Source organism: Prevotella corporis DSM 18810 = JCM 8529, assembly GCF_000430525.1.
GTDB classification, from domain to species: domain Bacteria; phylum Bacteroidota; class Bacteroidia; order Bacteroidales; family Bacteroidaceae; genus Prevotella; species Prevotella corporis.
The window spans coordinates 1-57,671 of the sequence record NZ_AUME01000010.1; the positions used below are offsets into that span (position 1 = coordinate 1).

52 protein-coding genes and 1 tRNA gene are annotated in these 57,671 nt (G+C 39.5%); 42 read left to right on the forward strand and 11 right to left on the reverse strand.

Going from position 1 to position 57,671, the window contains the following annotated elements:
• Together H515_RS0103125 and H515_RS0103130 are read left to right on the forward strand one after the other, a co-directional pair.
• A partial coding sequence (locus H515_RS0103125; protein ID WP_028901571.1) for an IS30 family transposase occupies positions 1–261 on the forward strand: 261 nt, incomplete at its 5' end.
• Between the two features lie 182 nt (positions 262–443).
• The gene (locus H515_RS0103130) at positions 444–1,040 is read left to right on the forward strand and encodes a sigma-70 family RNA polymerase sigma factor (protein ID WP_025875421.1); all 597 of its coding nucleotides are present in this window, start codon (positions 444–446) and stop codon (positions 1,038–1,040) included.
• 160 nt (positions 1,041–1,200) lie between these two features.
• Here H515_RS0103130 and rpe read toward each other — a convergent pair whose 3' ends face one another.
• Positions 1,201–1,851, reverse strand: coding sequence for a ribulose-phosphate 3-epimerase (rpe, locus tag H515_RS0103135; RefSeq protein WP_025875423.1), 651 nt, complete (start codon positions 1,849–1,851; stop codon positions 1,201–1,203).
• 349 nt (positions 1,852–2,200) lie between these two features.
• On the opposite strand from rpe, the gene H515_RS0103145 reads away from it, so the two are divergent.
• The 4 genes from H515_RS0103145 to H515_RS0103160 are packed head-to-tail and all read left to right on the forward strand — an operon-like array spanning position 2,201 to position 4,938.
• A complete protein-coding gene (locus H515_RS0103145; RefSeq protein ID WP_028901572.1) occupies positions 2,201–3,001 on the forward strand; it encodes an indole-3-glycerol phosphate synthase TrpC in 801 nt (266 codons plus the stop codon).
• Between the two features lie 16 nt (positions 3,002–3,017).
• Positions 3,018–3,716: a phosphoribosylanthranilate isomerase gene (locus H515_RS0103150; RefSeq protein WP_025875427.1), complete on the forward strand. Its 699-nt coding sequence runs from the start codon at positions 3,018–3,020 to the stop codon at positions 3,714–3,716.
• A gap of 30 nt (positions 3,717–3,746) precedes the next feature.
• On the forward strand, positions 3,747–4,316 hold the full coding sequence (locus H515_RS0103155; protein WP_028901573.1) for an anthranilate synthase component II: 570 nt from the start codon (positions 3,747–3,749) through the stop codon (positions 4,314–4,316).
• Positions 4,317–4,365: 49 nt separating this feature from the next.
• Positions 4,366–4,938: a UpxY family transcription antiterminator gene (locus tag H515_RS0103160; RefSeq protein WP_025875429.1), complete on the forward strand. Its 573-nt coding sequence runs from the start codon at positions 4,366–4,368 to the stop codon at positions 4,936–4,938.
• Between the two features lie 36 nt (positions 4,939–4,974).
• Here H515_RS0103160 and H515_RS0103165 read toward each other — a convergent pair whose 3' ends face one another.
• Genes H515_RS0103165 through H515_RS0103180 form a run of 4 tightly spaced genes read right to left on the reverse strand, consistent with a single transcriptional unit; the run spans position 4,975 to position 8,802 of the window.
• Positions 4,975–6,543, reverse strand: a complete 1,569-nt coding sequence (locus H515_RS0103165; RefSeq protein WP_025875431.1) for a peptide chain release factor 3 — start codon at positions 6,541–6,543, stop codon at positions 4,975–4,977.
• Between the two features lie 6 nt (positions 6,544–6,549).
• On the reverse strand, positions 6,550–7,431 hold the full coding sequence (gene rfbD / locus H515_RS0103170; protein WP_028901574.1) for a dTDP-4-dehydrorhamnose reductase: 882 nt from the start codon (positions 7,429–7,431) through the stop codon (positions 6,550–6,552).
• A gap of 57 nt (positions 7,432–7,488) precedes the next feature.
• The gene (locus H515_RS0103175) at positions 7,489–8,097 is read right to left on the reverse strand and encodes a DUF4924 family protein (protein WP_025875433.1); all 609 of its coding nucleotides are present in this window, start codon (positions 8,095–8,097) and stop codon (positions 7,489–7,491) included.
• A 24-nt stretch (positions 8,098–8,121) separates the two neighbouring features.
• Positions 8,122–8,802: a LysE family translocator gene (locus H515_RS0103180; protein WP_028901575.1), complete on the reverse strand. Its 681-nt coding sequence runs from the start codon at positions 8,800–8,802 to the stop codon at positions 8,122–8,124.
• 120 nt (positions 8,803–8,922) lie between these two features.
• On the opposite strand from H515_RS0103180, the gene H515_RS0103185 reads away from it, so the two are divergent.
• From H515_RS0103185 to H515_RS0103210, 6 genes are all read left to right on the forward strand, one after another.
• Positions 8,923–9,900 (forward strand): ROK family protein, encoded by a 978-nt coding sequence (locus H515_RS0103185; protein ID WP_025875435.1) that lies wholly within the window; start codon positions 8,923–8,925, stop codon positions 9,898–9,900.
• A gap of 550 nt (positions 9,901–10,450) precedes the next feature.
• On the forward strand, positions 10,451–11,020 hold the full coding sequence (locus H515_RS0103190; protein ID WP_025875437.1) for an L-threonylcarbamoyladenylate synthase: 570 nt from the start codon (positions 10,451–10,453) through the stop codon (positions 11,018–11,020).
• Positions 11,021–11,064: 44 nt separating this feature from the next.
• A complete protein-coding gene (locus H515_RS0103195) occupies positions 11,065–12,852 on the forward strand; it encodes a chloride channel protein (protein ID WP_025875439.1) in 1,788 nt (595 codons plus the stop codon).
• 39 nt (positions 12,853–12,891) lie between these two features.
• Positions 12,892–13,932: a methionyl-tRNA formyltransferase gene (fmt, locus tag H515_RS0103200; RefSeq protein WP_028901576.1), complete on the forward strand. Its 1,041-nt coding sequence runs from the start codon at positions 12,892–12,894 to the stop codon at positions 13,930–13,932.
• Positions 13,933–13,954: 22 nt separating this feature from the next.
• The gene (locus H515_RS0103205) at positions 13,955–14,197 is read left to right on the forward strand and encodes a GlsB/YeaQ/YmgE family stress response membrane protein (RefSeq protein WP_025875441.1); all 243 of its coding nucleotides are present in this window, start codon (positions 13,955–13,957) and stop codon (positions 14,195–14,197) included.
• Positions 14,198–14,353: 156 nt separating this feature from the next.
• Positions 14,354–16,276, forward strand: a complete 1,923-nt coding sequence (locus H515_RS0103210) for a polysaccharide biosynthesis protein (protein ID WP_025875443.1) — start codon at positions 14,354–14,356, stop codon at positions 16,274–16,276.
• 200 nt (positions 16,277–16,476) lie between these two features.
• Here H515_RS0103210 and H515_RS0103215 read toward each other — a convergent pair whose 3' ends face one another.
• The 3 genes from H515_RS0103215 to rfbA form a co-directional block, all read right to left on the reverse strand.
• Positions 16,477–16,905, reverse strand: a complete 429-nt coding sequence (locus H515_RS0103215; RefSeq protein WP_025875445.1) for a BT0820 family HAD-type phosphatase — start codon at positions 16,903–16,905, stop codon at positions 16,477–16,479.
• Positions 16,906–16,969: 64 nt separating this feature from the next.
• Positions 16,970–19,468: a GumC family protein gene (locus tag H515_RS15345; RefSeq protein ID WP_025875448.1), complete on the reverse strand. Its 2,499-nt coding sequence runs from the start codon at positions 19,466–19,468 to the stop codon at positions 16,970–16,972.
• Positions 19,469–19,492: 24 nt separating this feature from the next.
• The gene (gene rfbA / locus H515_RS0103225; RefSeq protein ID WP_028901577.1) at positions 19,493–20,371 is read right to left on the reverse strand and encodes a glucose-1-phosphate thymidylyltransferase RfbA; all 879 of its coding nucleotides are present in this window, start codon (positions 20,369–20,371) and stop codon (positions 19,493–19,495) included.
• 353 nt (positions 20,372–20,724) lie between these two features.
• Here rfbA and H515_RS0103230 point away from each other — a divergent pair, with 353 nt between their 5' ends.
• The 6 genes from H515_RS0103230 (at position 20,725) to H515_RS0103255 (ending at position 25,695) form a co-directional block, all read left to right on the forward strand.
• Positions 20,725–21,366: a hypothetical protein gene (locus H515_RS0103230; RefSeq protein WP_025875450.1), complete on the forward strand. Its 642-nt coding sequence runs from the start codon at positions 20,725–20,727 to the stop codon at positions 21,364–21,366.
• Between the two features lie 102 nt (positions 21,367–21,468).
• Positions 21,469–21,762, forward strand: coding sequence for a hypothetical protein (locus H515_RS0103235; RefSeq protein ID WP_025875452.1), 294 nt, complete (start codon positions 21,469–21,471; stop codon positions 21,760–21,762).
• A gap of 11 nt (positions 21,763–21,773) precedes the next feature.
• Positions 21,774–22,067, forward strand: coding sequence for a cell division protein ZapA (locus H515_RS0103240; RefSeq protein ID WP_025875454.1), 294 nt, complete (start codon positions 21,774–21,776; stop codon positions 22,065–22,067).
• A 30-nt stretch (positions 22,068–22,097) separates the two neighbouring features.
• Positions 22,098–23,639: a ribonuclease Y gene (rny, locus tag H515_RS0103245; protein ID WP_025875456.1), complete on the forward strand. Its 1,542-nt coding sequence runs from the start codon at positions 22,098–22,100 to the stop codon at positions 23,637–23,639.
• 423 nt (positions 23,640–24,062) lie between these two features.
• Positions 24,063–25,016, forward strand: a complete 954-nt coding sequence (locus tag H515_RS0103250; protein ID WP_025875458.1) for a helix-turn-helix transcriptional regulator — start codon at positions 24,063–24,065, stop codon at positions 25,014–25,016.
• A gap of 67 nt (positions 25,017–25,083) precedes the next feature.
• Positions 25,084–25,695: a response regulator transcription factor gene (locus H515_RS0103255; protein WP_025875460.1), complete on the forward strand. Its 612-nt coding sequence runs from the start codon at positions 25,084–25,086 to the stop codon at positions 25,693–25,695.
• 1 nt (position 25,696) lies between these two features.
• Here H515_RS0103255 and cls read toward each other — a convergent pair whose 3' ends face one another.
• From cls to kdsA, 3 genes are all read right to left on the reverse strand, one after another.
• The gene (gene cls / locus H515_RS0103260; protein ID WP_238300092.1) at positions 25,697–26,953 is read right to left on the reverse strand and encodes a cardiolipin synthase; all 1,257 of its coding nucleotides are present in this window, start codon (positions 26,951–26,953) and stop codon (positions 25,697–25,699) included.
• A gap of 93 nt (positions 26,954–27,046) precedes the next feature.
• A complete protein-coding gene (locus H515_RS0103265) occupies positions 27,047–28,018 on the reverse strand; it encodes a KpsF/GutQ family sugar-phosphate isomerase (RefSeq protein ID WP_025875464.1) in 972 nt (323 codons plus the stop codon).
• Positions 28,015–28,773 (reverse strand): 3-deoxy-8-phosphooctulonate synthase, encoded by a 759-nt coding sequence (gene kdsA, locus H515_RS0103270; protein ID WP_028901579.1) that lies wholly within the window; start codon positions 28,771–28,773, stop codon positions 28,015–28,017. The genes H515_RS0103265 and kdsA overlap by 4 nt, the downstream gene beginning before the upstream one ends.
• 321 nt (positions 28,774–29,094) lie before the next feature.
• Here kdsA and H515_RS0103275 point away from each other — a divergent pair, with 321 nt between their 5' ends.
• From H515_RS0103275 to H515_RS0103400, 24 genes are all read left to right on the forward strand, one after another.
• The gene (locus H515_RS0103275) at positions 29,095–29,982 is read left to right on the forward strand and encodes an ATPase (protein ID WP_025875466.1); all 888 of its coding nucleotides are present in this window, start codon (positions 29,095–29,097) and stop codon (positions 29,980–29,982) included.
• A 547-nt stretch (positions 29,983–30,529) separates the two neighbouring features.
• On the forward strand, positions 30,530–30,880 hold the full coding sequence (locus tag H515_RS0103285) for an NADH-quinone oxidoreductase subunit A (protein WP_025875468.1): 351 nt from the start codon (positions 30,530–30,532) through the stop codon (positions 30,878–30,880).
• Entirely contained in the window at positions 30,871–31,755 is an 885-nt protein-coding gene (locus H515_RS0103290; RefSeq protein ID WP_025875470.1) for an NADH-quinone oxidoreductase subunit B, read from the forward strand. Before H515_RS0103285 ends, H515_RS0103290 begins: the two co-directional genes overlap by 10 nt.
• Positions 31,756–31,769: 14 nt before the next feature.
• Positions 31,770–33,344 carry an NADH-quinone oxidoreductase subunit D-related protein gene (locus H515_RS0103295; protein ID WP_028901580.1) on the forward strand — a complete coding sequence of 525 codons (1,575 nt, stop codon included), beginning with the start codon at positions 31,770–31,772 and terminating at the stop codon, positions 33,342–33,344.
• Positions 33,345–33,390: 46 nt separating this feature from the next.
• Positions 33,391–34,500 carry an NADH-quinone oxidoreductase subunit NuoH gene (gene nuoH, locus H515_RS0103300; RefSeq protein ID WP_025875472.1) on the forward strand — a complete coding sequence of 370 codons (1,110 nt, stop codon included), beginning with the start codon at positions 33,391–33,393 and terminating at the stop codon, positions 34,498–34,500.
• 28 nt (positions 34,501–34,528) lie between these two features.
• The gene (locus H515_RS0103305) at positions 34,529–35,062 is read left to right on the forward strand and encodes a 4Fe-4S dicluster domain-containing protein (RefSeq protein WP_025875474.1); all 534 of its coding nucleotides are present in this window, start codon (positions 34,529–34,531) and stop codon (positions 35,060–35,062) included.
• Between the two features lie 11 nt (positions 35,063–35,073).
• Positions 35,074–35,616: an NADH-quinone oxidoreductase subunit J family protein gene (locus tag H515_RS0103310; protein WP_025875476.1), complete on the forward strand. Its 543-nt coding sequence runs from the start codon at positions 35,074–35,076 to the stop codon at positions 35,614–35,616.
• The gene (nuoK, locus tag H515_RS0103315) at positions 35,613–35,921 is read left to right on the forward strand and encodes an NADH-quinone oxidoreductase subunit NuoK (RefSeq protein WP_025875478.1); all 309 of its coding nucleotides are present in this window, start codon (positions 35,613–35,615) and stop codon (positions 35,919–35,921) included. Before H515_RS0103310 ends, nuoK begins: the two co-directional genes overlap by 4 nt.
• A 10-nt stretch (positions 35,922–35,931) precedes the next feature.
• Positions 35,932–37,956 carry an NADH-quinone oxidoreductase subunit 5 family protein gene (locus H515_RS0103320; RefSeq protein WP_025875480.1) on the forward strand — a complete coding sequence of 675 codons (2,025 nt, stop codon included), beginning with the start codon at positions 35,932–35,934 and terminating at the stop codon, positions 37,954–37,956.
• Positions 37,957–37,960: 4 nt separating this feature from the next.
• On the forward strand, positions 37,961–39,472 hold the full coding sequence (locus tag H515_RS0103325) for a complex I subunit 4 family protein (protein WP_025875482.1): 1,512 nt from the start codon (positions 37,961–37,963) through the stop codon (positions 39,470–39,472).
• 12 nt (positions 39,473–39,484) lie between these two features.
• Positions 39,485–40,924, forward strand: coding sequence for an NADH-quinone oxidoreductase subunit N (locus H515_RS0103330; protein WP_025875484.1), 1,440 nt, complete (start codon positions 39,485–39,487; stop codon positions 40,922–40,924).
• A gap of 522 nt (positions 40,925–41,446) precedes the next feature.
• A complete protein-coding gene (locus H515_RS0103335; protein ID WP_025875486.1) occupies positions 41,447–42,034 on the forward strand; it encodes a hypothetical protein in 588 nt (195 codons plus the stop codon).
• Between the two features lie 473 nt (positions 42,035–42,507).
• Complete coding sequence (gene gyrA, locus H515_RS0103345) at positions 42,508–45,117, forward strand: DNA gyrase subunit A (protein ID WP_025875490.1); 2,610 nt, start codon at positions 42,508–42,510, stop codon at positions 45,115–45,117.
• A 68-nt stretch (positions 45,118–45,185) separates the two neighbouring features.
• Positions 45,186–46,448 (forward strand): tetratricopeptide repeat protein, encoded by a 1,263-nt coding sequence (locus H515_RS0103350; protein WP_025875492.1) that lies wholly within the window; start codon positions 45,186–45,188, stop codon positions 46,446–46,448.
• A gap of 70 nt (positions 46,449–46,518) precedes the next feature.
• Entirely contained in the window at positions 46,519–47,631 is a 1,113-nt protein-coding gene (locus H515_RS0103355; protein ID WP_025875494.1) for a tetratricopeptide repeat protein, read from the forward strand.
• A gap of 1 nt (position 47,632) precedes the next feature.
• On the forward strand, positions 47,633–48,832 hold the full coding sequence (locus H515_RS0103360) for a tetratricopeptide repeat protein (RefSeq protein WP_081410112.1): 1,200 nt from the start codon (positions 47,633–47,635) through the stop codon (positions 48,830–48,832).
• Positions 48,819–50,135, forward strand: a complete 1,317-nt coding sequence (locus H515_RS0103365) for a DEAD/DEAH box helicase (RefSeq protein WP_025875498.1) — start codon at positions 48,819–48,821, stop codon at positions 50,133–50,135. The genes H515_RS0103360 and H515_RS0103365 overlap by 14 nt, the downstream gene beginning before the upstream one ends.
• A gap of 201 nt (positions 50,136–50,336) precedes the next feature.
• Positions 50,337–51,407, forward strand: coding sequence for a 3-phosphoserine/phosphohydroxythreonine transaminase (gene serC / locus H515_RS0103370; protein WP_025875500.1), 1,071 nt, complete (start codon positions 50,337–50,339; stop codon positions 51,405–51,407).
• Between the two features lie 78 nt (positions 51,408–51,485).
• Positions 51,486–52,403: an NAD(P)-dependent oxidoreductase gene (locus H515_RS0103375; protein ID WP_025875502.1), complete on the forward strand. Its 918-nt coding sequence runs from the start codon at positions 51,486–51,488 to the stop codon at positions 52,401–52,403.
• Positions 52,404–52,496: 93 nt separating this feature from the next.
• Complete coding sequence (locus tag H515_RS0103380; protein ID WP_025875504.1) at positions 52,497–53,744, forward strand: DUF1015 domain-containing protein; 1,248 nt, start codon at positions 52,497–52,499, stop codon at positions 53,742–53,744.
• A gap of 35 nt (positions 53,745–53,779) precedes the next feature.
• Complete coding sequence (locus H515_RS0103385) at positions 53,780–54,367, forward strand: IMPACT family protein (protein WP_025875506.1); 588 nt, start codon at positions 53,780–53,782, stop codon at positions 54,365–54,367.
• Between the two features lie 44 nt (positions 54,368–54,411).
• Positions 54,412–54,500: transfer RNA gene (locus H515_RS0103390), tRNA-Ser, on the forward strand.
• 377 nt (positions 54,501–54,877) lie between these two features.
• The gene (locus H515_RS13695; protein WP_154653629.1) at positions 54,878–57,349 is read left to right on the forward strand and encodes a leucine-rich repeat domain-containing protein; all 2,472 of its coding nucleotides are present in this window, start codon (positions 54,878–54,880) and stop codon (positions 57,347–57,349) included.
• 1 nt (position 57,350) lies between these two features.
• Positions 57,351–57,587 carry a hypothetical protein gene (locus tag H515_RS0103400; protein ID WP_025875510.1) on the forward strand — a complete coding sequence of 79 codons (237 nt, stop codon included), beginning with the start codon at positions 57,351–57,353 and terminating at the stop codon, positions 57,585–57,587.
• Positions 57,588–57,671: the final 84 nt, after the last annotated feature.

Below are 57,671 nucleotides of genomic sequence, written 5' to 3' on the forward strand. Positions count from 1 at the left end.
GGACCTGAATTTGCAGCACATAAGGACATTACCAAGTTCTTAGGCGTGCCCGTATACTTCGCTGATCCATATTGTTCTTGGCAAAAGGGAGCGATTGAGAATACAAATAAACTAATCAGACAATATATACCGAAAAAGGATTCGTTTGAACATTACACAGACAAGAGAATTATGTCGATACAAAAGAAATTGAACGAAAGACCGAGAGAAAAATTAAACTTTTCTACACCTAAGTGCGAGTTCTTCAAACACGTTTTGTAATTTTGCACTTGCTGGTTGACTCTACGACTATTGCTTAACCAGCCATACATTCACATTTTTCTGTTAAAAATTTGTCTAAAATGATAAAAGTAATTATATTTGCATCTGATAATACAATAAATCAATTTATAAATCAGAAATGCCTATTGAAACAACATTACTTAATATAAACTATTTAAGGAATGAAGAATCTAAATAAGATGGCCGATGAGGAATTGGCCCTGTCTTATATTGAAGGAGATAATAGAGCCTTTGATTTATTGTTATCACGCAATCAGTCAAAACTGTTTTCATATATTTTATTTGTTGTGCGCGACCGCGACATAGCAAATGATGTCTTTCAAGAGACGTTCGTGAAAATAATCACTCGCCTACAGCAGGGTAAGTATTCGCCAACAGGTAAGTTTGCAGCATGGACCATGCGTATAGCGCATAATGTAATTATGGACTGGTATCGCGCCCAAAAAGCCGATAAGATAGTTGAAGCACCAAGGGAGAACGACCTTTCGAATATTGGTGGGGCTGATGTACAGATTGGAAATATAGAAAATGAGTTTGTGAGCTCCCAAACGTTGTCAGACATTAAGAAGCTGATGAATCATCTTCCTGCTCCCCAGCGTGAGGTTGTTTTCATGCGCTTTTATCAGGAAATGTCATTCAAGGAAATAGCTGAGACTACGGGTGTTAGCATCAATACAAGTCTCGGACGTATGAGATATGCCATTCTGAACCTAAGAAGGATGGTGAGAGAACATGAATTGACCTTGCAGCTGGTATAGGGGCGAAAAAAACGAAAACAGATCGGAGATTGTTTTGATAGTGTATCAATTATTCTCCGACTTGTTTTCCTTTTCGGCTTTTGCGGAGTGCCCCAAATCAAACTCCTGTGAGGAGAGCTATTGTGAATTTAGATATTAATCAATTATTCAGACTTGCTTCTCACAATTCTTTCAAATCGTGAATTGTGGCAATGGGGTCATCAGCTTTAAAGACATAACTACCGCTGACCAGCATATCGGTGCCTGCAGCCACCAGTCTTGGTGCCGTTTCTGCCTGAACACCTCCATCTACTTCTATGATGACATCTTTGCCTGATTGGTTGATTAGCTCTCTGAGGCGTTTAACTTTGCCAATGGTATTCTCAATGAATTTCTGTCCTCCAAAACCAGGGTTGACACTCATCAGCAACACCAAATCTACATCATTGATAATGTCTTCCAAAAGACAGACAGGGCTTGAGGGGTTCAATACCACGCCAGCTTTCATGCCCGCTTGACGAATTTGCTGTAAGGTACGGTGCAAGTGAATACAGGTTTCGTAATGAACGCTCATGATTGCCGCTCCAGCATCGGCAGTCTGCTGAATGTATTCTTCTGGATGGACAATCATGAAGTGAACATCCATTGGCTTTTTGCATGCTTTGCCTACTGCTTTCAAGATGGGAAATCCAAAAGAGATGTTGGGAACAAAAACCCCGTCCATAATGTCCATGTGGATAAAATCGGCTTCACTTTGATTGATCATTTCAATATCTTTATCCAAGTGAAGGAAGTCTGCTGAGAGCAGTGAAGGGGAAACGAGTGTTTTCATTTTAATTCAGGCAGTAAGATTCAAGTTTGTTATTGACTTTAATCGCACGATATGTGTATGCTATTTGACGAATGATACTTAATGTCTTTTCAGACGGATTCATTTCTTCTTGTGTAAATATTTCCATCATAGGCTAAATGTTTGAGTGTTACAATTATAAATAGAACGTAACCATGTTGTAGATTATTATATAATAGTGTGATGTTTTTCTCTTTTTCTGTTTATTGGCAATCCATACAGGGACTTTTTCCTTGAGTTGGGTTTGGTGTTTTTCGTCCTTGTTTAATTTTTCTTTTAAATAGCGTTCTAAAAATTTAGTAAAATGTTTCTTTTTCATTAACTTTGTGACATGAATGATATTCTGGAAGAAATCCTGACATATAAGCGTGAGGAAGTGGAGCAATGGAAACAGTATATTCCCTTGAAGCAACTCTACGGCATGATGGAATATGGCAAGCTTGACAAGATAGAACAACCATCGCTACAACTGGCCTTGGAAAAGTCAAATACAGGAGTTATTGCGGAGTTCAAACGGAAGACTCCTTTGCGCCAATGGATTAATCAGGGGGCAAAGGCCAGTAAGATTCCATACGAGTTTCAGAGGGGAGGAGCTGTTGCTATTAGTATTCCGACAGATAAACCTTGCTTTGGTGGCTATGATGAATATGTTCAGGAGGCCAAGGCTACAGGAGTGACCATTCCAATAGTTTATAATAACTTTATCATAGATGAATATCAACTGTTTCAAGCCAGGCGGGTAGGGGCTTCGGCTGTTGTGTTGAACTCTTTGCTTCTGAGTATCGAACAATGCCATTCTCTGCAGTCTCTTGCACATCAGCTTGGTTTGGAGGTGGTGCTTGAGATACATTCTGTTGATAAACTGTATTATCTCGACTTGCAACCAGATGTTTGCGCTGTGAACAATCGGGATTTGAGGACTTTTGAGGTCGATATCAATGTCTCCTTGGAATTGGCAAGACATTTGCCTGACAATATATTGAAAATAAGTGAAGGCGGAATCAATTCCCTTTCAAAAATCAACTTGTTGAAAGAAGAAGGTTACCAAGGATTTGTGATTGGTGAATTTCTTATGCGTCAGGAGAATCCAGGTGTTTTTTTGAGGAATCTGATTTCGGAATTAGAAAAATAATAGAACCATCTTAACAATGATAATAAAGGTTTGTGGCATGCGTGAGGCCCAGAATATTCACGACGTTGCAAAATTGGGCATTGACTGGTTGGGACTCGTGTTTATTCCCAGCAGTGAACGATTTGTGCGACAAGTTTCTTCTCGAGCGGGAATTATTCCTGACTATGGTAGTATGGATTCAGCTCGCGGGAAGCAAGAAACCAACGAAGCACTCAAGAGTGACAAGCGAGTACAGGTGTGTGGGATTTTTAAAGATGACATGCCACAAAACATCGTGACCAGGGTCGTGAATTTTAATTTGGATATTGTTCAGTTAAACGGCTCGGAGAGTCCTGTTATGATAGATAATTTGCGTCGTACACTTGATCCTGATATTCATCCGGGGATTAAGATTATGAAAAAACTTGCGGTATCTTCATCAGCCGATATTTTGAAGTACAAGGAATTTGAAGGTGTTGCTGATTATTTTCTTTTCGATGTTCACGCTTCCGTAACTGCTGGTGCTGAGCAGAGAACTGATTGGAAATTACTTGACAGCTATGACGGTGCGACTCCTTTTCTCATAGGTGGTGACATTACGCTTGATGACATGGCATTGTTGAAGACTTTTCACCATCCGCGATTCTTAGGAGTGAACTTAAATGAGCAAGTTGAGGATGCTCCGGCATTAAAGAATATTGAAAGATTAGAAGCCTATATCAATAAAGTTCGTTAAACCGATTGTTGCAAATAATATTTGTGTGCTGTGAAATGCGTTATTATTGATAACTATGATTCTTTCACCTTTAATCTCGTTCATCTTGTGCGAGAATTAGATGTTGAAGTAGATGTTTTGAAAAACAATCAGTTTGAAATTTCAGAATTAAAGGGCTATGACCGAATCATATTGAGCCCAGGTCCAGGGATTCCTTCCGAGGCGGGCCTTTTACTGGATGTTGTTAGAACTTATGCGAGTGAAAAGGCAATTTTGGGTGTCTGTCTTGGGCATCAGGCAATAGCTGAGGTCTTCGGTGGGAAGTTGGAAAGGTTGAGCAATGTTTTCCATGGCATATCAGACACTATTCGCTGTAAAGCTGCCGATTCGATATTTGCAAATTTGGGTGACGATTTTAAAGTAGGAAGATACCATAGTTTTGTGGTGTCGAAGAAAACTTTTCCATCAGACCTGGAAATAACTGCCGAGAATTCGGAGGGCTTGATCATGGCTCTTCGCCATAAGACCTTGAATGTGCACGGGATTCAGTTCCATCCTGAAAGCGTTTTGACTCCTTTAGGTAAGGATATGCTAAATAATTGGCTACATTCGGCCTACTAATACATATTAGGAATGTGAATCTTCGAGCAACAGATTTAAGTTTAGTATTATGAAACAGATGCAAAAAAGATATGTTGATGAAATTGTAGATGATGGCAAACCATGGTATGCCGTCAGACTCTTTTCTACTAAACTCGAAGAGGTTGAAAATTATTTCAAGGAAAATGGCTTGGAGAGTTTTATTCCCATGCAATACGTGGATGAGGAGGATGCTAAGGGAAAGTTGCATCATAGGTTGAAACCTGTTGTTCGGAACTTAATCTTCATCAAGCAGACTATAAGCGATAAGGATTTCAAGTCAATGGTATTTAATTCCAATCAGAAAATATCTGTACTTACTAAATCAGACGATTCACGTTCTTTCTACCTGATACCCCACGACCAAATGTATGAATTTCGCTTGATGTGCAATCCGGAGATAGCCATTAAGAAATTTATATCAACGGATGAGGCTAAAATGAAAGCTGGCGATCCGGTGTATGTTAAATTTGGACCGCTGAAAGGCATGCGTGGGCGTTTGGTGAGGTCCAGCAAGAAGTATTATTTGCTGTCGGAGATTCCAGGCATCAGTGTGATGATGAAAGTATCGCGTTGGTGCTGTGTTCCAGAAAAACAAGATTGACCTTTTGCAAGAAAGTCAATACTCCCACTTTACCAGTTAAAACTCTGATGTAAAGTGGAATTTGATTTTCTTGAAGTCTTGTTGCGCCATTGAAAGTACATAGCCAGAATCTGCAAGGAACACATCCCTGTCCTCAATGTCTTTTGCCATGTACTGATACTTTCGCTTTTTGAAATTTTCAAGCTCTTCTTCGCTTTCAGCTTCAATCCAACAGGCTTTGTGAAGATGGACGGGCTCCCAGCGACATTTGGCATTGTATTCATGTTCCAATCGATATTGGATGACCTCAAATTGAAGTTGTCCGACTGTTCCAACAATCTTCCTATTGTTGAATTGGTTGACAAACAGCTGTGCTACACCTTCGTTCATCAACTGCTCCAAGCCTTTCATGAATTGCTTTGCTTTCATTGGATCGTCGTTCTCAATGTATTTGAAAAGTTCTGGGGAGAAACTTGGTAATCCACGGAAATGTATTTTTTCACCCTCTGTTAGTGTATCACCAATCTTAAAGATACCTCCGTTGTCAGGTAAGCCCACAATATCTCCAGGATAGGCTTCATCAATCGTACTCTTTCTTTGAGCCATGAATTGGGTAGGGGATGAGAAACGTACCGTCTTGCCATTTCGGACGTGAAGGTATGGCTGGTTTCGTTGAAATTTGCCCGAACATATTTTGCAGAAAGCGATGCAGCTACGGTGGTTAGGATCGATGTTAGCTGTGATTTTAAAGATAAAGCCAGTGAATTTTGGCTCTTTTGGTTCAACTATTCGTTCTTCTGCCATGGTCGGCTTTGGACTAGGTGCTATCTCTACAAAGCAATTGAGAAGTTCTTTGACTCCGAAATTATTGAGGGCAGAACCAAAGAAAACTGGAGCAACTTCTGCTGAACGATAGGTGTTGACATCAAACTCCGGATAGACACCGTTAACAAGTTCCAACTCGTTACGCAACTGAGCAGCAAAATCTGCCCCTACCTTATTATCTAGTTCTGTAGAATCAACGTCCACCTCAACAGTCTCGGTGACACGTTGCTTGTTTGGCGTGAAAAGATTGAGCTTTTGTTCGTAGATGTTATATACACCTTTGAAGCGATGCCCTTGTCCTATTGGCCATGAGAGTGGACGTACCCCAATTTGAAGTTCCTCTTCCAACTCATCGAGCAAATCAAATGGGTCACGACCTTCGCGGTCCATTTTGTTGATGAATATGATAACCGGAGTATTGCGCATGCGACAAACCTCCATTAATTTGCGCGTTTGCATTTCCACACCTTTAGCCGAATCGACTACAATGATGGCAGAGTCAACAGCTGTCAATGTGCGATAGGTGTCTTCTGCGAAGTCCTGGTGTCCAGGAGTGTCGAGAATGTTTACCTTGTAGCCTTCATAGTCAAACTCCATAACAGATGTTGATACTGAGATTCCACGTTGCTTCTCAATATCCATCCAGTCAGAAGTGGCTGTCTTTTGAATCTTATTGCTTTTTACTGCACCTGCCACTTGAATTTGTCCACCAAAAAGCAGAAATTTCTCTGTTAAGGTTGTCTTTCCTGCGTCTGGGTGTGAAATGATGGCAAAGGTTCTTCTACGTTCTATTTCGTTCATAAGTTTTTATTTGTTGTTCAATAGGTTGGCCATACATACTTTTAGGCTGTCAACCCAATATGGAACTTTTACTCCAAAAGTTTCCTTGATTTTTGTTTTGTCGAAAACAGAATAAGCAGGGCGTTTTACTGGTGAGGGAAATTCCTCACTATGACATGGCTGAATGTTGCAATTCTTGTTGTTGGCCAATTCTGCTATTTTTATTGCAAAGTCGTACCAGCTGCACACTCCCTCGTTGGAGAAATGGTAGATACCGGTATTGCCTTCATATTTCCTGTTTTCAACTATGTCGAAGATGGCATTGGCCAAATCCACAGCATAAGTTGGCGTACCGCATTGGTCGAAAACAACTTTTAATTCAGGCTTTGTTCCTGTAAGATTTATCATCGTCTTGACAAAATTGTGTCCGTACTCGCCATATAACCAAGCTGTACGCACAATGATATACTTTGCCCCTGATGCTTGGATTTTTTGCTCTCCATGAAGTTTTGTTAGTCCATAAACTCCAGTTGGGGTTCCTTTTTGTTCCTCCTTGCACGGGGTATTGTAGGGGTCGCCACCGAACACATAGTCAGTGCTCACGTGAACCAAGAGACCATTAACTTCTTTCATGGCTATGGCCAAATTCTCAGGAGCGATTGCATTCAAAATCTCAACTATTTCGCCAGCAGACTCTGCCTTATCCACATTCGTCCATGCTGCACAGTTGATTATGCATTGAATATTATTTACCCTGATAGCTTCTCGTACATCTTCGATATTGGTAATGTCGAGCTTTTGGTATCCATCACAAATATCAGTAAAGATATAGTTGTCTTTACTGTTCTTGGCAACGTTTTGAATTGCATTTCCCAACATCCCATTAGCACCTGTGACTAAAATATTCATAATCTTATTTTTTATTTATTGTTATTTTCTAAAAGCTAATAATTGGGCTTGGAATATTCAATCATCATTCAGGATGAGTCCTTCTTTTTTATCTTTTAAATAGTAGTCGGATAGCATTCCGATCAATGTAGTGATTTCGTTTACAGCCTTTGATGTCTCCTGTGTTATTTCTTTTCCTTGTAGGCGCAGAATCATCACTCCATAGAGTAGGTCGAAACAGGTCTCTATTTCGCTATGGCTTAAATTGGCAGCTATTTCCTTGAGATTTTCTTCATTTTTCCTGGCCATGCGGTCAGCAACCTGCTTGGCTTTAGCACGAAGTTCAACTATAAATGGCAAAACGCGATAATATTCGGCTGAATAGAAAGGGTATTTTGAAGATGCTAACAACTGTGTATGCAGTTCTGTCAGATCTTGCATTAGAATCTTATTGATTTGCAAATGTCCGCCTTCGCGGCATCCTTCCTGATTCATCATTCTGACCAGATCGCCGAACCAATCCTTTTCTTCTTGCTTTTGCTCCTCTGTATATTGGAATTTTTCAATATACTCTTGATATATTCTATTAAGAGAACATCCGTAAGCACGAATGATATCCTCTATTTGCCACATATAAAGCAAGTATTCTGCTATATTTTTCTTTCTTAATTCCTTAGCTATAAACATGTTTTAGAAAAAGTCACCAATTTTTTAATAGTATGAGGGCAAATGATATAGATTAAATATAGTTCCAATAAGAATAATCAGTGAAAAAAGAACCACTATAGAACCGATAACCTTGTTAATTATCGATATGCCGTTAACGTCAAAAATACCTCTGATTTTATTTATCAGCCATGTGAGTCCATACCACCATATCAGGGCTCCAATGGGGATACAGGCAAAACCTATTACCATCTCAAAAGGACGTGAAGGTTGTACAAATGCGAACTGCGCATATGTTGCCATCAGAAGAAAAATGATAAGTGGGTTTGAGAATGTGACTAAGAATGCCGTAAGTCCATTATGTAAAAGGGTTCCTTTGGCATTTCCACTCTTGTGAATTTTCTTAGTAGGATTCGAAATGAAGCAGTAGATTCCGAAAAGAAGGAGAATGACACTTCCCGTAATCTGTAGAATGAATTGATACTCCGGATTTTGTAGCGGCTCCATGATGAAGCTCATGCCTAATCCTACAATTAATGCATAGATGAAATCACTGATGGCTGCTCCTACACCTGTTATAAAACCGAACCAACGACCTTTGTTCAAAGTACGCTGGACACACAAGATACCTACGGGGCCCATTGGCGCAGAGGCAATGATACCTATTAATATACCCTTGAAAATGAAATCGAGTATATCTATCTGGATTGGAAACGGCATGTTCATAACTAGAGTGCAAAATTGCAAAAATAATACGGAATACGCAAATATACTCTACAAAAGTTTGATGTATTCCACTTTTTTCATAACTTTGCCATTACAAATTAAACTAAAACTTTATAGTAAATGGATGTACAGGAACAGAAACCATTCGTGATCGGATTGGATTTAGGAGGGACAAACTCAGTTTTTGGAATTGTTGATCAGCGAGGGCAAGTGCTTGCAACTAATTCTATTAAAACCCAAAGTTATAAAACTGTAGAAGATTTCGTCGAAGCTGGTTATGAGGCGATAAAGCCTATTGTCGCTAAAGTTGGCGGAATTGGTCAGATAAAGGCAATGGGCATTGGAGCACCGAATGGTAACTTTTATAGAGGTACAATAGAGAATGCACCCAATTTGTCATGGGGACACGACTGTGTAGTACCTTTGGCTGAAATGTTTTCTGAAAAATTGGGCATTCCTGTTGGCTTGACAAATGATGCTAATGCTGCCGCTATTGGTGAGATGCAGTATGGGGTTGCCAGAGGAATGAAAAATTTCATCATGATTACATTGGGTACAGGTGTCGGATCAGGAATTGTCATCAATGGGCAAGTTGTTTACGGCTCCGATGGCTTTGCTGGTGAATTGGGGCACGTGACGATGGTTCGTGGAAACGACGGACGTATGTGTGGATGCGGACGTACAGGATGTTTAGAAGCATATTGCTCAGCTACAGGGGTGGCCCGCACGGCCCGTGAGTTTCTTCTCAATTCTGATGAGCCTTCTGAATTACGAGAAATTAATCGGGATAAAATAACTTCTTTAGATGTTTCTATTGCTGCGGGTAAGGGTGATAAAATGGCTAAAAGCATTTATGAATTTACAGGTGAGATGTTGGGTGCTGCATGTGCCGACTTTGCAAATTTCTCGTCACCAGAAGCATTTATTTTCTTCGGGGGATTGACAAAGGCCGGTGATTTGCTGATGGAACCCATCAAGACTTCTTATGCAAAACATGCATTTGAAATCTTCAGGGATAAACCTAAGTTTTTGATTAGTTCTCTGGACGATGCGGCTGCTGCTGTATTGGGAGCATCAGCTATTGGATGGGAACTATAAAAAGTTTGATATATATGAGCGATAGGCTGGTACTATAAGTACTGGCCTATTTGTTTTTTAGGCAATAGTGTTCTAAATATTTTATCATTCTATTTTTAAGGTCCAACTTTCGCTTTATGAAAGCTGACTTTTTGCAATGCGATATAGCATGAATGGAAGAGTAAAAGGTTACCTTTCAGATACCAATTAATATTGTACTGAATATCAGTGCGTTACGATATGCACCTACTTCTGCCGTTTTGCCGTATAACTTCATGGAGATGGTTCGGTCGCTCGTTCGGTATCAAGAATCTGTTTGCCACCGCTTGAATACGAATTCGAGAACAAGAAGAGCTCGGTGCTATTCAGCATCGGAACAAAATACGCCAAATCTCACAAATAGGATGTAATTACGCATGAGGTTTTACATCTTTTTATGGCACTATTGGTTTTTAGAAGAAAAGATTGAATGTTACTTAATGTTTTTATCTTATTTCTTTTGCGTTATCATATTTTTACAATATCTTTGCCCTACGTATAGTATTAAAAGTGAGAGAACTGATTTTCTGATATGAAACAAGTGGAAGATATCCAAAAGGCTATTGAGGTAATGAAGGGTGGAGGAGTGATTCTATATCCTACAGATACGGTGTGGGGAATTGGATGTGATGCTACTAATCCCGAAGCTGTTGCTAAAGTCTATAAGATTAAGCATCGTGATGACTCAAAAGCTTTGGTTTGTCTGGTCGATTCAGATGTGCGCCTGCAGAGGTATGTACGAAATGTGCCTGATGCAGCCTGGCAATTGATAGATGCAGCTGTAAAGCCAACAACACTGATTCTTGACGGGGCTGTGAATTTGGCTCCTAATCTCATAGGAGAGGATGGCTCTATAGGAATAAGGATTACCAAAGAACCTTTTTCAAAAGAATTGTGTTTTCGCTTTCAAAAAGCCATCGTAAGCACTTCAGCTAATATCAGTGGTGAACCCGCTGCTCAAAATTATGGTGATATTTCGGAGGAAATATTAAATGCTGTTGACTATGTATGTGAAACTCGTCGTCAAGAACATAAGCCACATCTCCCATCCACTATTATCAAGATTGGAATGTCAGGTGAGATTAGTATTTTACGCAAGTAAAGGGATTTACCGTATTCCCTAATTAAAAGAATAGATAATAATTAATGCTCGCACAAAATTTCATTGGCCAAATAGATCATTGGCGTCAGGAAAATATTTCTGACCGTCAGTTTGTATTGCTTTTGGCGTTCATTGTGGGCTTTCTTGCGTCGGTAGCAGCTTATATTCTTCATATCATCATTGGTGAGATCGAATCTCTCATAACGTCAGGCTTTAGAGTTACAACTATCAACTGGTTGTACCTTCTTTATCCAGTGATTGGTATTTGGCTGACAAGTCTCTTTGTGAAATACGTGGTGCGTGATAATATTTCACATGGTATAACCCGTGTTTTATATGCCATCGCCTCAAAACGTTCTAAATTAAAAGCGCATAACACGTGGACATCGATAGTTGCCTCTGCTATTACAATTGGTTTCGGTGGATCGGTCGGGGCAGAGGCCCCAATTGTCTTGACAGGTTCAGCAATCGGTAGTAATCTGGGCCGCATTTTCAACATGGATAAGCGGACGTTGATGTTGCTGGTTGGATGTGGTGCTACGGCTGCAGTCTCTGGTATTTTCAAGGCACCGATTGCAGGACTTGTTTTTACTCTCGAAGTGTTGATGGTAGATTTGACAATGGCTTCGCTTTTACCCATTTTGATATCATCTGTGACAGCAACCTGTTTCTCTTATTTTTTTACGGGAAGCTCTGCTATGTATGATTTCAAGATAGATTATCTTTGGAGTCTAAATCGAGTGCCAGCTACCATTTTGCTTGGAATAGGTTGTGGCTTTCTCTCACTTTATTTCATGCGCGTTATGTCATGGTGTGAAGATAGATATGCCAAACTTGCCAAACGTCGATTTGCCAGATTGTTGGTAGGAGGCGTTGTGTTATCTTCTTTAATTTTCTTGTTCCCCGCATTATATGGAGAAGGTTATAGTAGTTTGGGAATATTTATTGAGGGAAAAACTGAAGCGGATTGGAATCAGGTTTTAGGCACATCGATGTTTGCAGGAGAAAGCAAATACCTTGTACTTTACGTTGGTCTGGTTATGCTCACGAAGGTATTTGCTACTAGTGCTACAAATGGCGCAGGAGGATGTGGAGGAACCTTTGCCCCGTCGCTTTTTATCGGTGGATTTGGTGGATTTTTCTTTGCAAGAATCTGGAATATGAATCAGATAGGGGTATATATTCCTGAAAAAAACTTTACGTTGTATGGTATGGCTGGAGTTATGGCGGCAGTGATGCATGCGCCTTTAACAGGAATATTCCTTATAGCTGAGCTTACAGGCGGTTACAACTTATTCATTCCTCTCATTATAGTGACTATTAGTTCCTATTTAACGATTAATATCTTTGAACATCATAGTATTTATGCCGTGCGCCTGGCACGTCAAGGAAAACTTTTGACGCATAACACCGATAAGTCGGTTCTAACCATGATGAGCGTTGACAGCATAATAGATAAGGACTATACATCTGTTGATCCCAACATGCAAATGGGCAAATTAATTCATGCCATTAGTGCCAGTCGGAATAGTTATTTGCCGGTGGTCAATGATAACGGGACGTTGTTGGGGGAAGTAGATATTACCAAAATAAGACATATAATATTTAGAACCGAACTGTACAAGCGCTTTTCAGTCAGTCAATTGATGACGCAACCCGCTGCATTGTTGAATGTCAATGATCCCATGGAACAGATAATGAAAGTATTTGAAAGCACAGATGCTCAGAATCTGCCGGTAGTTGATTTGGACTCCAGGCTTGTAGGCTATATTTCGAGGACTCGTTTGTTCAATATGTATCGACAGGTTGTAGCTGATTACAGTGCAGAATAATTTGATAGAAGTTCGTTAAATGCTTCGCCAATAATGATTATGGATAAAAAAGATTTGAGAATAGTATTTATGGGTACTCCTGAGTTTGCAGTAGAATCTTTGAAATCCTTGGTAGAACAGGGATATAAAGTTGTGGCTGTTGTAACTCAACCGGATAAGCCAGTAGGGAGGCACCATGACACTTTTCAACCCTCTGCTGTTAAGGAATATGCTCTTTCTGTAGGGCTACCAGTTCTTCAGCCCATAAAGATGAAAGACGCTGGATTTATTGAAGAACTCAAGAGTTATAAACCTGATATTCAGATCGTTGTTGCTTTTAGGATGTTACCTGAGGTTGTGTGGGATTTGCCCCGTTTTGGGACCTTTAATGTTCACGCTGCCTTGTTACCTCAATTTAGAGGGGCTGCTCCGATTAATTGGGCTGTTATAAATGGTGAATCAGAAACGGGGGTTACTACATTTTTCCTTGATAAAGACATAGATACAGGACGTATTATTCTTCAAAAAAAGTTTCCTATTCCTGAAACAGCTGATGTTGAATATGTTTATGGTGGTTTGATGAAATTAGGAGCAGAAATAGCCATTGAAACGGTAGGTATAATCCTTGACAATGTCAAGTCTAATACCGATAAAGATGGATTTTTTCCAATTCTCAAAAGCATTAGTAGGGAACAGGTTGCAGAGGACAAGGAACTGAGGCAAGCACCGAAAATATTTAAGGAGACCTGTGAAATCGTTTGGAATCAGAAATCAGAAAACATTTATAATTTCATTAGAGGTCTGTCCCCTTACCCTGGTGCGTGGTCTATCATGGAACAAATTACTGAAGGTAGAACCGAAGGAAGCATTCCATTGAACCAAATGCCAGTAATGAAAATTTTCGAGACAGTAAAAACAGATAAAATGAATACTGGCTTGCCTGGAACTTTTCATTTAGAGAAAAATAGATTGTTCGTAAATACACAAGATTATCTATTAGAATTGAAACTCGTTCAAATGTCAGGGAAAAAGAGAATGGATGTAAGGTCATTCTTGAATGGTTTTCAATCAGTTATGAATTATTATTTAAAGAGTAAATAGTTTCATCTAAATATAAGAAAATATGAGTTTAATTGGATCATTAATTGTTGGACTTCTTGCGGGTTGGTTAGCAGGATTTTTTGTGTCAAAAAGTAAGGATGGATGTTTGTGGAATTGCCTCATCGGTTTGGTAGGAGGTTTCATAGGCGGTAATGTATTATCCTGGTTTGGTATTGATTGGGGAGGCGGCTTTTGGGGCTCCTTGGGTACGGCTCTAGTTGGATCAATACTTTTACTTTGGATTTGGAATAAAATAAAGAAATAGAAGTATTTATTCTGAATATTTGTCATTAGTAATTTTAAGAAGCCAAGGGTTTGTCAAAATTTAACAAAACTTCTTGGTCTATATACTTTTTTTTGCTAATTTTGCGAAGAATTTAGAATTTAGAGAAAGGTTCTTCTTAATTAAGTGGGTACATATATGACTGCAATACAAAAAATTCTTGACTGGTATTTTACTAAAAATGCGTTACCCTATTGGGTGATTTTGTTTGTAGATAGTTTGATTTGCTACCTATCTGGGGTATTTGTATTTTGGTTATATTATCATGGTGTCATAACCTTGGCTAATTTAGGGCTATTGTCAAAGACTATTCTTGTTTACATGATTTTTAACCTAATAGGCTTTAGAGTATTCAAAACCTATTCGGGAATCATACGTTATTCTTCATTTGTTGATCTTCAGCGTGTTGTATTTGCGATGCTGTTATCTTTAGTTATTGCGGAGATAATGCACTACATTATTTATGGTTGGGATCTACGATTTGTGCGTTTGCAAGGCAGACAAATAGCGGCGATGTACATAGTTGCAACAATTGGCATGATAGCTTTCCGTGTTCTTGTAAAATCCCTCTATGATGTCATGGTTAATTCCAGTAAAGGAGTTAGAACCCTCATCTATGGCGTGCAAAGTGGAGGAATAGGATTAGCAAAGAATATTCGAAATGAGAAAAATAGCAAATTTCGACTGAAAGGTTTTATCTCACATGACAAAACTTACAAGGGACGCCTTTTGCTGGGTGAAAAAACCTTTATGATCAATGATCAATTGGCTAATCATCTAAAAGAATTGAATATTCAGGCGGTTCTCGTCTCTCCAATTCAAGTAGAACAATTTCGATTAGATTCAAAACTCCAAGATATATTATTAAGTGCAGGGGTTAAGATTTACTTTACACATCGGACAGAAGCGTGGTCGGAGGAAGATGACCTTACTCATGTTCAATTAAAAGAAATAAGTATTGAAGATTTGCTCCCACGTGATCAGATTATGGTTGATATGAATTCAATTGGTAATTTGCTGCGTGGAAAAAAGATAATGATTACAGGTTCTGCAGGCTCTATCGGGTCGGAGATAGTCAAGCAAATCGCATCTTATAATCCCGAAGAACTCATTCTAATTGATCAAGCTGAAACACCACAGCACGACTTACGTTTGATGATGCACTATGAATGGCCCAAGATAAAGGCTCAGACCATAGTTGCAAATATTGCTAATTATGATAGAATGGAAACAATATTTAGTAAATATCGACCTGAATATGTTTTCCATGCTGCTGCCTATAAACATGTGCCAATGATGGAAAATAATCCATCAGAAAGTATTCAAAACAATATTTGGGGGACAAAAGTTATTGCTGATCTCAGTGTGAAATATGGAGTAAGAAAATTCGTCATGATTTCTACGGATAAGGCAGTTAATCCTACAAATGTGATGGGGTGCTCTAAACGTATATGTGAGATATATTGCCAGAGTTTGAATGACAAGCTAATTTCTGATGGGAATTTTAAAGGAACTCAGTTTGTCACGACGCGCTTTGGAAATGTGCTTGGCTCAAATGGATCCGTCATTCCTTTGTTTGAGAAACAAATAAAGAATGGGGGGCCTGTAACTGTAACCGATCCAAACATTATCAGGTTTTTTATGTTGATTCCAGAAGCTTGTAAGTTGGTTTTGGAAGCAGGTACGCATGGAAAAGGTGGAGAAATATTTGTTTTTGATATGGGTAAGCCAGTGAAAATTGCTGACTTAGCAAAGCGTATGATTAAACTTTCGGGAGCAACGGGCATAGAAATAAAATATACAGGGCTTCGTGCTGGGGAAAAGCTTTATGAAGAAGTCTTAAGCACGTCAGAAAACACTTTGCCAAGCTTCCATGATAAAATAAGAATTGCAAAGGTAAGTAAATATAACTATGAGGATATTAACCAACAAATTGAGGAGCTCGTTAAGATTAGCCATGATTACAAGAGTATGGATATAGTCCGTAAAATGAAGGAAATCGTTCCTGAATATGTTAGTAACAATAGTGAATATTCAGTGTTGGATAAAGTTATAAAATAAGATTTACTGCTTTTGCATCATATTGGCGAAATGGTGCTAAGATGCCCATAAACTGAATGTGACATAATTCTACTTGCAAAAATGTCATAGGCAAGAAGATTTTAGAATCCGTTCCTTACAAAAAAGAAGTCTGGATTAGTCATCTTCAAAGGAAATTTCAATCCAATAATTTTTGCTCTTCTCAAGCAGATCAGTGACTGTTATCTACTCCACCAATGCTTTTTCTTTTTGGGCTCTTCTTCTTTATGATAATGTTGGTGGTTGTATCCCATACTTTCCCATGTTTCGTTATATTTTATCATTTTATAGATGGTGCCCCAATCAGGTAATCCACCAATATTTCTGTCATCAATAAACATTTCAACCTTTAACTTTCTGGAGAAATGATTATTCTTTTCTTTTTCTTCCTCTGGATAGTCTTTATTTACTGCCCAAAATTCAACACCTCTTTCACGACACCAATCAATAGCTTCTTGTAATAATTCTCCTTCTCTCACAGTCCATAGTATGAGTTGGTGTCCATCTTTAATAAGTTCCCTGAGTGTATCGGTTGCGAACATGATTTCTTCACCGATTTTAGGATATTTATGTTCTACTATTGTACCATCAAAGTCAACTGCTATTACCATCTTATAAATTTCCGAATATAAAAGTGTTGCCTTATATAGTGCAACACTTTTATTGATGATTTGATTATCGTTTTATTGAATTGTCATTTTTATTTCCATAATGGCTATTGCTATAATTTCCATATTGCCCATATGATGAAGAGCTACATCTGCCGTATTTTCCATAGCCATATCTTCTGTATTTTCCATATTTTCCGTAGCCATAATAATAGCCGTACTTTTTCTTTGACATATCAATGCCGTTTAGAACAAGGGCCATTTTCGGCAATTTCTTTTCATTAGAAATTTCGTTAATCATGTCAAAGGTTGATTTTGGAGTAAAATCTGCACGGCACATATAAACAGATACATCAGCTACACGACCAATCTGGAGAGTGTCTGTTACCAATCCAATAGGAGCTGTATCAATAAGGATGTAGTCGTATTCTTGTTTTAGAATATCGAAAATAATATTTAAAGAATTTCTTGCAATCAACTCTGTTGGATTCGGAGGAACAGGGCCTGCCATTAATAAGTCAAGGTTCTTGTTGACACCTGACTGAAGAATTTGGGCATTAACATCCTCTTGCGTTGGAGCTTGTTTTATCAACAAATTAGTAATACCGCTTTTATAGTCCTTAAGTCCAAATAATTCAGCTAATCTTGGTCTTCTAATATCAAGTCCGACCAAAATGACCTTTTTGCCCAATAGTGCAAAACTAATAGCTAAATTTGCAGCAGTGAAAGTTTTACCCTCTCCAGAAGTTGATGAAGTAAATAAGATAACCTTTTGTCTCTCTGTCAACATAAATTGAAGGTTGGTACGCATTGACCGGAAAACCTCTTCCATCTGATTATTCTGATTCTCATGGACAACAATATCAGCCTTACCCTTAGCCTTGTTGCTGGCAATAGGAATATCGGCAATAATAGGTAGTTTGGTGAGTTGAGCCACGTCATCATGCCCTTCAATTTTATATCTAAAGAATTGAATTAAGAATAAAATTAGGGCTGGGATAAAAATACCCAATGCAAATGCTCCTATCATGATAACCGACGAGTTAGGGCTAACTTTTCCCACAAATTGTGGTTCATCAATTAATTTTCCTTTATCAACTGTAGCAGCTAACGAAATGTTATTTTCCTCTCTTTTTTGCAGAAGCATTAAATATAGTCCTGCTCTCACTTCTTGTTGGCGACCAATCTGTGTTAACATCCTCTCTTGTTGAGGTGTTTCAGCAACTTCTGTATTATATTTATTTACTTGTTCGATTATTCCTGTTCTTTGAATTTCTAGATTTCTTCTCGAGGTTTCTATCGAATTTAGTATATTCGCATTTAACATTCGAATTTGATCCGTTAAGGGCTCAACAACAGGAGAATTTTTTGAGGCACTTCTCAGTAGTCGATTCCTTTCTAAAACTAGTTCATTGTATTTTTGAATGAGGCTTGATGTGTTGGCATCATTCAAACCGATATTGGATGGAATCGTTCCTGAAAGGTTTTTAGCAGAGTTTCTGACTTCAGAGGCTATGTTGTTGAAAAGTTCAGTTTGTATATCTATATCTGCAAGTTTCTGCTCGAATGAATTTTGGTTTGCCACACTGTTTGATGCATTCATTTTAAGCTCCACCATCCCATTTTTCTGCTTATAACTTTGCAGTTGCCCTTCTGTCTGACCCAGTTCGTTGTTGATCTTTTCCAGACGAGAGTTGATAAAATTATCGGTGCGTAAAGCTATTGTATTTTTATCTTCATTAGCTTGTCTATTGTACACAATTGCAAGTTGCTTTAGATAATCAATTGCTCGTTGTGGAATTTCATCTGTAAGTTGAAGCAAGGCGATAGATGTGGATTTTGAGGTTTGGGAAACCTTAAGTGAAGCAACGAATTTGTTAGACGTAACTTTAGGTGATTCTAAACGAATAAGCAGCTCTTCTCCATCTCTCAATGTATGGCCATTGTTGGAATCTATGGTTATTATACCTGCACGGGTATTTATCCTCGTTGGTAAAGAGTAAAGCTTTTTATTGATGGAAAAAGGTCCTTCTGCAGTATTTTCATCTACTGGAACGGAGTAGGTCCCACTAATGTTATAGGCTGCACCATTTCTCTTAATAGATAAGTTTATAGGCCTATTAAGTTTTTCCAAATGCGCAGCATCAATATCAACAATTAATGGTTGATTACCGTAAATATTTTGATCTTTTACTCTTCCTTTCGAAGCGTATGTGGTGTATAGTTTAAGATCCCTAATGGCGTCTTGAGCTAAAGAACGGGATGTCAGAATTTCCATCTCGTTGTCAATCCCCGTGGAATTAGACATAATTCCTAGGTTTGACATGTTTTGTAAAGATGGTCGTCTATTATTATCTTGACCTTTAATCAAAAGTTTTGCCGTAGTATTATATGTTGGAGTGGTGTAACGCAAATAGATGGCAGCTATGCCCAAACAAATAATGAGCGAAAGAATAAACCAATACCAGTTAAGAATAATAGTGCTATAAATAGTAGAAAAATCAAATGAGGATTTCCCATCTTGATTCTTGTCATTCTCTATTTCATTGTTTCTTATTTCTTCCATATTTTCTAAGTTTTGACTTCTCGATTAAGAATTTTCTGATAATCTCAATAGGTATTTACCGTATTGATTCTTTGCCATTGTTTGGGCATTTTTAATCAATTGCTTTTTAGTTATCCAGCCTTGTCTATAAGCAATTTCCTCTAAACAGGCGATCTTCAATCCTTGTCTTTTCTCAATACATTCTATAAAGGTACTTGCTTCAGACAAACTGTCGTGTGTTCCTGTGTCAAGCCATGCAAACCCTCTTTGCAAGGTCTGGACTTTAAGCGCATTATTCTTAAGATATTCTTGATTAACGGTAGTAATTTCGAGTTCCCCCCTGGCAGAGGGCTTAATCTTTTTGGCAACTTCAATAACGTTGTTAGGGTAGAAGTAAAGACCTACTACTGCATAGTTGCTTTTTGGCTTTTCTGGCTTTTCTTCTATGCTTATGCAATTTCCAAGACTATCAAACTCTGCAACACCATATCTTTCTGGATCATTAACGAAATATCCAAATACTGTTGCTTTGTTCTCCTTTTCCGCATTAGAGACGCTATTTTTTAGTAATCCTGTAAATCCAGAGCCATAAAAGATATTATCACCTAAAACCAAACATACATTATCGTCACCAATAAATTTTTCACCTATTATAAAGGCTTGTGCTAATCCATCTGGTGACGGCTGTTCCGCATATTCAAATTTTACTCCAAATTCGTGTCCATTTCCTAACAGGCGCTTGAATCCAGGTAAATCAAAAGGTGTTGAGATGATCAGAATTTCTTTTATCCCAGCCAGCATCAAAACTGAAACAGGATAGTAAATCATGGGCTTATCATAGATTGGAATCAGTTGTTTACTAACCCCTTTAGTGATAGGGTAGAGGCGCGTGCCTGAGCCACCAGCAAGAACAATACCTTTCATTTCGATTATTTTGTAAATTGTTTATAATCAAATAGTTTATTATGGAGTTAATTTCATCACAATCTCCTTAGTTGATAGTGAGAATTAAATCTATGTTGATCGATGAATTTCTATTACACTGTAAGACATTAGCAGCAAAGCCAGTGATGGGCAGCTTGATGGACTGCACAGCTCCACGACATTTAGATTCATTCATTCCTGAGTTATTCCTAATTAATCTTCGCAAAGGTAATAATTAAAATTGATATTTCAGTTATGTACTAAAAAAAATATCCAATATCTACTAAATCTTATTTTATTTTCTTAACTTTGCAGTCAAAGAATATCCAAAATCGAATAGAAAAAATAAAATAATGGGAATATTTTCTGATATATTCAAAAGAAGAAGTGGATCTGGAGAGAAGGTAGGAGGAATGAATGACTATATGTCGTTAGTCAGAGTTTATTTTCAAGCAGCCTTAGCCTCAAAGTTGGGAATAACCAATTTAGCCTCGTTACCAGATTTGAGAACGTATAAGCAAACCTTTCATGTTTCTACAGTTAACAACAAGTTGGGAGTTGGGGAGAAAAACAGTGTCCGGAAAACGATGAAAAGTTTATATGGAGTTGAAGATCAGTTTTTTAATGAAATTGATGCGAGCATAAAGAAGAATTGTAAGAAGATACAAGATGTTCAGGCATATCTTTATCAGTTTCAGGCATTGACACAAGATTTGATGATGTTGATTGGTAATTTAATGAAGTTTAAGTTGCGCATGCCAGCATTCTTTAAAAAAGCGATTTATGCAATGACGGAAAAAACTGTAAATGATATCTTTGACAAGAATGATTTTACAGATTCTGGCATAATTAAGACGGTTATGTCGATTCGTCAGGTCAATAATAGGCTCGGGTTCTCCAGAAAATGGATTACTGATTTTGTTTTTCAGATTATCTTGTTGGCAAAGAAAGAACCAAAACCTTCAACGGATGATGTAAGTAATAATAAACCGTAAAAATATCTCTCCGTTTGGATTAGACTGGTGGAAAATAATCAGCTAATAATTTTGTTAAATTAAAACTTTAATGTAAATTTGTAGCCAAAATGTTTTAAGTATATGAATGCGAATGAGAAAACACTGAATACATTTGCAACTCGTGTAAGGCAAATGATTCTCCAATACCAAGAGGTAAAAGGAGAAAATGACGAGTTGTACACATTGGTGGATCAGCGTGATCAGGAGATAAAAAGACTTCAGGCACGGCTGGCTCAAGCGCAGAATGACTATAACTCATTAAAGATGGCAAGGATGATTGAAATTTCTGATACAGACATGGATTCTGCTCAGAAGAGGATCGCCAAGCTCATTAGAGATGTTAATAAGTGCATCACACTTATAAGTGAAAAATAACCTTGAAAAGAATGTCAGACGATAAACTCCATATAAGATTACATGTATATGATACAGATCTCTCTGTTAACGTTCCACGCGATGACGAGGAATATTATCGTTCTGCATCTAAACTAATTACCGATACGGTAAATACTTATTCTACGCTTTTCAAAGGTAAGAAAAGTGATAAGGATATCTTATATATGTCAATGCTCGATATTGCATTGCGATATAAGAAAGAAGGCGCTCGTAATGATACAGCTCCTTATAGTGATATTCTTGGTAAACTCACTTCTGAGATTGAAGATGTGCTGAAAAAGTAATCAAGAATAATAATAATAAATCAATTGTACATGAGTCCTATACTAGCAATTATCATTGCACTTATATGCCTTTTCCTGGGAATTTTTGGCGGATATGCTTATTTCCGTTATGTAGTTAAAGGTAAATACAACGAGTTAATGGTGCAGGCGGACAAAGACGCCGAAGTAATAAAAGAGAAAAAACTTTTAGAAGTGAAAGAAAAGTTCCTCAACAAGAAGAGCGAACTTGAGAAGGAGGTACAGCAACGTAATCAGAAGATTCAACAAAATGAGAATCGGTTGAAACAGCGCGAAATGTCATTGAATCAGCGCCAGGAGGAAATAGGCCGACGTAAGCAAGAAGTTGAGCAGATGCAGCAACGTATCGACAACGAGAAAAAGTTGCTTCAGGTCAAGCAAGATGAACTTGTTAAGATGCAAGAGCTTGAAAGGGCAAAATTGGAAGAACTTTCTGGCCTTAGCGCTGATGAGGCAAAGAGTCGTTTGGTTGAGAGCCTCAAGGATCAGGCTAAACTTGATGCGGCATCATATATCAATGAGATTGTTGATGAAGCCAAACTAAATGCCAATCAACAAGCTAAAAAGATTGTTGTTCAAACTATTCAGCGAGTAGCTACTGAAACTGCAATTGAAAATTCAGTAAGTGTGTTCCATATCGATAGTGATGAAGTAAAAGGAAGAATCATTGGAAGAGAAGGCCGAAATATTCGCGCTTTGGAAGCAGCTACTGGTGTAGAGATAGTTGTTGATGACACACCGGAGGCTATTGTTATTTCTGCTTTTGATCCTGTACGTCGTGAAGTTTGTCGTTTGGCCTTGCACCAGTTAGTAGCAGATGGAAGAATTCATCCAGCTCGAATTGAGGAGGTTGTGACCAAGGTGAAGAAACAGCTTGACAGTGAAATCATTGAAACAGGAAAGAGAACAGCAATTGACCTTGGTATTCATGGACTCCACCCTGAACTGATACGTATTGTCGGTAAGATGAAATATCGCTCTTCTTATGGACAAAATCTTTTGCAACATGCACGCGAGACCGCAAATCTTTGTGGCGTCATGGCGAGCGAGCTAGGATTAAACCCAAAGAAGGCGAAACGAGCTGGGTTGTTGCATGATATTGGCAAGGTGCCTGATGAAGAAACAGAATTGCCTCATGCACTGTATGGTGGAAAGATTGCAGAAAAATATAAGGAGAAACCAGAAATCTGCAATGCTATTGCGGCACACCATGATGAGGTTGAAATGTCAAGCCTGATAGCGCCTATTGTTCAAGTTTGTGATGCTATTTCTGGTGCTCGACCTGGTGCGCGTCGCGAAATTGTCGAAGCATATATCAAGCGATTAAATGATTTGGAAGCGATTGCCATGAGTTACCCTGGAGTGACAAAAACTTATGCAATACAAGCAGGTCGCGAGTTGCGTGTAATTGTTGGTGCTGATAAGATGGATGACGTTGAAAGCGAGAAATTGAGTACTGAAATAGCCGAAAAAATACAAAATGAAATGACTTATCCAGGCCAGGTAAAGATCACTGTCATTCGTGAGACCCGAAGTGTTTCTTATGCAAAGTGATAGAATAATACATTCCCCAGCCATTACGGTAATGAATTTATTTTAAGCGAACGATAATCGTTAATATTATACGAAAGGGCCATTTTAATCTTCGAATTGCGAGTATTGAAGTGGCTCTTTTCATATTTTTTGAAGGTTTCCTATTATATCGTTGTGAGTTTCTATAAAACTTTGTACTTTTGCAGAAGAAGATAATAAATTCCAGAAAGTTGTCTTGTTAGCCATGTTGGTGATAGCAAAATGCTTAGTCAAACCACTCTGTGTTTTATTCTAAAGTAGATGCGCTGGCAATAATCAGGTATAAATCTTTCCCGCAGATGCAATTCTTACGATAAGGTATTCGCTAAAACCTTTTTGATGGTTATATGTTTGATATCTATATTTTGTTGACTGTGGGAATATTTTTTATAGGAAACGAATCACATGAAAAATCAAAAAATGTATGAGGCTGATGATAAAATGATAACTCTTATCAGCGATAATTATGACCTGTTGCAAACATTGGGAAGTTTTGGTATAAGTCTTGGCTTTGGCGATAAAATTGTTCGTGAAGTTTGCGAAAGCCAGAATGTTGATACATATACTTTCCTGACTGTGGTGAATTTTGTGATTAATGGATACAAGGAATTCGACGATGCTGAGCGTTTGTCAATTCCCACATTAGTACAATATCTTAAAGCGAGCCATACTTACTATCTTGATTATGAGCTACCTTTTATTCGGAAGAAGTTGAATGATTCCCTTGATGAAAATGACAACTTTGCCCGTTTAATCCTAAAACTGTATGATGAATATGCCCATGATATTCAAAAACATATGAAATATGAGGAGAGGACAGTTTTTCCTTATGTTGACTCATTGTTGGCAGGTTATGCCGATGAAAAATATGATATAGAAACATTCTCAAAACACCATACTCAGACAGATGTCAAATTACGGGAACTAAAAAATATTATCATCAAATATCTTCCTATAGATGCTCAACATAATAATCAGCTAACCTCTACTTTGTATGATATTTATAATTGTGAAGATTGGTTGGATCAACATGCAAAGGTTGAGGAAGAAATTTTTATACCGGCTATTCGTCATTTGGAGATGAAAACTAAACAAAATGATGTTTCTGTGAAGATCTCCACCATGCTTAAGCCAAGTGTTACCACTGAGACATTGAGCGACAGGGAAAAAGACGTTATTATCTGTGTGGTGCAAGGCATGACAAATAAGGAGATTGCGAATCATCTGTGCATTTCAACGAATACGGTCATTACCCATAGAAGAAATATAGCTCGAAAACTGCAAATTCATTCTCCTGCAGGCTTGACAATTTATGCGATAGTCAATAATTTGGTTGATATTAGCAGTGTAAGTCTTTAAGTTTTGAATATTTTAATTACCCCTAATTAGTATGGATAAAAGTTTGATGATGGGCGAAGAGGTAAAAATGGGTATTGACAAGATGATGAACGGTCGTCCACGAATGGCAATAGTTGACCCTAACATGTTGGCTGTTTTGGGATTGAAGCAAATACTTCAGAAGGTAATTCCCATTATAACAGTAGAAGCCTTTTCTAATTTTCAAGAATTTGCTAATGCCATTCCTGATTCATTTTACCATTATTTCGTAGCTCAAACTATTGCTTTGGAAAATCGGGCTTTCTTTACAGAAAGACTCAACAAAACAATTGTGTTGACTACATCAAAAAATCCTAACTCCCAGTTATCTGGGTTTAATAGCTTTTGTGTTAATGACACAGAAGATCAACTGATTAAAAATATTCTTAGGGTTGAGCAACAAGGTCACGCTGGAGGCAAAAACTTTCCAGATATGCCACAGGTGACTAAAAACAAGATTCTTGGAAATAGGGAGATAGAAGTGTTGGCTCTAATAGTTCAAGGCTATATCAATAAGGAAATTGCAGCAAAGTTGTGTATCGGCCTGACAACTGTAATCACACATCGTAAGAATATAATGGAAAAATTGGGAATAAAAAGCGTTTCTGCCCTAACAATTTATGCCGTTATGCATGGATATGTTGATATTAACGATATCTAAACTATAATACGGGGGCGAATAAATGTGCAATCCACCCTCTAATTTTTTGCCATGGTGTTCTCCAATTATCCCAAACTTCCTCGGTTAATCTAAAGCAGTCTTTTTTCTCATGCTCAAATAAGGTGTCAATTTCCTTTGTGGTTTCTTTATCAATGATTACCACATTCTCCTCTCTATCCCATCTTAGACTTCTTGAATTTAAATTAGCAGAACCGACAGTACAAAACTTTCCATCAACCAAAATTGTTTTTGTATGATGGAATCCAGGTTTGTAAATCCATATTATACATCCTGATTTCATTAATTTGTGAGCATTATAGAATCCACAGTCGGGAGTAAGTGGAATATCGCTTTTCTCACTGAGCATAATTTCCACTTTAACACCTCGCTTAGCCGCTTTTTTCAGTGCCTTTTTCAGACTACAGCTCAAAGTGAAATAAGGATTGATGATTTTTATACTGTCTTTGGCATTGTTGATAGCATTAATATAAAAATATCTTATTATCTCATTGGAAACCTGCGGCTCTCTATTGATGATACCCAGCATTTTACTGCCTGCTGATTTGCATAAGTCTGGTTTTAGTCCTTTTATATATTCTGCATTCGATATCCCCCGGAAATATTTGGCACCTTGTATTTTCTTTCCTGCAACTTTCCACCACATCTTAATGAATATTTTCTGAAGCGTGTTTACTTCTTCTCCTTCAATACGACAGTGCAAGTCGTGCCAAGAACCAACGGTCTTAGTACCTTTAATGTAATAATCAGCAACGTTCATACCTCCTGTGTATGCGATCTTGCCATCGATAATGACTATCTTCCTGTGGTCACGGTTGAAAATGTCGTGAATCCATGGAAATCTTAAAGGCTTGAACTCATGTATTTCAATGCCTTTCTCCCTAATGGATCTAAGGTGTTTTTTTTTCATAGGCTGATTGTTGCTGGCATTTCCGAACCCATCAAAAATGGCCCGTACCTCAACACCTTGGCTCGCCTTCACGGCTAATCTTTTAATGAGCTCCGCATTGATAGAATCATTTCTGAAATTAAAGTATTCAAGGTGGATACTCGACTTCGCTTGTTCGATGGCCTTGAACAAGTCGTCAAATTTCTGTTGACCATTGGTCAGCAGGGTTATTGAGTTGTTGTTTGAGAACTTAACGCCTTTTGAGCGAAGTTGTTTGACTATCAGCGAGTCAGAACTGTAGCATGTTGTATCTATTCCCCAAATGGTAACTTTGGGAACAGATGCTTGTATAATTGATGTAAAACACCAAAATACAATAGCGAGGACGTGATTTGTCTTTTTGCTAAATATCACTAACTTTCTATGTTTGCTGGAGTATAAATATTAAATCATACAGCTGTAATGGTCAACTACTCCTAACAATCTTCTATCTTTATCACAAACAAGAACTGTATGAATCTTGTATTTGTGCATTATTCGTTGAATTTCAGTAATCTTAGTTGTGGGCGATACTGTCTTCGGGTTCTCTGTCATAATGTCGTGGACAGTATGGTCGAAGAACCTTGATTGCCATTTTTCCATGGCACGCCTAATATCACCATCAGTGATCAACCCTACAATCTTATCGTTCTCAAGCGATACGCCAAGTCCTAACTTGCCTTTGCTTACCAAAATGATAGCATCCCCCAAGTGCGTGTCTGATGGGATGATGGGTAAGTCATTGGAACGCATGACATCCTGAGCTGTTGTGAGCAAACGTTTTCCTAATTCTCCGCCAGGATGGAAATGGGCAAAATCTCCAGGACGGAATTTCCTCACTTCCATAAGTGCTACAGCCAGCGCATCACCCATTACTAATGCAGCTGTGGTTGAGCTTGTCGGGGCGAGATTCAGCGGACAAGCCTCTTTCTCAACCCAAACTTTGATGTGAACAGTAGAATATTTTGCAAGAAGGGATTTAGGATTGGCGCTCATTCCAATAATGGGGATATTCATGTGGAGCACCATTGGGATGAATCGCAATAGTTCGTCTGTCTGTCCTGAATTGGATAGTGCTAAAACAACATCATCCTTTGTCATGACTCCAAGGTCTCCATGATAGACATCAAGCGGATTGACAAAGAAGGCTGGTGTTCCTGTAGATGATAGGGTAGCAGCGATTTTTGCACCGATATTGCCACTTTTGCCAACACCTGTGACAATGACTTTTCCTTTGCAGTGATACATTAATTCGACTGCCTTGTCGAAATTTTCATCGAGTTGGTCGATTAATGCCAGAGTTGCATTTGCTTCTTCTCTGATACATTGTGTTGCGTATTCCCTTACGCCATGAAGACTATCCTCTGAATGTTTCATCGTAATTTGTCAATAAGATTATCAAGGTTGGATAATTCCAGCATATTGGCGGCATCACTTAAGCCTTGGTCAGGATTGGGGTGCACTTCAAAAAAATAGCCTGTCGCCCCAAAAGCCTTAGCAGCTAATGCCATGGAGGGGACAAACTTTCTGTCGCCGACAGTCTTGCCATCTCCTGCACTCGGCCGTTGTACGCTATGCGTGCAATCCATAATCACCGTTGGTACTATTTCCCTCATGTCAGGAATGTTCCTAAAGTCAACAACCAAATTATTGTAACCGAAACTATTGCCACGCTCTGTCAGCCATACTTCTTTTGCTCCGCTTTCCATGCACTTCTCTACAGGGTATCTCATGTCTTTCCCGCTGAGGAATTGCGCTTTCTTGATGTTTATAATCTTCCCCGTCTTTGCGGCCGCAACAAGCAAGTCGGTTTGTCTGCAAAGGAAAGCCGGAATCTGAATAATGTCCGCTACGTCGCCCACAGCTTCTGCCTGATGACTTTCATGTATGTCTGTTAAAATTCTAAGTCCAAATTCTTCCTTTATTCTTTTCAACATTGCCAGTCCATCTCTAAGACCTGGTCCTCGATAAGACGTTAAACTGGTACGGTTAGCTTTGTCGAAACTTGCCTTGAAAATGATATCCAAATCGTATTTCTTGTTCAAGCGCACAAGTTCTTCTGCAACAGTTTTAAGTAATTGCATGTTTTCAATGACACAAGGTCCTGCAATAAAAACATTTCTATTTTTCATATCATAAGGAATGCAAGGAGAGGATTTGCCAGTTGTACCCACGTTGTTATAATTTTCACAAAGTCAGCAGAAGCGAAATGAAACTCTAAGCTGATGACATCTTAAAAATTATGATTCTGTTGAAACCCAAACAAGTTAAGTAGTAATCCTGACATGTTTCATATTGCGGATGATACCTTTGTTGTCTGTAGTTTTCTTTGAGAAAATGGCATCTCCATACCATATTTTATTTTAATATTGCAAAGATACTAAAGTTTGGCGTTATAGATATAGCATTCCAGATTTTTTTACTACTTTTGCATGAAATAATTATTCTTTCTTATGATATTAGTAGCAGATAGTGGAAGCACAAAGACCGATTGGGTTTTAGCGCCAGATACTTGTTCTTCAAATAAATCCGACCACTCTTTCACAAAAGTGAAGACTCAAGGTATCAATCCGTTCCATCAATCCATGGATAGAATTGAAGCAATCATGCAAAACGAGTTGATCACACATTTGAGCAATGAGATGGGAACAGATTCCCCTTTAAACGCGATATCCTCTGTCGCCTTCTATGGAGCAGGCTGCAATGAGGCTTCCATTCCGATGATGACAGATATCATGCAAAAAATATTTCCAACTGCGACTATCGATGTTGCTAGCGACATGCTTGGTGCTGCCCGCGCACTTTTCGGCGATGAGCAAGGTGTTGCATGTATTTTGGGAACAGGCTCTAACAGCTGTTATTATGATGGAAGGAAAATGTTGCGAAATATACCGCCTCTTGGCTATATTCTTGGCGATGAAGGAGGAGGGGCATCCTTGGGGAAATTATTTCTTAATGGTATTTTCAAGGGAACAATTTCGAATGAGATACGTGACAGGTATTTGGAGAATGAAGGATTTGTCTATACAGACGTGATAGAAGCCGTTTATAGAAAACCCTTGCCCCATCGGTTTTTGGCATCTATTTCAAAATTTATTCTGAAAAATATTTCAGAACTGGAACTTCAAGATTTGGTGAGACGGAACTTTGATCTATTTTTTAAGAATAATATCCGTCAGTATGATGATTTCGGGAATAAGAAAATTTCGGCAATAGGAAGTATCGCACATTACTATAAGAATCTCTTTATTGAGATAGCAAAAGACAATGATTATGAAGTGATTGATGTTGTGCAGTCGCCATTGGAGGGACTGTTGTCATACCATCAACAGCACCGATGAGTTGGCATTTCTTCATGTCTATGGTTTGGCGCATACGAATAATATTTTTTGTCAAAAATCTTTATAGCTGCACAGTTATACCTTATGTTTTGTAACGTAAAAGGTCATCTATTGCCCACCGATTAGTGACCTTTTGCCATGCAAAACGTAATCTTTTAGAGACTGTTCTGTATATTTCTCAAAATCAGCAGTTTTCTGTAGGTGTGGAAACGGTTGCCTTGTAAATATTTTTCCTATTCTATTTCTCTTCATTGACCTTCTCAATGTTGATTTTGATGCTGTGCTCTATCATTAATCTTTTCAATTGTATGTGATGTAATAGGAATACAGCAGTTTGTGGGCTTTATATCTCCACGCAATTTTTAATTCGCCGAAAATACGAAGTTTTATCAAATATTTCTGATTTGTAAAGTTGAGTTGACAAATAGCCATTCTTTTTTCGCTTCTTTTTTGCATTATTTTCAAAATGTTTTGTAACTTTGCACACGTTTTAAAACAACCTAATAAAATTACAAGCGAATTATTAAAATTATAGCTATATAAATTTATGTATTTCACACTTTTTATCACCGTTTTTATTACGGCTGCCTTTTTGGTTGTTGCTGCTTATGTAACGGCAAAACTGATAGGTCCCCGTTCTTACAATCCGGTAAAGGGTGAGCCTTACGAGTGTGGTATTCCTACTTATGGACCTTCATGGCTTCCATTGCACGTGGGATACTATCTCTTTGCCATTCTTTTCTTGATGTTCGATGTGGAGACAGTCTTCCTTTATCCTTGGGCAGTAGTTGTAAAGACATATGGTCCTTTGGCACTTGCCACCATCGGATTCTTCATGTTGGTATTGGTATTTGGCCTTGCTTACGCATGGCGGAAAGGAGCACTCGAATGGAAATAAGAAAGCCGAAAATCAAGTCAATGCCTTATGACGAGTGGAAAGACAACGAAACGTTGGAAAAAATGGCCAACGATTTGAATGATGGTGGCACGAATCTCGTTCTTGGAAATCTGGACCAGTTGATAAACTGGGGGCGAAGCAACTCGCTTTGGTCGCTGACCTTTGCAACATCATGTTGTGGTATTGAATTTATGGCCGTTGGTTGTGCACGTTATGACTTCTCACGCTTTGGTTTCGAAGTTACGAGAAATTCTCCACGTCAGGCAGACTTAATTATGTGTGCAGGCACTATCACGAATAAGATGGCACCTGCGTTGAAGCGTTTGTATGACCAGATGGCAGAGCCCAAATATGTCATCGCAGTTGGCGGTTGTGCTATCTCTGGAGGCCCATTCAAGGATAGTTATCATGTCATGCGAGGTATCGACGAGATTATTCCTGTTGATGTTTATATCCCTGGATGTCCTCCGCGCCCTGAAGCAATCATCTATGGTATGATGCAGCTGCAACGGAAAGTGAAGATAGAGAAATTCTTCGGTGGGGCAAATAAGAAACAGAACAAGGAAGAACGCTTGTTGGGAAAGAGTAACTCTGCCATCATCTTTGAGGAAAAATTAGGCATCAAGGCAGAGGAAATAAAAGTCCAACGCGAGGCTGAATTTGCCGAATCAAAACAACCTGCTGTCAAGCCAGCAAGGCCAGCTCGTCCTGCGGTGACTCCGAAGACTGAAGAGGTTATAAAGAAAGCTAATACGATTGTTGTAGATAAGCCTGTTACAAAGGAAGATGTTGAAAAGTTGGGGAAGGAACTGGATCAATTGAATAATGAGAATCCAACCAAGCCAATTGATACTAATCCAACAACAGCTAATTGATAAGGTGCGAAAAAATGAAACTAGAAAACAAAGAATTTGGTTTTGATAGTTTTGCCACAGAGATGGCAAGACTGAAAAGAGAACAGCATTTCGATTACCTTGTTACTGTAGTGGGAGAGGACTTCGGCGCAGAAGAGGGACTCGGCTGTATCTACATTCTCGAAAATACTCAAACACATGAACGTTGCTCTGTAAAACAACTTGCCAAGAAAGTTGATGAGGATTATGTTATTCCTTCAATTTATAGCATTTGGGCTGATGCCGACTTGTTGGAACGCGAGGTTTATGATTTTTTTGGTATCAAGTTCCTTGGTCATCCAGACATGCGTCGTCTCTTCTTGAGAAATGATTTTGTGGGTTATCCACTTCGCAAGGATTACGACATGGACCCCGCCAAGAATATGTTCACAACAGAGGATGATATCGAGGTTGATACAACGACCGAATGGAATTTAAGTTCTGACGGTGATCTGAAAGCTACAAAACACAGATTGTTTACAGAGGACGAGTTTGTTGTCAATATAGGCCCCCAACACCCATCTACTCACGGTGTATTGCGCTTGCAAACTGTTCTTGATGGTGAGAAAGTTAAGAAAATTTACCCCCATCTTGGCTATATCCATCGTGGTATAGAGAAAATGTGCGAGTCTTATACATATCCTCAAACTTTAGCCTTGACAGACCGAATGAACTATCTGTCAGCCATGATGCACCGCCATGCCTTGGTTGGCGTGATAGAGGAGGCTATGGGAATCGAATTGTCGGAGCGCATTCTCTACATCCGTACTATTATGGATGAATTGCAGCGTATTGACAACCACTTGCTTTATACTTCTTGCTGTGCGCAGGACTTGGGTGCACTCACGGGTATGCTGTATGGCATGCGTGATCGCGAACATGTGCTGAATGTTATGGAAGAGACGACAGGTGGGCGATTGATTCAGAATTATTATAGGATTGGCGGTTTGCAAGACGATATTGATCCTAACTTCGTGGCTAATACGAAGGCACTGTGCAAATATCTTCGTCCGATGATTCAAGAGTATCTTGATGTATTTGGCGATAATGTGATTACTCATCAGCGCTTTGAGAATATTGGTGTCATGAATGCGGAAGATTGTATCAGCTATGGTGTAACAGGTCCTGCTGGACGTGCCGCTGGTTGGAGAAACGATGTCCGCAAGTATCACCCGTATGCAGTTTATGATAAGGTTAACTTTGAGGAAGTTGTGATGGACAATGGTGATTCTATGGATCGCTATTACTGCCATATCAAGGAAATGTATCAGAGTCTTGATATCATCGAACAACTCATTGATAATATACCTGAGGGTGATTTTTATATCAAGCAGAAACCAATTATTAAGGTTCCAGAAGGCCAGTGGTACTTTTCTGTTGAAGGAGCAAGTGGCGAATTCGGTGCATATCTTGACTCACGTGGCGACAAGAGTGCGTATCGATTGAAGTTCCGCCCAATGGGCTTGACGCTCGTCGGCGCAATGGATAAGATGTTACGCGGCCTGAAAGTGGCCGACCTGGTGACAGTCGGTGCCGCGCTGGACTTCGTTATTCCCGACATTGATCGTTAAGAGTGAACTATGATAATAGAAATGAATTAAGAAATAAATCATATACATGTTCGATTTTAGTATTATAACGAATTGGTTCGACCAGTTGCTGAGAATAAACTTAGGGCTTGGTGATTTTTGGGCCATTCTTATCGAGTGTGTGATAGTTGGCTTGGCCATTATCGTTGGCTATGCTGTTCTTGCTATCATACTCATTTTCATGGAACGTAAGGTTTGTGCCTATTTTCAGTGTCGAATTGGTCCAGTTCGTGTTGGATGGTGGGGTACCTTACAAGTGTTCGCCGACGTGCTTAAAATGTTGATAAAGGAAATTTTCGTAGTAGATAAGGCAGATAAATTACTCTATTACTTAGCTCCTTTCCTTGTTATAGCAGCCTCTATCGGAACATTCTCATTCCTCCCATGGAATAGGGGTGCACAAGTGTTGGACTTTAATGTAGGTGTCTTCCTTGTTACGGCAATTAGTTCAATTGGTGTGCTTGGAATCTTTATTGCAGGTTGGGCAAGTAATAACAAGTATTCTGTGCTCTCAGCTATGCGTGCTGCAGTTCAGATGATTTCATACGAGTTGTCTTTGGGCATCTGCCTGATTTCTGTGGTGATTCTTACGGGAACAATGCAGATTTCAGAGATTGTTGAATACCAAACTGGTCCATGGAGATACCTTTTGTTCCAAGGACACATTCCAGCATTGTTGGCCTTCTTGGTATTCTTAGTAGCTGGTAATGCGGAGGCAAATCGTGGGCCGTTTGACTTGGCTGAAGCTGAGAGTGAATTGACTGCTGGTTATCATACAGAATATAGTGGTATGGGATTTGGTTTCTATTATTTGGCTGAATATCTTAACCTCTTTGTTATCTCTGCCCTTGCTGCAACTATGTTCTTAGGAGGTTGGGCACCAATTAATATTGGGGTGGAAAGTTTCGATAACATTATGAATCTGATTCCAGGTATAGTTTGGTTCCTCGGAAAATCTTTCTTTGTAGTATTCCTACTCATGTGGGTACGTTGGACTTTCCCAAGATTACGAGTTGACCAAATATTGAAGTTAGAATGGAAATACCTTATGCCATTAAGTCTTATCATTCTTGTGATGATGACAGTATGTGTGGCATTTGGATGGGTTAATCCGTTCAATTTCGAATCTATGTTTTAAAATAGAATAATAAGAATTTATAATTCTAATGGAAAATAAACAATCATATTTCGGAGAAATCGGAGCTGCTTTTAAAACTCTGACAACGGGATTGAAGACTACTATGAAGGAGTACTTCACTCCCAAGTCAACTGAGCAGTATCCGGAAAACCGTAAGACAACGCTGCATGTGGCCAAACGCCATCGTGGTCGCCTCGTGTTTAAGCGTGACGAAAACGAGAATTATAAGTGTGTTGCTTGCTTGATGTGTGAGAAGGCTTGTCCAAACGGAACAATCAAGATCAACAGCGAGATGCGAACAGACCCAGAGACGGGAAAAAAGAAACGCCAATTGCTCGATTATCAATATGACTTGGGCGATTGTATGTTCTGTCAGCTTTGTGTGAACGCATGTAACTTCGACGCTATTAAGTTCACAAATGATTTCGAGAATGCCGTATTTGATCGCTCAAAGCTTGTTTTGCACCTTAATGAAGAAATTTATAAGGGTGGTTCATTACCAAATATCGTCGAAGGAGGTGCTGATTGGGAAGTCGGCACGTTTAACACTAAAACCAAATAAGGAACAAAGATATGGGTAAATTAATTATATTTGCTATTTTGGCAGTGATAATTCTCGGCTCTGCTGTGTTCTGCGTGTCAACCAAGCGTATTATGCGAGCTGCAACAGCATTATTGTTTGTACTTTTTGGTGTGGCAGGACTTTATTTTCTGCTGGACTATACCTTCCTTGGGGCAGCACAGATTAGTATTTATGCCGGAGGTATAACGGTAATGTATATCTTTGCAATCCAGTTGGTAAGTAAAAATACTCTTCAAGGACTTTCTGAGAGCTGGCTTGGCAAGAGAAGTGTTGTTGCTGGGTTGATAGCCTTGGTTGGGGCCGCTACAGTAGTTGGCGTGTTCTTGAAGAATAATATATTAATGGAAGTTGCTTCAAAGGCTACAACTGCTGATACAGAAGTTTCAATGGAAGTTATCGGTAAAAATCTCATGAGTGCTGATAAATACGGATACGTACTACCATTTGAGTTTATTTCCGTTTTCTTATTGGCTTGTATTATCGGAGGTTTGGTGATTTTGAATATTCGTAAAAAAGAGGAGGTAGAAAAATGATACCAGTAGAATATTTTTTCATCCTCAGTGGATTGTTGTTCTTTATTGGAGTCTTTGGTTTTGTCACCCGTCGTAATCTTGTTGCGATGCTTATCTCCGTAGAGCTAATCTTAAATAGTGTTGACCTTAATTTTGCAGCATTCAATCGTTTGCTCTATCCAGAAGGATATGAGGGAATGTTTTTCACCATTTTCTCTATTGGTGTAAGTGCTGCAGAGTCAGCAGTTGCTCTTGCTATAATAATCAATGTTTACCGTCATCTTCATAGCGACCAGGTGAACAGTATTGAAAATATGAAATTATAAGAATAAGGTTATGTTTGATTACGCATTTTTGATACTTCTTCTCCCATTCCTAAGCGCTATAGTTCTGGGATTGTTTGGAATGAAGATGCCGAAAGCGGTAGCAGGTATCATTGGTACATGTATTTTGGGGGCACTCTTTGTGTTGAGCCTTTATACAGCCTATAACTATTTCTTCTATACGGGTGAATACACCTCTATGGGAGAGACGTTTAAGGTTGTAGATGGAAGATTGACGAACGGCACTTACCCGATAGTGACTGTTTTCAATTTCACATGGTTGAGATTTACAGAGTTGTTGACTTTCAATATCGGTTTCCGGCTCAGTCCTATTAGTGTGATGATGTTAATTGTTATCACCACTGTCAGTTTTATGGTTCACATTTATTCTTTTGGATATATGGCGGAACGTGACAAGGACTATAAGTTTGAAGAATATGAGCACGGTTTCCAACGCTTTTATGCGTACCTTTCATTGTTCTCAATGTCAATGTTAGGACTTGTTGTTGCAACAAATGTATTCCAGATGTATCTCTTTTGGGAGTTGGTTGGTGTATGTTCTTACTTGCTCATTGGATTCTATTATCCAAAGCACACTGCAGTTCATGCGAGCAAGAAGGCTTTCATCGTTACACGTTTTGCTGACTTGTTCTTCTTGATAGGTATTTTGTTCTTTAGTTTCTATGTTGGAACTTTCAATTTTGACCTTACTGCTGATGCAAGTCTTGCCGATAAGTTGGCTGCTGTTGCTTCTAATCCAGAAACAGCTTGGGCTATCCCGACTGCACTTTTCTTAATGTTCATAGGTGGTGCGGGCAAGTCGGCCATGTTCCCACTTCATATTTGGCTGCCCGACGCTATGGAAGGCCCGACTCCTGTCTCTGCATTGATTCATGCTGCTACGATGGTGGTTGCTGGTGTATTCCAGGTTGCAAGTATGTTCCCAATCTATATCAAGTTTGGGGCTATTGAGCAGCTTCATTGGATTGCCAATATCGCCGCCTTTACAGCATTTTATGCAGCGGCAGTTGCATGTGCTCAACGCGATATCAAGCGTGGTTTAGCATTCTCCACCATCTCTCAGATAGCTTATATGCTCGTTGCACTTGGTGTTTGCTACGCAATAGACAATGAAGATGGTGGTCTCGGTTACATGGCGTCAATGTTCCATTTGTTCACTCATGCAATGTTTAAAGCGCTCCTTTTTCTCTGTTCTGGTGCCATCATTGTTATCATCGGCAGTAATTTCAAGGAGTATATGGGCGGATTGCACAAGTATATGCCTATTACCAACGCATGCTTCCTGATAGGTTGTATTGCTATTTCTGGTGTGTGGCCGTTTGCAGGGTTCTTTTCAAAGGATGAAATTGTAGCAGCTTGTTTCCAGTTCTCTCCAGCTTTAGGATGGTTCATGACTTTGGTGTCAGGTATGACAGCGTTCTATATGTTCCGTTTGTATTACGTTATATTCTGGGGAAAGTCTTACTATGAGGAAGATCCTGAGAATCGTCGTAAGCCACAGGAAGTTCCATTTGTCATGTGGGGACCATTAGTATTCCTTGCTATCATTTCAATTTTTGCAGGTTGGATTCCTTTTGGACATTTTGTAACAGCTACAGGACAGACAGCAGAAATTCATTTACAGCATTTCCATTTTTCAAACGTTGCTTGGTTCAGTCTCTTAGCAGCTGCCATTGGCATCAGCCTTGCAACGTGGATGTATATGCCAAAGAATAATCCTGTCGCTGATACGCTGGCGAAAAAGATGCCGAGACTTCACAAGGCAGCACTCAATAGATTCTACATCGACAATGCTTGGCAATTCTTTACTCATAAGATTGTATTCAAGTGCTTCTCAATTCCTATTGCATGGTTCGATAGAAATGTTATCGACGGTACATTCAATTTCATGGCCTGGGGAACACAGGAGGCTGGAGAGAGCATTCGTCCATGGCAGAGCGGTGATGTCCGCCATTATGCAATATGGTTCATTACAGGAACAATAGCTTTAACATTAGTAATACTTTGCTTGATTTAGAGAGATGAGTTGGATATTAACAATATTTGTGATAATCCCCGTATTGATGCTCTTAGGCCTTTGGGTTGCTAAGAATGATAATCAAGTACGTGGCGTGATGGTAGCAGGTTCCACAGCATTGCTGGTTGGAGCTATTTGGCTGACCGTCTATTTTGTTCAACAGCGTAATGCTGGCAATACCGATACCATGTTGCTGGCTAACTCTGCGATGTGGTTTAAGCCATTGAACATCGCATTTGCCGTTGGAGTAGATGGTATCTCTGTGGTGATGATTTTGCTTTCTGCAATTATCGTGTTCACTGGTACATTTGCAAGTTGGCAGCTTGAACCGATGAAGAAAGAGTATTTCCTTTGGTTCGTATTGCTTTCATCAGGTGTATTCGGTTTCTTTATTTCGACCGACATGTTCACCATGTTTATGTTCTACGAAGTAGCTTTGATTCCTATGTATCTTCTGATAGGTGTATGGGGAACAGGCGCCAAGGAATATTCAGCTATGAAGCTAACCCTTATGTTGATGGGTGGTTCTGGTTTGTTGATTTTCGGAATCCTTGGCATCTACTATTTCAGTGGAGCTACGACGATGGACGTTGTGGAATTGGCAAAGATGCACGCAATGCCAAAGAATATTCAAAATATTTTCTTCCCATTTGTATTTGTTGGGTTTGGTATTCTTGGCGCACTATTCCCATTCCATACATGGTCTCCTGATGGTCATGCTTCAGCCCCTACGGCCGTATCTATGCTTCATGCTGGAGTGTTGATGAAGTTGGGAGGTTATGGCTGTCTCCGCATTGCAATGTTCATGATGCCTGATGCTCTTGAAATGTGGGCGCCAGTGTTCCTCGTGTTAACTACTATATCGGTTGTTTATGGAGCGCTTTCAGCTTGCGTTCAGACGGATTTGAAGTATATCAATGCTTATTCTTCAGTGTCTCACTGTGGAATGGTGCTTTTTGCTTTGCTAATGGTGACTCAGACCGCCATCACTGGTGCAATTCTTCAAATGCTCTCTCACGGTTTGATGACAGCTCTGTTCTTCGCATGTATCGGTATGATTTACCACCGTGCTGGAACTCGTGATGTTCGCTATCTTGGCGGTTTGATGAAAGTCATCCCATTCCTCGCTGTTTCATACGTTGTGGCTGGTTTGGCAAACCTTGGCCTTCCAGGCTTTTCTGGTTTCATAGCCGAAATGACAATTTTTGTAGGGTCGTTCGAGAATGGCGGAACGTTCCACCGCGTTTGTACAATCGTAGCTTGTACTTCAATCGTTGTAACTGCCGTTTACATTCTTCGTGTGGTTGGTAAGATATTATTCCAGACAATTCCAAATCCGAAGTTCCTTGAACTCCACGATGCTACCTGGGATGAACGCTTCTCGATAGGAGCATTAATTTTCTGCGTAGCTGGTCTCGGTTTGTGTCCATTGTTTTTTGAGGACATGATTATCAGCGCAGTTGGTCCAATATTCGACCATATCATTGCTTATGTACCAAATTTGGGTAATCTTTAATAAACTGGCGAAATGAATTATAGTGATTTCTTTAAAATGATTCCAGAGGCAAGTCTTGTTGCCATTCTGATAATCTTGTTTATTGCTGATTTTATCTCAGCAAACAAAGAAGACCGCAAGTGGTTCAATCCGCTGTCTTGCGTACTCATGCTTGTGAATACTGTCATTTGCCTTGTTCCAATGGATGCGCAAAATGCTTTTGGGGGAATGTACGTGACTTCAACAGCAGTAGATGTCATGAAGGCAATTCTGTCTTTAGGTACATTCATTGTGCTGTTGCAGAGCCGTGTATGGGCAGTACGTAGTGAAAAAGAGGGCGAGTTCTATATGCTTGTTGTTTCCACCCTGTTGGGTATGAATATGATGATGAGTGCTGGGAATTTCCTTATGTTCTTTCTTGGCCTGGAGATGGCTTCTGTCCCCTTGGCATGTGCCGTTGCCTTTGACAAGTATCGTAAATACTCCGCTGAAGCTGCTGCAAAGTTCATTTTGACAGCGACCTTCTCAAGTGGTGTGATGTTGTACGGTATCAGTTTCATCTATGCAGCTTACGGTACATTTTATTTTGATGATATCGCAACAAAACTACAGGCTACGCCACTCACAGTTATGGGTTTGGTGTTCTTCTTCAGTGGTTTAGGCTTCAAGATATCCTTGGTTCCATTCCACTTCTGGACAGCTGATACCTACCAGGGAGCGCCTACCACCATTACTGGCTATTTAAGTGTTATATCGAAAGGAGCTGCTGCCTTTACCTTATTGAGCATACTCTTTCACGTTTTTAGTGGTATGATGGAATATTGGCATGTTTTGATGATGATTGTGATAGCACTTTCCATAACTATCGCCAATCTTTTTGCTGTTCGTCAAGGCGAGCTCAAGCGATTCATGGCATTTAGTTCTATTTCACAAGCTGGCTACATCATGTTGGCAGCTTTGGGCAACGATTGGAGCACTTCCGTATCTTCATTGAGCTACTACGTTCTCATTTATGTTGTTGCTAATATGGCAGTGTTCACAATCATTTCAGTTGTGGAACAAAATAATGGCGGTAAAACAGAAATATCCGACTACAATGGTTTTTACAAGACCAATCCACGTCTTTCATTTCTGATGACCATTGCCATGTTCTCATTGGGAGGTATTCCTCCATTCGCTGGTATGTTCTCCAAGTTCTTTGTGTTCATGGCTGGAGTGAAGGGGGCAGATATTACCACTTTTCAGGGTGCTTGGATCTATGGAGTACTTTTCATTGCATTGATTAATACAGTTATTTCACTTTACTATTATCTGAAAATAGTGAAGGCAATGTATATCAATCATTGCGATTCACCATTGCCAACATTCAAGAGCGACAATAACACAAAGTTCGCATTGGCCCTCTGTACCACAGGCATTGTGCTCTTTGGCGTATGCAGCTATATTTATGAGTGGATTGCTTCAGCAGTATAAGGCATCAAATAAATAATGATAAGGAGCTGTTGTGAAATCCCATAACAGCTCCTTTTCATTGTGATACGGTTTGATACGACTTGTTATTCAAGATTTTGATCAATGCAATTATGTTGTTTATGAAATGCAATCAAATAGGTCAGCTTTTGAATGGTAAAAGGTCAGCTTTTGAAGCACAATGCCTGACCTTTTGATGTATCACTCTTTTTTCGTTTATGGTCAGTTGTTTGTAAACTTGATTCTGATGAGGTTAGCCTATGATGTTTGTAGTCATGCGCATTCTGAGGCCGTCTTCAATAATGCTGTTGTGAATGCGAGGAACTAGACAATCCAGTCTCGACGTACCTGCTATGTCTTGTAACAGCCAACAATCTCATCTGTCTGTCAATTAAGCAACATTCGTACAAAACTATAATAAAATTGGTTAGCGCCGATAACTACATTTTGTTTTTTATTACTACCAAGCTCTCCGATTTTCATCTTCGTTTTATAATATCTGACTTGTTTCTACGTTGTACAAATATGAGGTACGCTCTATTTCTTGTGCTGTTTCTTAGTTGTTTGAAAGGGTCAGCTCAGGATATCTTCAATCAATCCAACCAGCATTTGAAATTCTCTGGAGTTTCAATGGCATCTCCCTTGTTTGATTTTATTGATACATTGAAGACACAAGGCTATCAGGATGGATTGTCTGCGAAGTGGCACCACCGCGTGAAGGCTAAGTCTTATATGCATGGCAGATTTGAGAACCTCAATTGCATTCTTGAAATTGGTCAGAGTGTTTCTGGTGGTGTTGACACCCTTTGTGTTTATTTTGTCAATATCAACAATCCACTTATCAGTTACAAGATTCTCAATAATTTCTATCGTTCCCGCTACGGGAAGCCTATTTTTGACAATTATTATGCACCGATGGACTATTTCAGTAAAGCAAAGTCACAGTTGGCTACTGATCCATTCATTACTACTTTTTCCATCTCAGGAGGAATTATCCAATTAGGATTGAAATATGATGAAAAATTGAACGATTATGTCTATACCATCCTATTTGTTGATACGTTAAATGCGGCACCTGTCATACCTGATGATGATAGCGTGATTGAGTGGTAGCAAACGGTTCGGTTGTTAATTAAATCAGCGATGTGTGAAAATGTTGAAAATTGATGAGATTCTGGCAAGTAAGTCTATAATGGAAAATTCTTTTTCCACTTATAATGCCAATACTTAAGTTTGGGAAAGGCCTTTTTACAACATCATAAATAGACCATAATGCTGCACCCAATAGTTGTTGTGACTGTTTTGTTTGGCACGAAAATACTAAAAGACAGCTTTGATATAGTTTGTTTTGTGGACAATTTATATTGGCGGACTTATGGTAAAACCTTGCAACTATAACAATCCTTAAAATGGCAATCTTTTTCGCTTTAAGCGATTTGATTGTCATTTTTATTTTGTAATTTTACACCTTGAAAAGAAATCAAAAACAGCTTAAATCGAAGATAAATGGCATTTTGAGCGATTTTATATAACAAATGATGGCTGTTAAGAATAAGTTGTCAAAACAAGATAAATAAAATTATATAATGGATGAAAATCAGACAATAGATCAAGACCGGATTTTGAAAATCAACATCGAGGAAGAGATGAAGAGCTCTTACATCGACTATTCAATGTCGGTGATAGTTGCACGTGCTCTCCCAGATGTTCGTGACGGTTTCAAGCCTGTACACCGCCGCATTCTTTTTGGAATGCGAGGTATTGGTAACTTTAGCAATCAACCATACAAGAAATGTGCCCGCGTCGTTGGTGAGGTTTTGGGTAAATACCATCCACATGGTGATTCCTCTGTTTATGGTGCTTTGGTGCGAATGGGCCAAGAGTGGAATATGCGCTACAAACTTGTTGACGGACAAGGAAACTTCGGCTCGGTTGACGGAGACTCTCCAGCTGCCATGCGATACACCGAGTGTCGTTTGGCAAAGATGGGTGAGCATGTTATGGATGACATCGAAAAAGATACCGTTGATATGGTAAACAACTTCGATGACACATTGAGGGAACCTGCTGTGATGCCTACAAAGATTCCAAATCTGCTCGTGAATGGAGGTAATGGTATTGCTGTGGGTATGGCCACCAACATGCCAACTCACAATCTCGGAGAAGTGATAGATGGATGTTGCGCCTATATCGACAATCCCGAAATATCTGTTGAGAGTTTGATGGAGTATATTCCAGCCCCCGATTTTCCTACAGGTGCTTATATCTATGGTTTGCAAGGGGTGAAAGATGCCTATGAAACGGGTAGGGGGCGTATCGTCATGCGTGCTAAAGCCGAGATTGAAAGTGATGACCAGCACGACAGGATTGTTGTGACTGAGATTCCTTATGGTGTAAACAAACAACAGCTCATAGAATACATTGCTGACTTGGTGAAGGAAGGACGTTTAGAGGGTATTTCGAATGTCAACGACGAAACCGGTCGTCAGGGAATGCGTATTGTCGTTGACGTAAAGCGTGACGCTAACGCCAATATCATTCTGAACAAACTCTTCAAGATGACAGCCTTGCAGAGCTCTTTCTCTGTGAATTGTATTGCATTAGTGAAAGGTCGCCCACGGTTGTTGAGCTTGCATGAATGCATTAAATATTTTGTAGAGCATCGTCATGATGTGACAATTCGTCGTACAAAGTTTGATCTGAATAAAGCGCAAGAGCGTGCCCATATATTGGAAGGGTTGATTATTGCCTGCGATAATATCGACGAGGTTGTTCATATTATCCGTGCCAGCATGACACCGGCAGACGCTCAGGTCAACCTTGAGAAACGTTTTGATTTGGATGAGCTTCAATCGAAGGCTATAGTTGACATGCGCTTGTCGCAGCTCACAGGATTGAGGATGGATCAGTTGCATGAGGAATATGACCAATTGATGCAGACCATAAAGGATTTGCAAGAAATTCTCGACAATCCTGAACGCTGTAAGGAAGTTATGAAAGATGAACTTCTTGAAGTAAAAGAAAAATATGGCGACGATCGTCGCACAGAGATTATCCCTGATGAGCATGAGTTCAATGCTGAGGATTTCTATCCGAACGATCCTGTTGTTATTACTATCAGCCATCTTGGATACATCAAGCGTACACCGCTGGCCGACTTTAAAGAGCAAGCGCGTGGCGGAGTAGGATCGAAGGGAGCTAAAACCCGTGAAAAGGACTTCACGGAATTCATTTATCCAGCCACGATGCACCAGACAATGTTGTTCTTTACCAAGAAAGGACGTTGCTTCTGGATGAAATGCTATGATATTCCAGAGGGTGACAGAAATTCGAAGGGGCGAGCTATACAAAATATGTTGGCACTTGATCCAGACGATAGCGTAAATGCATTCTTGCGTATTCGTGGTCTGGAGGATGAAGATTTCCTCGATAGCCACTATATCGTATTCGTTACCAAGAAAGGTCTTGTCAAGAAGACTTCCTTGCGCGCTTATTCAAGACCACGAACCAATGGTGTCATTGCTATCAATATCAATGAGGGAGACGAAGTGGTTGATGTACGTTTGACAAATGGTAGCAACGAGTTGATTATAGCCAATCGAAATGGTCGCGCATGTCGCTTCAACGAAGACACCGTTCGTTCAATGGGTCGAGTTTCAACTGGTGTACGTGGTATGAGACTGGACGATGACGGGCAAGACGAAGTTGTTGGAATGATTGTCATTAATGATTCTGAAAATGATACCGTCATGGTGGTTTCTGAAGAAGGTTACGGCAAGCGTTCAATGGTAGAGGACTATCGATTGACGAATCGTGGAGGAAAGGGCGTTAAGACCTTAAACATCACGGATAAAACTGGCAAACTTGTTGCTATCAAGAATGTAACGGATGAAAACGACTTGATGATAATCAACAAGAGTGGTATCGTCATTCGGATGTCCGTCGCTGAATGTAGGGTGATGGGGCGTGCAACTCAGGGTGTCCGATTGATCAATCTTGCAAAAAAGAATGATGTTATCGCTTCCGTTTGTAAGGTGATGAGCTCCGAACTCGAAGAACGTATAGAAGAAGAAAGTCGTGCCCAGTGGAATAAATCCAATGAAGAGATAAAAAATAGCTTTGCGGGGGCAACGGATGATTCTGAAGAAAACATTTCCGATTCAGATGATAATATGCCTCCAGTAGATTTTGAATAAAATATTAAACGGTTTTTTGCGTTAATAGTCAAATAAGGAAAGAAAAATAAACCTTTAAATAGAACAAAATGAAAAAGTTAATGATCGCAGCATTGATGTTACTAGGTACATCTGTTGCATTTGCAGGCGATAGCGAGCCACTGAAAGCTATCCTGAAAGCAGGGGATTATGTTACGGCCTCCACATTATTGAAATCAAATTTGTCACAGCTAACTGATAATGCTGAAATAGCCAAAGCTTATAACAAGCTATATGAATTGGCTATGAAGAAAGTCAATGCTGAACAGACTATTCAGATTGAAAACCAAACCCAACAACAAATGGGTAAAGAGGGGAATAAACCTGTTGACGAACCTGGACTTTACGAGTACGTGGATTATGCTTTTAATGCTGGTTTGGAGGCATTGAAATATGACAATATGCCAAATGCAAAAGGTAAAGTAAAACCAAAATTTGGCTCTATTGTGGACCAACTGTACAGGCTTCGTGGTCAATTGATTAATGGAGGCATCTATTTTCAGAATATAAAAGACGAAGTGAAAGCATACAAATTCTTAGCACGTTATGTTGAAACTGCTGATGACCCTATGTTTGCGAAGTTTGACAAGTCACAGGATCAGAATTTGAACGAGATTGCATATTTTGCGTCTTACTATGCATACAAAAACAAGGATTATGCTAATGCAGAGAAGTATGTTGAATATGCAATGAAAAATCCTGACAGGGCAAAGGAAGCACAGCAGTTACAATTGGCAATCTTGGGATCACAATTGACATCTCGTCAGGATTCCATTGCTTACGCAGACAAGTTGGCAGCTATTTATGCTCAGGATCCGTCGAATGATGCTGTCTTGACAACACTTACTTCTACTTATAGTGCTTTGGGAATGCAAGATAAAGCTGACAAGATTGTCAATGATCAGTTGGCAAGAGATCCTAACAGTTTCGGGGCGCTTGTAATGAAGGGCCAGTTTGAGAGTCAGAAGAAAAACTATGATGCAGCTGCAACAGCTCTTAAGAAGGCCTTACCATTGGCAAAGGACGACGATACTCGCATTGCTGTAAATGCATCTATCGGTCAATGCCTGTTCTATAAGGCACAGGGTCGCGTTGCAGAGGTTAAAGGTGTACTGACGCCAGCTGCTCGCGAACAGTTCAATGTTGTCTATAACGAAGCAATTTCCTATTTGGAAGCAGCCAAAAAGATGGATGTTATGAAAGAGAAAAAGAGCTCTTGGGCTTATCCTCTTTATGGGTGCTACTACTTTGTAAAAGGTCCTAAGGCCGCAGAGACTCTCGCAGCAGCCAGCGATGCCGGAGTGGAAAATTAATACTATACTGTTCCCCTTCTTTGTTTTTTCATTCAAAGAAGGGGAATTGTGGTTTTAAACTTTTAGAAAAATGCACAGACTTTTATTCTGCATATTATTGTTTTCAATAAATGTTCTTCATCTTAGTGCGCAGGACAATAGGAAAATAGCAGCTGAAAAGAATCTAAAAGCAAAGGAATCGTACAATCGTGTTCATATTAAATCGAATAGAGATTCTGTGGCATTTTACCGCTCGGTGGTAGATGCTTTTAATTTCACCCTTGAGAGTGATAAATATGACAGAATGCCTAATCGAAAGGGCAAGATTAAGCAATCATTTGCTGAGGAAAATTTAAAGCGTGCCTCTGAGTTGTATCCCATGCTTATAGATGCCGGCATTTATTTGTCAAAGAATGATTACACCCGTTCAGAAGGATTGAGCGCTTTGAAACTTTATCTAAATACAAGGCAGAATCCGTTGATAGCCCACCTGCCAGATGAAAGTGGTACAGTTGCATACTATTTATCCTACTATTATTTGAAGATGCATGACTTTAAAGCAGCAGATGAATATGCCGACTTATCAATGCAATATGATGAGACAGCATTGGAAGCTGCAGAATTGAAAGCCAGGTGTATGCAGGCAAATATGATAACGGAGGAAGATTCTGTGAAATATATTACTGTCTTGGCAAAACTTTATGAGACTGATCCAACGAATGAGACTTATTTTTCATGGATTATGAAGTTCTATCAAAACCCAACTCCTCGTTTTAATATTGAAAGTTTTATAGATCGTCAATTGGAAGAAAAATATAACTCAACCATACCTTGGATATTGAAAGGGGAAATTGCAATGCATGCAAAGCGATGGGATGAAGCAATTGATGCGTATAAGACAGCTGATGAGTTGGATCAAAGTAGTATTCCCGTTGCTTACAATATAGGGGTCTGCTTGAATATGAAAGGCATAGAAGCAAGTAATAATGTATTGGAAAAGAAGCAAAAAGGCGAGTTCGTCTCCGATGATGAATATAAAAATATTTTTGCAGAAGCGCGAACATATTTGGAAAGAGTAAAAGCGAAAGACCCTAGACGAAACAAAGTAGATTGGGTAAGTCCTTTATATATGGTTTATACTGTTTTAGATGATAAAATCAAAGCTGCAGAGCTTGAACCATTAGTAAATAAATATAAGAAATAATTTGAAACGAAATACTGTTATTTTTCTGTTGTTGGTCATTCCATTGGTATTATTTGCTCAAAAAAAGCAAATAATGATAGCTCGCGACCTTGTCAAATCAGGTAAGCATTTGGAAAAAGCCGAGAAATCTATGAGAATTGTGCTTGAAGATTCAGTCAATCGTCACAATAAAAAAGCTTGGATTGTTTTGTGTGAGGCACTTACAAAACAATATGAGGATGGAAATGAAAAGCTGTATTTAAAGCAAAAATATGATACAGCGTCCTTGTTCTCAATTACACAGCGTCTCTATCATACAATGGCAAGTTTTGACTCTATTGATGCGATGCCTGATGCAAGAGGGCGCATCCGTCCTAAATACCGCGAGAAACATGCGAGCTTTCTTAATTCGATACGTCCAAATTTATTCAATGGAGGGGTATTTTTGATGCACAAAAAAGATTATAAGACTGCCTATACCTACTTTGATGATTATATCTTGTGTGCCAATCAACCCCTATTTCATGAGTATAACTACTTGGATGATGACGCTCTGATCCCACATGCTGCATATTGGGCGATGTATTGTGGGTATAAATTACAAGATGCTGGTAAGATATTGAACCACTTGAAGCTTGCAGAACGCGACAGTTCCATGTTGAATTTTGTTCGTCAATATGAGGCGGAAGCATATTTGATAAATAAAGACACTGTACGTTATGTTCAATCGCTAAAGAGCGGCTTTGCTGAATTTCCGAATTTTGTATTTTTTTTCCCGCGACTACTTGAATATTATGCCAGTAGGGGTGATTACAAAACAGCACTACAGGTGACTGAACGCGCTTTGAAAGCAGATTCTACAAGTGTTCTTTTTCAGTTCACAAAGAGTACGGTATTGTTGAATTTAGGCCGTTATGACGAATGTATCAATATTTGCAAGCAATTGATATCACAAAATGAAAACTATGCTGATGCTTATTACAATTTGGGTTTGGCCTATTTTGATCAGGCAATCGAGATGGATAAAGTACAGCAAAGCAAGTCTAAGCGCTTAAAGATAGATAGATTATACGAAAAGGCATTGCCTTACTTGGAGAAGTATAAAGAATTATCACCCAATCAGAAAGATAAGTGGCTTGCACCTCTTTATACAATTTATCTTAATCTGAATATGGGAAAGGAATTTGATGCCATAGATAAATTACGTAATGGAAAAAAATAAAATTTTAGATAAACTGGGGATCGATTTAAGCCCAATGCAGAAAGCATCATGCAAGGAGATTCTCCAGACAAACAAAGATATTGTTCTGCTTTCTCCAACAGGAACAGGAAAAACTTATGCCTATCTGATTCCACTTGTTCAATTAGTTGATGTTCAATCAGATAATGTTCAAGCAGTCGTATTAGTTCCAAGCAGAGAACTTGCAAAGCAAACCATGAATGTCGTAACGGAAATGAAGTGCGGAGTGCGAGCTATGGCTTTGTACGGTGGCAGAAGTACCATGGATGAGCATAGACTTATACGGGACACTAAGCCACAACTCATTTTTGCTACTCCTGGAAGAATAAACGACCACTTAGATAAAAACAATTTTGAGTCATCTGAGATTCAGTTGCTGGTTATTGATGAATTTGACAAATGTCTGGAATTGGGATTTCAAGAAGAAATGCAGCAAACTATGGCTAAACTCCCTTTTGTTAAACGTCGGGTCTTGCTCTCTGCTACCGATTCAGACATTATTCCTGATTTCGTAAATCTTAATCGAGTTACAAGATTAGACTATAGATATGACAATGAAAGCGACGTAACACGAATACATTTTTATCATTTACGTAGCAGTGAGAAAGACAAACTTCACTTGTTGTCACAATTATTATTGCTATTGGGCAATCAGAGCAGTATAGTTTTTTTGAATTATAGAGAATCTGTTGATCGTGTAGCCAGTTTCTTATCTTCGCTGGGTTTCGGCATTGCGGCTTTTCATGGAGGGCTTGAACAGAAAGAGCGCGAAAGTGCATTGTACAAATTCTCAAATGGTTCAGCCAATATATTTATCAGCACCAATTTGGCTGCAAGAGGACTTGATATTCCTGATGTTGATAACATCATTCATTATCATTTGCCAGAAAATGAGGGAGAGTATATACACAGGATTGGTAGAACAGCAAGATGGGACAAAGAAGGGAAAGTTTATTTTCTGTTAGGCCCAAACGAGTTTTTGCCAGAATATGTTAAAGAATCAGTCGATATGATAGAGATTCCAGATAGACTTCCCCCACTAGTGCAGCCTGATATGTGTACATTATATATTGGTAAAGGAAAGAAGGATAAAATCTCAAAAGGTGACATAGTTGGGTTCCTTTGTAAAATTGGAGGTCTGACCAAATCTGAAATAGGGAGGATAGATGTAATGCCTAGATTTTCATACGTAGCAGTGGATAGAAAGAAAAAAAACAGCGTGATAGAACTTACTAAAGGAAAAAAAATAAAGGGACTGAATACCGTCGTGGAAGATGTTTCTTAAAAAAGCTGTCAAGGTGACGTTATTTGCTTTGTTGTTCATGGTTTGATGTCAATTTATTGCTACTTTGCGTTTTTACGAAAAATAACTAAAAACATTTGTTTATATCGATTTTTAGTAGTAACTTCGCAGACAACATAGGATTTTAATTACCTTTTGAAATATAATAACTAATATATAAAAACTTAAATTTTTAATGTCATTATGAAGAAGTACAATTTTGGTGCTGGTCCATGCATTCTTCCACGTGAAGTAATCGAAAAAACAGCAAGTGCTATCTTGGATTTTAACGGTATCGGTCTTTCAGTAGCTGAAATCAGCCACCGCTCAAAGGATTTCCAACCAGTTATGGATGAAGCTAGGGCTTTGGTTAAAGAAGTTTTAAATGTCCCAGAAGGCTATTCTGTGCTTTTCTTGGGTGGCGGTGCGTCACTTGAGTTCTGCATGATTCCTTTCAACTTCTTGGTAAAGAAAGCTGGTTATTTGAATACTGGTGTATGGGCAAAGAAAGCTATGAAGGAAGCTAAATTGTTTGGCGAAGTTGTAGAAGTTGCTTCATCTGCTGATGAGAACTTTACATACATTCCAAAGAATTTCGAAGTTCCAACAGATTTGGATTACTTGCACGTAACTACCAATAACACAATCTATGGTACAGAGTTGCATAAGGATTTAGACGTGCCAGTTCGTATGATTGGCGACATGTCTTCAGATATTTTCAGCCGTCCTGTTGATGTTGCTAAGTATGACTGTATTTATGGTGGCGCACAGAAGAACCTCTCTATGGCCGGTGTGACATTCATTATCATTAAGGATGATGTTCTTGGTCGTGTTCAGCGCGAGATTCCAACAATGTTGGATTATCGTACACATATTAAGAAGGGCTCAATGTTTAACACTCCTCCTGTTGTGCCAATCTACACTGCAATGGAGAACCTCCGTTGGATTAAGGCTAATGGTGGTGTTCAAGCAATGCAGAAGCTTGCTAAGGAGCGCGCAGAAATTGTTTATGGTGAAATCGATCGTAACAAGTTGTTCCATGGTACTGTTAAGTGCGAGGAGGATCGTTCTTACATGAATATCTGCTTTGTTCTCAACGACGAGTATGCTGACCTTCAGGATGAATTCTTCAAGTTTGCAACTGACAGAGGTATGGTAGGTATCAAGGGTCATCGTGATGTTGGTGGTTTCCGTGCAAGCTGCTACAACGCTATGACAATTGAAGGCTGCAAGGCTCTTGTTGAAACAATGAAGGAATTTGAAGCTAAGCACTAATTAACATTAACATTGCAAATGCACGGATAAAGCCATGATTGGTTATATCCGTGTAATTGCGTTATAAAATTTATTACTATGAAGGTTTTAATTGCAACAGAGAAGCCATTCGCTGCAGCAGCAGTCAATGGCATTAGAAAAGAAATTGAAGGTGCAGGTCATGAGCTTGTATTGCTTGAAAAATATACAGAGAAAGCACAGCTCTTGGACGCTGTAAAGGACGTTGATGCAATGATTATTCGTTCTGACAAGGCCGATGCAGAAGTTTTGGCAGCCGCTAAAAACTTGAAGGTGATTGTACGTGCAGGTGCGGGTTACGATAATATCGACTTGGCAGCTGCTACCGAGCACAATGTCGTTGCAGAAAATACTCCAGGCCAGAACTCAAATGCAGTAGCTGAGCTTGTTTTGGGCTTGCTCGTTTATGGGGTTCGTAACTTCTACAATGGTAAGAGTGGTTCAGAATTGAAGGGCAAGAAACTTGGTATTCTCGCTTTTGGTAACGTAGGCCGTAATGTAGCTCGCATTGCTAAGGGCTTTGGAATGGAAGTTTATGCTTTCGATGCATTCTGCCCTAAAGATGTTATTGAGGCTGCAGGTGTTAAGGCTGTAGATAATCAAGATGCACTGTTTGAAACTTGTGACATCGTATCTCTTCACATTCCTGCAACTCCTGAGACCAAGCAGAGCATCAATTATGCACTTGTAAATAAGATGCATAAGGGTGGCATTCTTATCAATACCGCTCGCAAGGAAGTTATCAATGAGGCTGAGCTCATTAAGTTGATGGGAGAGCGCGAAGACTTGAAGTTCATCACTGACATTAAGCCAGATGCTGATGCAGACTTCGCTAAGTTTGAGGGTCGCTATTTCAGCACACCTAAGAAGATGGGTGCTCAAACTGCCGAGGCAAATATCAATGCTGGTATTGCTGCTGCAAAGCAGATCAATGCATTCTTCGCTACTGGTGATAAGAAATTCCAAGTAAATAAATAATTATCAAATTCATATTGCAGATTATTAGGAACTATGCTCAAATAGCAGCAAAAGCCTTGATAATCTGCTTTTATTTTATATCAACAATAAATTATGGCAATAGTAAAACCATTCAAAGGCGTACGTCCTCCAAAGGAGTTCGTAGAACAAGTAGAGAGCCGTCCTTACGATGTTTTAAATTCTGAAGAAGCTCGTGAAGAAGCTAAAGGTAACGAAAAGAGCCTTTATCATATCATCAAACCAGAAATTGATTTCCCTGAAGGAACAAGCGAGTATGATCCACGTGTCTATGAAAAGGCAGCAGAGAACTTTAAAAAGTTCCAAGATAAGGGCTGGTTGGTACAGGATGAAAAGGAGCAGTACTATATCTATGCTCAAACAATGAACGACAAGACCCAGTATGGTATTGTTGTTGGTGCTGCTTGTCAGGACTATGTCAATGGTGTAATCAAGAAGCACGAGCTTACACGTCGCGATAAAGAGGAAGACCGTATGAAGCACGTCCGTGTAAACGATGCTAACATTGAGCCAGTATTCTTTGCTTATCCAGACAATGCAACATTGAAAGAAATCACTACACGCTATGCTGCTACCACTCCAGAATATGACTTTATTGCTCCTATTGATGGTTTCCGTCATCAGCTTTGGGTAGTCTCTGACGATAAAGACATCAAGACCATTACAGAAGAGTTTGCGAAGATGCCAAGTCTTTATATAGCAGACGGCCATCACCGTTCAGCTGCAGCAGGTCTTGTTGGAGGTGAAAAGGCTAAAGCCAATCCAAATCACACGGGTAAAGAAGAGTACAATTATTTCATGGCAGTTTGCTTCCAGGCATCTGAATTGACCATTCTCGATTACAACCGTGTTGTAAAAGATTTGAATGGCATGAGTTCTGAAGAATTCTTGAAAGCATTGGCTAAAAACTTCATCGTTGAGAAGAAGGGTACTGCTATTTACAAGCCAGCTAAGTTGCATGAGTTCTCACTCTACTTGGATGGCGAGTGGTATGCACTTACTGCTAAAGAAGGTACATATGATAACACGGATCCGATTGGTGTTCTTGATGTTGACATCTCAAGCCGTCTTATTCTCGATGAGCTTCTTGGCATCAAAGACTTGCGTTCAAGCGACCGTATCGACTTCGTAGGTGGTCTTCGTGGTTTGGAAGAGTTGAAGAAGCGTGTTGATAGCGGTGAGATGAGAGCTGCTCTTGCTCTCTATCCTGTAAGCATGCAGCAGATTATGGATATCGCAGACAGCGGCAAGATCATGCCTCCAAAGGCTACATGGTTTGAGCCGAAGTTGCGTTCTGGTCTGATTATCCACAAACTTTCATAATGATTGATTGTTGATAAGTAGGCTATCGTCACAACATGACAGATAAGTACAATACTATATCAAATTCAATAAGCGAGGGATTCTACTCTGATAAGCGGAGTAAGTTCCTCGCTTTTGCGCATCATGTTGAGACTGCTGATGAGGCTTTGAGCATTGTCAAGCAATATAAAAAGAAATATTATGATGCGCGTCATTGCTGTTATGCATATCGACTGGGTGCAGAGAGACAGGAGTTTCGGATGAACGATGATGGTGAGCCCTCATCAACTGCTGGAAAACCGATCTTAGGGCAGATTGTCAGTGCAGAGCTAACCGATGTGTTGGTTTGTGTTATCCGATATTTTGGAGGAGTCAAATTAGGTACGAGCGGACTTAACATTGCTTATCGGGAAGCTGCTAAAGATGCGATTGCGCATTCTGTAATCGAAGAAAAATTTGTAGAAGAGCTTATTCACTATTCTTTTTCTTACCCGATGATGAATGATGTTATGAGGATTGTTAAGGAGCTGAATCCGAGAATTGTAGAGCAGAAATTTGATAATACTTGTGAACTCACATTATCCATCCGTCAATCCCTTGCTGAAGAGTTGCGAACGAAACTTAATAAATTGTCTTTCGGATAGATTTGGTGCTTTGATTTTTTTTTATTACTTTTGCCTTCTCATTTGGAAGTATGGCAGAGTGACCGAATGCGCTGGACTCGAAATCCGGTATACGCCTTTCCGCGTATCGGGGGTTTGAATCCCTCTACTTCCGCAAGTTGATAGTAAAATCTATCTAAGAATATTTGATTTTTTTGTTTGAGGCTTAAGTCGTGCGGCTTAAGCCTCAAATTCATATTATGACTTTCTGGTAAAATTATTATAAAAGAGTATTTTGAGAAACAATTAAATATATATAAAAAGGAGCAGAAGTAATTCTTATATTCGATGTTTTAATGTACCTTTGCATCGTATTGTATAAATTACATATTAATCAGTGTTTTGTAATCGAAGAACTTAGGATAAAGAGAGATAAACGTGAAGACAAGCATATCAAGGCATGCGCCTTATCATGCAATCCGTATGTTAGACTGGTCTGAGTGCTTTGCCCCAACAGCATATAATAATACAAAATAATAATTAGTGAATTTTATGAAACAAAATTACAACAACAAGAAAAAGCACCGCAGCGCATGGTTTGCGCTTGTGTTGCTGATGATAACGGCTCTGCCCATCACCGCACAGAACGCGGGCGACAGATTCCAAGTCGATAATGGCTATTGGTATCAGGTTGTAGATGCCACAGCCAAAACCGTGAAAGTGACATACGCAAGCGAAAGGGCGACAAAGCCAGAAGCCAAAAGATTAGAGTTAAAAAGTCCCGAGGATGTTCTCACTATCGAAGACGCTTTGAGAGGCTACAACGGTACGGTGCCAACTACAGAAAAAGATGAATTTGTATTAAAAACAGATTTTCTTGCTACTACTAAAGAAGAAGAACGAAAACATAAAATTAATGTAGTAGTAATTCCGGAAACAGTCAAGTATAACAATATAGACTGGACAGTGGTAGCCATCGGCTCCTATGCATTCATCAATGAAAGGGGAGTTGGTAATGTGGAGCTTCCTGAAACGATAGAAGCCATTGAGGACGCCGCCTTTTATCAATGCAGTGTCACGATGATGAATTTCCCAGCAAATCTGAAGTACATCGGTTGGCGTGCCTTCTACAAAACCAATTTGTCTCCTTATTCCTTTAAGGAAAGTAATAAGAAAAAGAAGAAAATAGCCTATGTTTATTATACGAAATCTAATGAACCTATCAAAATTCCTGGCTCAACTGCCATAGGTCCCCAAGCCTTTGAAGGAAGTTTTTCAACTTCAAAATTTGAGTGTTCAAATATAACATTCGTGGGATATCAGGCTTTCAAGGGAGGCAAATTTGATATAACAACACCCATTCCTGCAACAGCGAAGATTGGTGAACAGCCCGACGATAACAAAATTAAGGCGATGTATGACAACCTGCCCGCAGGCACTGACCAACGTTCGGGCGTGGAATCCTTTACAGAATTCACTGGCAAAGTAAGTTTGGCTGAAGGTCCGACAACCATCCCTGCTGGCATGTTTGAAAAAGCCTTTGAATACTTAAATCCATTTGTTATTCCTTCTTCTGTGACTTCCATAGGCGAAAGAGCTTTCGCAAAAACTGGTATCAAAAGTTTCCAAGGCTTGTCTGCAGTAAAGAAAATAGGCGCAAGGGCTTTCGAAAATTGCATTCAGTCAAGTGACATTCTGATTGGGGAGCAAGCTGAGTATATAGGCGATGGTGCCTTCGCAGGAAATAGCTACCTGCCAGGATTTACCTTGAAGGGCAGTGCCAACTGCAAGATTGGTGCGGGGATTTTTGAGGGCTGTCCCGGATTGGAATATATAGACATACGAAACATGAAACAGGTATCTGGCAATGAAGACTACCTCAAAAATTTGTCGCGTGCATTTAACACCGATGCCAATCCGAACAAGACATTCACGGCAGGACTGCCAACTCACACCGTTGTTTATCTTCCCGATGCAGCGGACATCACCTTTGCAGCAGGTCAGGACGTGAATTTTGTCAAGTTTGACGGTACATGTACCAAGCTGAGCTTGCAGGATCGTGCAGAATATGAGTTCCCCTATGCCATCAAAGCAAGTCAAGCGGTTTACAACAAATGCAATATGACTACTAAAAAAGTCAATATACCGCGTGGGTACAATAATAAACCATTAGATTTTTACCTTTATAATGAAGATAACAACTCCCTGACCTCTTACCGCGACTTCTCTAAGTTTGCTGATGGCAAGCACTGCTTCACCATTTTCCTGCCATACGCCGTGAAATTACCAGACGGCATACGCGCATACAAGTTGGACTATCAGTACAATAAAGATTATTTCACATACGAGCCAGACCTAGAAAACTTTCCAGATTATCCTAACGGTTACCCATTAGATTCAGGTACAGAATTCTATGTTTTCCAGCCAATAAAAGACGGCAGTACGCTCGATGCAAACAGGCCTTATCTCCTGCGCATCACGAATGCAAACAGCGACAACTCTAACTCTAAGGCATTTACGGCAAACAATGTGGAAATAGCTAAGTCACCAACTGAAAAGTTTGAAACAGCAGGAGGACGTTTAAAGCCTATTGGCTTCGACGCCACCAAGCCTGGCCAGTCTTTCAGTTTCCGTGGCAGTACTGAAAAGTTTCCTTTTGAGATTTATGGTGAAGATTATAATAGACAACCTTATGTGCTGAGCATAGCAGAGAAGAATACCATAGAAGGAAAGAAGGAGATTGATGTATGGCAACAAATGAAGAATGGTAAGCCTGAAGGTTATCCTATACCTCCATTCCGTGGTTTTGTTTATCTTATCCCGGGGACTTCAGGTGCCAAGCGGTTCATGGTGCTCTCGGAAAGCAAGCCTACGGGCATTAGTAATGCGACAAATGATGCCGATGCACAACAAGACGTACAGCGCATATACACCATGGACGGTCGCTATGTAGGCACCAACTTCGACAGTCTGCCATCGGGCATATATATCATGAAGGGTAAGAAAACATTAAAAACGAAATAAGATGAACACTGAAGATAAAAATATAAGCAACGCTGCCGGCGACAGACGCACCTACCTCTCGCCACGCACCGAAATCATTACAATGGGTACAAGCAACCTTGTAATGGGAAGTCCCATCGAAATACCAATTGACAGTCCCGGTGCCACTGATGCCAATGGCAAGCAGTGGCAGGGTGACTTCGACTCGTGGGACGAAGTTGATGCCAACCCCTATAAAAAAGCAAAGAGTGTTTGGTAACTCTCGGCATGTGTGCCGAGAATAGTCATGCAACCAGTCATGACATAATACAAAAGTGGGAGGGAAACCAATGTTTCCCTCCCA

Bases quoted from the DNA above. Each gene is read 5' to 3' on its own strand.
- H515_RS0103130 (WP_025875421.1), top strand. From the start codon at position 444: ATGAAGAATCTAAATAAGATGGCCGATGAGGAATTGGCCCTGTCTTAT.
- rpe (WP_025875423.1), bottom strand. From the start codon at position 1,851: ATGAAAACACTCGTTTCCCCTTCACTGCTCTCAGCAGACTTCCTTCAC.
- H515_RS0103145 (WP_028901572.1), top strand. From the start codon at position 2,201: ATGAATGATATTCTGGAAGAAATCCTGACATATAAGCGTGAGGAAGTG.
- H515_RS0103150 (WP_025875427.1), top strand. From the start codon at position 3,018: ATGATAATAAAGGTTTGTGGCATGCGTGAGGCCCAGAATATTCACGAC.
- H515_RS0103160 (WP_025875429.1), top strand. From the start codon at position 4,366: ATGAAACAGATGCAAAAAAGATATGTTGATGAAATTGTAGATGATGGC.
- H515_RS0103165 (WP_025875431.1), bottom strand. From the start codon at position 6,543: ATGAACGAAATAGAACGTAGAAGAACCTTTGCCATCATTTCACACCCA.
- rfbD (WP_028901574.1), bottom strand. From the start codon at position 7,431: ATGAATATTTTAGTCACAGGTGCTAATGGGATGTTGGGAAATGCAATT.
- H515_RS0103175 (WP_025875433.1), bottom strand. From the start codon at position 8,097: ATGTTTATAGCTAAGGAATTAAGAAAGAAAAATATAGCAGAATACTTG.
- H515_RS0103180 (WP_028901575.1), bottom strand. From the start codon at position 8,802: ATGAACATGCCGTTTCCAATCCAGATAGATATACTCGATTTCATTTTC.
- H515_RS0103185 (WP_025875435.1), top strand. From the start codon at position 8,923: ATGGATGTACAGGAACAGAAACCATTCGTGATCGGATTGGATTTAGGA.
- H515_RS0103190 (WP_025875437.1), top strand. From the start codon at position 10,451: ATGAAACAAGTGGAAGATATCCAAAAGGCTATTGAGGTAATGAAGGGT.
- H515_RS0103195 (WP_025875439.1), top strand. From the start codon at position 11,065: ATGCTCGCACAAAATTTCATTGGCCAAATAGATCATTGGCGTCAGGAA.
- fmt (WP_028901576.1), top strand. From the start codon at position 12,892: ATGGATAAAAAAGATTTGAGAATAGTATTTATGGGTACTCCTGAGTTT.
- H515_RS0103205 (WP_025875441.1), top strand. From the start codon at position 13,955: ATGAGTTTAATTGGATCATTAATTGTTGGACTTCTTGCGGGTTGGTTA.
- H515_RS0103210 (WP_025875443.1), top strand. From the start codon at position 14,354: ATGACTGCAATACAAAAAATTCTTGACTGGTATTTTACTAAAAATGCG.
- H515_RS0103215 (WP_025875445.1), bottom strand. From the start codon at position 16,905: ATGGTAATAGCAGTTGACTTTGATGGTACAATAGTAGAACATAAATAT.
- H515_RS15345 (WP_025875448.1), bottom strand. From the start codon at position 19,468: ATGGAAGAAATAAGAAACAATGAAATAGAGAATGACAAGAATCAAGAT.
- rfbA (WP_028901577.1), bottom strand. From the start codon at position 20,371: ATGAAAGGTATTGTTCTTGCTGGTGGCTCAGGCACGCGCCTCTACCCT.
- H515_RS0103230 (WP_025875450.1), top strand. From the start codon at position 20,725: ATGGGAATATTTTCTGATATATTCAAAAGAAGAAGTGGATCTGGAGAG.
- H515_RS0103235 (WP_025875452.1), top strand. From the start codon at position 21,469: ATGAATGCGAATGAGAAAACACTGAATACATTTGCAACTCGTGTAAGG.
- H515_RS0103240 (WP_025875454.1), top strand. From the start codon at position 21,774: ATGTCAGACGATAAACTCCATATAAGATTACATGTATATGATACAGAT.
- rny (WP_025875456.1), top strand. From the start codon at position 22,098: ATGAGTCCTATACTAGCAATTATCATTGCACTTATATGCCTTTTCCTG.
- H515_RS0103250 (WP_025875458.1), top strand. From the start codon at position 24,063: ATGAAAAATCAAAAAATGTATGAGGCTGATGATAAAATGATAACTCTT.
- H515_RS0103255 (WP_025875460.1), top strand. From the start codon at position 25,084: ATGGGTATTGACAAGATGATGAACGGTCGTCCACGAATGGCAATAGTT.
- H515_RS0103265 (WP_025875464.1), bottom strand. From the start codon at position 28,018: ATGAAACATTCAGAGGATAGTCTTCATGGCGTAAGGGAATACGCAACA.
- kdsA (WP_028901579.1), bottom strand. From the start codon at position 28,773: ATGAAAAATAGAAATGTTTTTATTGCAGGACCTTGTGTCATTGAAAAC.
- H515_RS0103275 (WP_025875466.1), top strand. From the start codon at position 29,095: ATGATATTAGTAGCAGATAGTGGAAGCACAAAGACCGATTGGGTTTTA.
- H515_RS0103285 (WP_025875468.1), top strand. From the start codon at position 30,530: ATGTATTTCACACTTTTTATCACCGTTTTTATTACGGCTGCCTTTTTG.
- H515_RS0103290 (WP_025875470.1), top strand. From the start codon at position 30,871: ATGGAAATAAGAAAGCCGAAAATCAAGTCAATGCCTTATGACGAGTGG.
- H515_RS0103295 (WP_028901580.1), top strand. From the start codon at position 31,770: ATGAAACTAGAAAACAAAGAATTTGGTTTTGATAGTTTTGCCACAGAG.
- nuoH (WP_025875472.1), top strand. From the start codon at position 33,391: ATGTTCGATTTTAGTATTATAACGAATTGGTTCGACCAGTTGCTGAGA.
- H515_RS0103305 (WP_025875474.1), top strand. From the start codon at position 34,529: ATGGAAAATAAACAATCATATTTCGGAGAAATCGGAGCTGCTTTTAAA.
- H515_RS0103310 (WP_025875476.1), top strand. From the start codon at position 35,074: ATGGGTAAATTAATTATATTTGCTATTTTGGCAGTGATAATTCTCGGC.
- nuoK (WP_025875478.1), top strand. From the start codon at position 35,613: ATGATACCAGTAGAATATTTTTTCATCCTCAGTGGATTGTTGTTCTTT.
- H515_RS0103320 (WP_025875480.1), top strand. From the start codon at position 35,932: ATGTTTGATTACGCATTTTTGATACTTCTTCTCCCATTCCTAAGCGCT.
- H515_RS0103325 (WP_025875482.1), top strand. From the start codon at position 37,961: ATGAGTTGGATATTAACAATATTTGTGATAATCCCCGTATTGATGCTC.
- H515_RS0103330 (WP_025875484.1), top strand. From the start codon at position 39,485: ATGAATTATAGTGATTTCTTTAAAATGATTCCAGAGGCAAGTCTTGTT.
- H515_RS0103335 (WP_025875486.1), top strand. From the start codon at position 41,447: ATGAGGTACGCTCTATTTCTTGTGCTGTTTCTTAGTTGTTTGAAAGGG.
- gyrA (WP_025875490.1), top strand. From the start codon at position 42,508: ATGGATGAAAATCAGACAATAGATCAAGACCGGATTTTGAAAATCAAC.
- H515_RS0103350 (WP_025875492.1), top strand. From the start codon at position 45,186: ATGAAAAAGTTAATGATCGCAGCATTGATGTTACTAGGTACATCTGTT.
- H515_RS0103355 (WP_025875494.1), top strand. From the start codon at position 46,519: ATGCACAGACTTTTATTCTGCATATTATTGTTTTCAATAAATGTTCTT.
- H515_RS0103365 (WP_025875498.1), top strand. From the start codon at position 48,819: ATGGAAAAAAATAAAATTTTAGATAAACTGGGGATCGATTTAAGCCCA.
- serC (WP_025875500.1), top strand. From the start codon at position 50,337: ATGAAGAAGTACAATTTTGGTGCTGGTCCATGCATTCTTCCACGTGAA.
- H515_RS0103375 (WP_025875502.1), top strand. From the start codon at position 51,486: ATGAAGGTTTTAATTGCAACAGAGAAGCCATTCGCTGCAGCAGCAGTC.
- H515_RS0103380 (WP_025875504.1), top strand. From the start codon at position 52,497: ATGGCAATAGTAAAACCATTCAAAGGCGTACGTCCTCCAAAGGAGTTC.
- H515_RS0103385 (WP_025875506.1), top strand. From the start codon at position 53,780: ATGACAGATAAGTACAATACTATATCAAATTCAATAAGCGAGGGATTC.
- H515_RS13695 (WP_154653629.1), top strand. From the start codon at position 54,878: ATGAAACAAAATTACAACAACAAGAAAAAGCACCGCAGCGCATGGTTT.
- H515_RS0103400 (WP_025875510.1), top strand. From the start codon at position 57,351: ATGAACACTGAAGATAAAAATATAAGCAACGCTGCCGGCGACAGACGC.